54 protein-coding genes and 1 pseudogene (1 of these 55 running past the window's edge) are annotated in these 57671 nt (G+C 66.0%); 40 read left to right on the forward strand and 15 right to left on the reverse strand.

Annotation, left to right across the window (positions count from 1 at the left end; genetic code table 11):
• Positions 1-424: 424 nt before the first annotated feature.
• The 3 genes from C7416_RS16490 to flgA form a co-directional block, all read right to left on the reverse strand.
• Entirely contained in the window at positions 425-886 is a 462-nt protein-coding gene (locus C7416_RS16490; RefSeq protein ID WP_025583011.1) for a flagellar protein FlgN, read from the reverse strand.
• A 5-nt stretch (positions 887-891) separates the two neighbouring features.
• The gene (flgM, locus tag C7416_RS16495; RefSeq protein WP_111519911.1) at positions 892-1212 is read right to left on the reverse strand and encodes a flagellar biosynthesis anti-sigma factor FlgM; all 321 of its coding nucleotides are present in this window, start codon (positions 1210-1212) and stop codon (positions 892-894) included.
• A 162-nt stretch (positions 1213-1374) separates the two neighbouring features.
• Positions 1375-2145, reverse strand: a complete 771-nt coding sequence (flgA, locus tag C7416_RS16500) for a flagellar basal body P-ring formation chaperone FlgA (protein ID WP_111519912.1) — start codon at positions 2143-2145, stop codon at positions 1375-1377.
• A gap of 232 nt (positions 2146-2377) precedes the next feature.
• Between flgA and flgB the strand changes: the two genes are divergently transcribed.
• The 11 genes from flgB (at position 2378) to flgL (ending at position 13264) form a co-directional block, all read left to right on the forward strand.
• Positions 2378-2785 (forward strand): flagellar basal body rod protein FlgB, encoded by a 408-nt coding sequence (flgB, locus tag C7416_RS16505; protein WP_111520228.1) that lies wholly within the window; start codon positions 2378-2380, stop codon positions 2783-2785.
• 15 nt (positions 2786-2800) lie between these two features.
• Positions 2801-3208, forward strand: coding sequence for a flagellar basal body rod protein FlgC (flgC, locus tag C7416_RS16510; protein WP_018006607.1), 408 nt, complete (start codon positions 2801-2803; stop codon positions 3206-3208).
• 58 nt (positions 3209-3266) lie between these two features.
• Positions 3267-3932, forward strand: a complete 666-nt coding sequence (gene flgD / locus C7416_RS16515) for a flagellar hook assembly protein FlgD (RefSeq protein ID WP_062802351.1) — start codon at positions 3267-3269, stop codon at positions 3930-3932.
• A gap of 68 nt (positions 3933-4000) precedes the next feature.
• The gene (gene flgE / locus C7416_RS16520) at positions 4001-5227 is read left to right on the forward strand and encodes a flagellar hook protein FlgE (RefSeq protein WP_111519913.1); all 1227 of its coding nucleotides are present in this window, start codon (positions 4001-4003) and stop codon (positions 5225-5227) included.
• A 26-nt stretch (positions 5228-5253) separates the two neighbouring features.
• Entirely contained in the window at positions 5254-5997 is a 744-nt protein-coding gene (flgF, locus tag C7416_RS16525) for a flagellar basal-body rod protein FlgF (RefSeq protein ID WP_111519914.1), read from the forward strand.
• Between the two features lie 61 nt (positions 5998-6058).
• Positions 6059-6844, forward strand: coding sequence for a flagellar basal-body rod protein FlgG (gene flgG / locus C7416_RS16530; protein ID WP_111519915.1), 786 nt, complete (start codon positions 6059-6061; stop codon positions 6842-6844).
• A gap of 11 nt (positions 6845-6855) precedes the next feature.
• Positions 6856-7554: a flagellar basal body L-ring protein FlgH gene (gene flgH, locus C7416_RS16535; RefSeq protein WP_111519916.1), complete on the forward strand. Its 699-nt coding sequence runs from the start codon at positions 6856-6858 to the stop codon at positions 7552-7554.
• Positions 7555-7561: 7 nt separating this feature from the next.
• Positions 7562-8707: a flagellar basal body P-ring protein FlgI gene (locus tag C7416_RS16540; RefSeq protein WP_290367833.1), complete on the forward strand. Its 1146-nt coding sequence runs from the start codon at positions 7562-7564 to the stop codon at positions 8705-8707.
• Positions 8708-8709: 2 nt separating this feature from the next.
• Positions 8710-9768: a flagellar assembly peptidoglycan hydrolase FlgJ gene (flgJ, locus tag C7416_RS16545; RefSeq protein ID WP_111519918.1), complete on the forward strand. Its 1059-nt coding sequence runs from the start codon at positions 8710-8712 to the stop codon at positions 9766-9768.
• Positions 9769-10080: 312 nt separating this feature from the next.
• Positions 10081-12000, forward strand: a complete 1920-nt coding sequence (gene flgK, locus C7416_RS16550) for a flagellar hook-associated protein FlgK (RefSeq protein ID WP_111519919.1) — start codon at positions 10081-10083, stop codon at positions 11998-12000.
• A gap of 34 nt (positions 12001-12034) precedes the next feature.
• Positions 12035-13264 carry a flagellar hook-associated protein FlgL gene (gene flgL / locus C7416_RS16555; RefSeq protein ID WP_111519920.1) on the forward strand — a complete coding sequence of 410 codons (1230 nt, stop codon included), beginning with the start codon at positions 12035-12037 and terminating at the stop codon, positions 13262-13264.
• A 63-nt stretch (positions 13265-13327) separates the two neighbouring features.
• Here flgL and C7416_RS16560 read toward each other — a convergent pair whose 3' ends face one another.
• From C7416_RS16560 to ligD, 3 genes are read right to left on the reverse strand one after another with little or no spacing between them, the layout of a single operon-like run.
• Entirely contained in the window at positions 13328-14149 is an 822-nt protein-coding gene (locus C7416_RS16560) for a tetratricopeptide repeat protein (protein ID WP_111519921.1), read from the reverse strand.
• A complete protein-coding gene (gene ku, locus C7416_RS16565; RefSeq protein WP_111519922.1) occupies positions 14146-15036 on the reverse strand; it encodes a non-homologous end joining protein Ku in 891 nt (296 codons plus the stop codon). Before ku ends, C7416_RS16560 begins: the two co-directional genes overlap by 4 nt.
• A gap of 30 nt (positions 15037-15066) precedes the next feature.
• Positions 15067-17604, reverse strand: a complete 2538-nt coding sequence (gene ligD / locus C7416_RS16570; RefSeq protein WP_111519923.1) for a DNA ligase D — start codon at positions 17602-17604, stop codon at positions 15067-15069.
• Between the two features lie 363 nt (positions 17605-17967).
• Between ligD and C7416_RS16575 the strand changes: the two genes are divergently transcribed.
• The 13 genes from C7416_RS16575 (at position 17968) to C7416_RS16635 (ending at position 32693) form a co-directional block, all read left to right on the forward strand.
• On the forward strand, positions 17968-18624 hold the full coding sequence (locus C7416_RS16575) for a carboxymuconolactone decarboxylase family protein (protein WP_111519924.1): 657 nt from the start codon (positions 17968-17970) through the stop codon (positions 18622-18624).
• A gap of 62 nt (positions 18625-18686) precedes the next feature.
• Complete coding sequence (locus C7416_RS16580) at positions 18687-19964, forward strand: SLC5/6 family protein (protein ID WP_111519925.1); 1278 nt, start codon at positions 18687-18689, stop codon at positions 19962-19964.
• Positions 19965-19971: 7 nt separating this feature from the next.
• Positions 19972-21195 (forward strand): MalY/PatB family protein, encoded by a 1224-nt coding sequence (locus tag C7416_RS16585; RefSeq protein ID WP_240988242.1) that lies wholly within the window; start codon positions 19972-19974, stop codon positions 21193-21195.
• Between the two features lie 124 nt (positions 21196-21319).
• Positions 21320-22222 (forward strand): LysR family transcriptional regulator, encoded by a 903-nt coding sequence (locus tag C7416_RS16590; RefSeq protein WP_111519927.1) that lies wholly within the window; start codon positions 21320-21322, stop codon positions 22220-22222.
• Between the two features lie 136 nt (positions 22223-22358).
• Positions 22359-22826 carry a PaaI family thioesterase gene (locus C7416_RS16595; protein WP_111520229.1) on the forward strand — a complete coding sequence of 156 codons (468 nt, stop codon included), beginning with the start codon at positions 22359-22361 and terminating at the stop codon, positions 22824-22826.
• Between the two features lie 190 nt (positions 22827-23016).
• Entirely contained in the window at positions 23017-24210 is a 1194-nt protein-coding gene (locus tag C7416_RS16600; protein ID WP_111519928.1) for a CaiB/BaiF CoA transferase family protein, read from the forward strand.
• 16 nt (positions 24211-24226) lie between these two features.
• Positions 24227-25414: a 3-sulfinopropanoyl-CoA desulfinase gene (gene acdA, locus C7416_RS16605; protein WP_111519929.1), complete on the forward strand. Its 1188-nt coding sequence runs from the start codon at positions 24227-24229 to the stop codon at positions 25412-25414.
• Between the two features lie 34 nt (positions 25415-25448).
• Positions 25449-26429, forward strand: a complete 981-nt coding sequence (locus tag C7416_RS16610; RefSeq protein WP_111519930.1) for a Bug family tripartite tricarboxylate transporter substrate binding protein — start codon at positions 25449-25451, stop codon at positions 26427-26429.
• Between the two features lie 131 nt (positions 26430-26560).
• Complete coding sequence (locus C7416_RS16615; RefSeq protein ID WP_111519931.1) at positions 26561-27754, forward strand: mandelate racemase/muconate lactonizing enzyme family protein; 1194 nt, start codon at positions 26561-26563, stop codon at positions 27752-27754.
• Between the two features lie 63 nt (positions 27755-27817).
• Positions 27818-28771, forward strand: a complete 954-nt coding sequence (locus C7416_RS16620) for a tripartite tricarboxylate transporter substrate binding protein (RefSeq protein ID WP_240987726.1) — start codon at positions 27818-27820, stop codon at positions 28769-28771.
• A 67-nt stretch (positions 28772-28838) separates the two neighbouring features.
• Positions 28839-29801, forward strand: coding sequence for a hydroxyacid dehydrogenase (locus C7416_RS16625; RefSeq protein WP_111519933.1), 963 nt, complete (start codon positions 28839-28841; stop codon positions 29799-29801).
• Between the two features lie 17 nt (positions 29802-29818).
• Positions 29819-32104, forward strand: coding sequence for a molybdopterin-dependent oxidoreductase (locus tag C7416_RS16630; protein WP_111519934.1), 2286 nt, complete (start codon positions 29819-29821; stop codon positions 32102-32104).
• A gap of 28 nt (positions 32105-32132) precedes the next feature.
• A complete protein-coding gene (locus tag C7416_RS16635) occupies positions 32133-32693 on the forward strand; it encodes a cysteine dioxygenase family protein (RefSeq protein ID WP_111519935.1) in 561 nt (186 codons plus the stop codon).
• A 93-nt stretch (positions 32694-32786) separates the two neighbouring features.
• Here C7416_RS16635 and gcvA read toward each other — a convergent pair whose 3' ends face one another.
• A complete protein-coding gene (gene gcvA, locus C7416_RS16640; protein WP_111519936.1) occupies positions 32787-33707 on the reverse strand; it encodes a transcriptional regulator GcvA in 921 nt (306 codons plus the stop codon).
• A gap of 292 nt (positions 33708-33999) precedes the next feature.
• Here gcvA and C7416_RS16645 point away from each other — a divergent pair, with 292 nt between their 5' ends.
• The 8 genes and pseudogenes from C7416_RS16645 (at position 34000) to C7416_RS16680 (ending at position 41718) form a co-directional block, all read left to right on the forward strand.
• Positions 34000-34281 (forward strand): hypothetical protein, encoded by a 282-nt coding sequence (locus C7416_RS16645; RefSeq protein ID WP_111519937.1) that lies wholly within the window; start codon positions 34000-34002, stop codon positions 34279-34281.
• A gap of 70 nt (positions 34282-34351) precedes the next feature.
• Complete coding sequence (locus C7416_RS16650; RefSeq protein WP_111519938.1) at positions 34352-35032, forward strand: cupin domain-containing protein; 681 nt, start codon at positions 34352-34354, stop codon at positions 35030-35032.
• Positions 35026-36159 carry a flavin monoamine oxidase family protein gene (locus tag C7416_RS16655; protein WP_111519939.1) on the forward strand — a complete coding sequence of 378 codons (1134 nt, stop codon included), beginning with the start codon at positions 35026-35028 and terminating at the stop codon, positions 36157-36159. The genes C7416_RS16650 and C7416_RS16655 overlap by 7 nt, the downstream gene beginning before the upstream one ends.
• 48 nt (positions 36160-36207) lie before the next feature.
• Positions 36208-37236: an alcohol dehydrogenase gene (locus C7416_RS16660; protein WP_111519940.1), complete on the forward strand. Its 1029-nt coding sequence runs from the start codon at positions 36208-36210 to the stop codon at positions 37234-37236.
• Between the two features lie 40 nt (positions 37237-37276).
• Positions 37277-38521 carry an MFS transporter gene (locus tag C7416_RS16665; protein ID WP_111519941.1) on the forward strand — a complete coding sequence of 415 codons (1245 nt, stop codon included), beginning with the start codon at positions 37277-37279 and terminating at the stop codon, positions 38519-38521.
• Between the two features lie 7 nt (positions 38522-38528).
• Complete coding sequence (locus tag C7416_RS16670) at positions 38529-39005, forward strand: DUF7706 family protein (protein WP_116328139.1); 477 nt, start codon at positions 38529-38531, stop codon at positions 39003-39005.
• A gap of 189 nt (positions 39006-39194) precedes the next feature.
• Positions 39195-40465, forward strand: a pseudogene (locus C7416_RS16675) (hydantoinase/carbamoylase family amidase).
• 29 nt (positions 40466-40494) lie between these two features.
• On the forward strand, positions 40495-41718 hold the full coding sequence (locus tag C7416_RS16680) for a diaminopropionate ammonia-lyase (RefSeq protein WP_111519943.1): 1224 nt from the start codon (positions 40495-40497) through the stop codon (positions 41716-41718).
• Between the two features lie 41 nt (positions 41719-41759).
• Here the strand turns inward: C7416_RS16680 and C7416_RS16685 are convergent, their stop codons facing one another.
• On the reverse strand, positions 41760-42224 hold the full coding sequence (locus C7416_RS16685) for an Lrp/AsnC family transcriptional regulator (protein WP_111519944.1): 465 nt from the start codon (positions 42222-42224) through the stop codon (positions 41760-41762).
• A 273-nt stretch (positions 42225-42497) separates the two neighbouring features.
• Positions 42498-43034, reverse strand: coding sequence for a dihydrofolate reductase family protein (locus tag C7416_RS16690; protein WP_111519945.1), 537 nt, complete (start codon positions 43032-43034; stop codon positions 42498-42500).
• Between the two features lie 226 nt (positions 43035-43260).
• Here C7416_RS16690 and C7416_RS16695 point away from each other — a divergent pair, with 226 nt between their 5' ends.
• The 6 genes from C7416_RS16695 to C7416_RS16720 all read left to right on the forward strand — a co-directional run bounded on the left by C7416_RS16695 (position 43261) and on the right by C7416_RS16720 (position 48603).
• Positions 43261-44175: a LysR family transcriptional regulator gene (locus C7416_RS16695; protein WP_111519946.1), complete on the forward strand. Its 915-nt coding sequence runs from the start codon at positions 43261-43263 to the stop codon at positions 44173-44175.
• Between the two features lie 82 nt (positions 44176-44257).
• Positions 44258-45241 (forward strand): Bug family tripartite tricarboxylate transporter substrate binding protein, encoded by a 984-nt coding sequence (locus C7416_RS16700; protein WP_240988243.1) that lies wholly within the window; start codon positions 44258-44260, stop codon positions 45239-45241.
• A gap of 73 nt (positions 45242-45314) precedes the next feature.
• The gene (locus C7416_RS16705; protein ID WP_111519948.1) at positions 45315-46448 is read left to right on the forward strand and encodes an NAD(P)/FAD-dependent oxidoreductase; all 1134 of its coding nucleotides are present in this window, start codon (positions 45315-45317) and stop codon (positions 46446-46448) included.
• Positions 46438-46785 (forward strand): (2Fe-2S)-binding protein, encoded by a 348-nt coding sequence (locus C7416_RS16710; protein ID WP_111519949.1) that lies wholly within the window; start codon positions 46438-46440, stop codon positions 46783-46785. The genes C7416_RS16705 and C7416_RS16710 overlap by 11 nt, the downstream gene beginning before the upstream one ends.
• Positions 46782-48158 (forward strand): NAD(P)/FAD-dependent oxidoreductase, encoded by a 1377-nt coding sequence (locus tag C7416_RS16715; protein ID WP_111519950.1) that lies wholly within the window; start codon positions 46782-46784, stop codon positions 48156-48158. Before C7416_RS16710 ends, C7416_RS16715 begins: the two co-directional genes overlap by 4 nt.
• A gap of 85 nt (positions 48159-48243) precedes the next feature.
• Complete coding sequence (locus C7416_RS16720; protein WP_111519951.1) at positions 48244-48603, forward strand: RidA family protein; 360 nt, start codon at positions 48244-48246, stop codon at positions 48601-48603.
• Between the two features lie 78 nt (positions 48604-48681).
• Here the strand turns inward: C7416_RS16720 and C7416_RS16725 are convergent, their stop codons facing one another.
• The 6 genes from C7416_RS16725 to C7416_RS16750 form a co-directional block, all read right to left on the reverse strand.
• Positions 48682-49776: a porin gene (locus C7416_RS16725; protein ID WP_111519952.1), complete on the reverse strand. Its 1095-nt coding sequence runs from the start codon at positions 49774-49776 to the stop codon at positions 48682-48684.
• 53 nt (positions 49777-49829) lie between these two features.
• Complete coding sequence (locus C7416_RS16730) at positions 49830-50807, reverse strand: PDR/VanB family oxidoreductase (protein ID WP_111519953.1); 978 nt, start codon at positions 50805-50807, stop codon at positions 49830-49832.
• A gap of 30 nt (positions 50808-50837) precedes the next feature.
• Entirely contained in the window at positions 50838-52286 is a 1449-nt protein-coding gene (locus C7416_RS16735) for an NAD-dependent succinate-semialdehyde dehydrogenase (protein ID WP_111519954.1), read from the reverse strand.
• A gap of 38 nt (positions 52287-52324) precedes the next feature.
• Entirely contained in the window at positions 52325-53461 is a 1137-nt protein-coding gene (locus tag C7416_RS16740; RefSeq protein ID WP_111519955.1) for an aromatic ring-hydroxylating oxygenase subunit alpha, read from the reverse strand.
• Between the two features lie 134 nt (positions 53462-53595).
• The gene (locus C7416_RS16745; protein ID WP_198035621.1) at positions 53596-55191 is read right to left on the reverse strand and encodes a BCCT family transporter; all 1596 of its coding nucleotides are present in this window, start codon (positions 55189-55191) and stop codon (positions 53596-53598) included.
• A 272-nt stretch (positions 55192-55463) separates the two neighbouring features.
• On the reverse strand, positions 55464-56564 hold the full coding sequence (locus C7416_RS16750; RefSeq protein WP_111519957.1) for a tartrate dehydrogenase: 1101 nt from the start codon (positions 56562-56564) through the stop codon (positions 55464-55466).
• A 100-nt stretch (positions 56565-56664) separates the two neighbouring features.
• On the opposite strand from C7416_RS16750, the gene C7416_RS16755 reads away from it, so the two are divergent.
• Together C7416_RS16755 and C7416_RS16760 are read left to right on the forward strand one after the other, a co-directional pair.
• The gene (locus C7416_RS16755) at positions 56665-57576 is read left to right on the forward strand and encodes a LysR substrate-binding domain-containing protein (RefSeq protein WP_111519958.1); all 912 of its coding nucleotides are present in this window, start codon (positions 56665-56667) and stop codon (positions 57574-57576) included.
• Positions 57573-57671 carry the 5' end (the start) of a PAS domain-containing protein gene (locus C7416_RS16760; protein ID WP_111519959.1) on the forward strand. 888 nt of this gene lie beyond the right edge of the window, so the window shows 99 of its 987 coding nt (coding positions 1-99); the start codon lies at positions 57573-57575; its stop codon lies off the right edge, out of view. Before C7416_RS16755 ends, C7416_RS16760 begins: the two co-directional genes overlap by 4 nt.

Here is a 57671-nt window from a genome sequence, read left to right on the forward strand (position 1 = left end):
TGGCATCAAATTTACGGCGTTGCTTTGTCATCTGCTTTCCTCATCGATGGTGATTTTCCACCTATCGACCTGTCTGAGGAAATTGGACCACCACAACTCCCTCTCCCGCTTGCGGGAGAGGGTTGGGGTGAGGGCGGGAATATCGACGAAGTGAAGGCCGTCGCCAGTGCCATCGCAGGCCCTCACCCCCGGCCCCTCTCCCGCAAGCGGGAGAGGGGAGAAAACCCGCAGCGGCGTCATTGCCTAGGGCTTTCCAACTCCCACTTGCGTACTCCCTCTCCCGCTTGCGGGAGAGGGTTGGGGAGAGGGCGGGAATATCGACGAAGTGGAGGCCGTCGCAATTGCCGCCGCCGGCCCTCTCCCACGGCCCCTCTCCCGCAAGCGGGAGAGGGGAGAAAACATGCAGCGTGCACCGGCCCGAAGCCTAACCAGCCGCCAAACTAACCCCACCCACACCCGCCGCCGCCTTCCCATCCTTCCCATACAACCCCGCATCCCCGCCACTATGCTGGCGCAGCGCCTGGATGGCTTCACGGGTGAAGTCGAGATGGGCGTCCACCACCGCCCCGTTGAGCGCATTGGCGTCACGCGCGGTGCGGGCGGCGAAGATCAGGCGGCGCCAGGCGTCGGCCACGGCCGGATCGACCTGGCGGCCGAGCAGTTGGCCTTCGGGGCCCGCGCGCAGGCCCAGCGCGCCCATCTGGGCTTCGCGGGCCTTGAGCTGGCGGGACAGGGCCTGGCCCAGTTCTACCTTGCGCGTCAGCAGTCCGCTCAGGGACTGGAAGTCGCCCCGCTTGAGGGCGTCGCGCTCTTCGGCGAGGAGTTGGCCGAAGGCCTGGATGCCTTCGGTTTCGCGCTGCAGGGACTGGATCAGGCTCTGGCTCATGGTGGCTATTTGGCGTCGGCCTGGCCGAGCTCGCGCAGGGTGGCGAGCAGGCCGTCGGCAATCTTGCCCGGGTCGATGCGGATCCGGCCTTCGGCGATGGCCTGGCGGATTTCTTCGACCTTGGCGGTATCGATATCGTCGTCAGTCGGCTGGGCCAGCCGGGCGCTGATGTCGCGCACCTGGGCGGCCAGCGGGCTGACGCTCAGGCCGGCGGACGGCGCGGCATCAGTGGCGTCGGCGGCGGCGGCCGGGGCGGCCTGGGGCCGGGCGGCGTCGCCTGCGGCGGCGTCGGCGGGCCGGGACGAGGTGGAGTGGTTGATCTTCACGGGCGATCCTTGCTGGTTTCCTATGGCATTACGGACGCGCCGGCGAATTCTTTAGGGCGCCTGGCCCGGATTCGCTGCGCGGCGGCTGCGGCGGCATTTTCGCACGCCGCCGGCCCCGGAATTCCAGTCATTCCAGCCACGGTTACAGCACTTGCCGCGATGTCATTGCAGCACCACGGTGTCGCCGCTGCGCACCAGGCCATTGACCACCTGGCCGCTGCGCAGGCGCACCTGCACGGTGTTGCCGGTGGCGGCGTCGGCCAGCACCTTGCCTTCGCTGGTGATCTGGAAGGCCTCACCCTCGACCGCCACGGTGACGGTCTGGCCCTGGCGCACGGCGATGGCCTTGCGCAGCAGGTCGGTGCGCAGCGGCGAGCCGGCGGCGATGCGGTTGGCGGTGACGGCGCCGGCAAGCTGCGCCGGGTCGGTGATCACCGCGCGCGGCAGCGCGCCCAGGTCGCCCTGGCGGATCTCGACATCGGCCTGGCCGACCGGCTCGCCCGCGCCCAGCGCGCGCGCGGCCACGTAATAGTCGGTCAGCACCGACACGCGCGCCTGCATGTAGCGCACCCAGGGCCGCTCGCCGCCGCAGCGCACGCCTACCGAAACGCGTCCCCACGGCGAGGCGCCGGCGGGCAGGAACGGATCGGGCGCGATGCATTCGGGCGCGCGCCCGCCTGACGGCGGTGCCACCTGCACGCTGACCTTGCCCGGCAGGCCGGCGGTTTGCTGCTGCAGGAAGCGCTCGACCGCGACCCGCGCGGGGTCTTCGGTGAAGGGGCTGGCTGCACCGTGCGCGGCCGGCGCCTGCATGGCCACTGGCGTTACCTGCGCAGGCGCGGCGCCGATGGCGCCAGGCAGGCAAGCGCCCAGCAGGCAAGCGCCAAGCGTGGCTTGCGCCAGGCGGCGGGCGTTGCGGCAAAGGAGTTTCATCTGGACTTCCCGGCAAGGACGGCGCGCGGCCCCGTGACTGGCTGTGCGCGCCGTATACATCTGTCATCGGGGCCCATTGTAGGCAGCGCCCCGCGCGCGGGCGGGCCGAAATGCGCGGATTTCCCGTCCTTATTCATCCGATTGGCGTGACAGGTCCCCGCCTAAGATGCCAACCCTGAAGAACCCCGGTTCGCCCCGCTTATGGGGGCGCCTTGTCAGCAGGGAGATGCAGATGATTGACAGACTTGATGCGGCGCTACGTTTCCAGCAGGAAGCGCTGAGCCTGCGCAACCAGCGGCAGTCCGTGATTGCCTCGAACATCGCGCACGCGGACACGCCCGGCTACAAGGCGCGCGACTTTGATTTCTCCAGCACGCTGGCGCAGACCGTGGAGCGCGGCCACCGCAACGAGGGCATGTCGCTGTCGACCACCTCAGTGCGCCACCTGCCCGCGCAGGCGGCGGGGCGCGAGGAATTCGACCTGGCCTACCGCATCCCGCTGCAGTCCAGCGTCGACGGCAACACCGTGGAAATGGACACCGAACGCGTGGCCTTCGCCGACAACGCCGTGCACTTCGAGTCCGGCCTGACGGTGATGAATTCCAAGATCAAGACCATGCTGGCCGCGATCCAGCAGTAACGGGGGAGCGAACCCATGCCGGCAATGAACATCTTCGACGTCGCGGGCTCGGCCATGGCCGCGCAGTCGCAGCGCATGAACGTGACCGCGTCCAACCTGGCCAACGCCGACAGCGTGGTCAGCCCGGACGGGCAGGCCTACCGCGCCAAGCAGGTGGTGTTCGGCATGGCGCCCACGCCGGGCCAGACCGATATCGGCGGCGTGCAGGTGCAGGGCGTGAGCGAGGACCCGTCGCCCCCGCGCATGGTGCACAACCCCACCCATCCGATGGCCAATGCGCAGGGCTATGTGGTGATGCCCAACGTCAACCCGGTGGAGGAGATGGTCAACATGATCTCGGCCTCGCGCTCGTACCAGGCCAACGTGGAGGTGCTCAACACCGCCAAGAACATGATGCTCAAGACGCTGACGATCGGCCAGTGACACGCGCCGGCCCATCACGGCATCGGCTCCATCCGCACCTCGCACACAAGCAACTGACATGACCACCACCCCACCGGTAGGCAGCAACACGCAAGGCATCAACGACGCACTGAAGAGCGGCAGCGCCAGCGCTTCCGAGCTGCAGAACAACTTCCTGACCATGCTCGTCACGCAGATGAACAACCAGGATCCGCTCAACCCGATGGACAACGCGCAGCTGACCTCGCAGCTGGCGCAGATCAGCACGGTCAGCGGCATGCAGACCATGAACGCGACGCTGTCGCAGCTGCTGGGGCAGGTCAGCGCCAGCCGCGCGATGGATTCGGCCGCGCTGATCGGCCGTACCGTGATGGTGCCGGGCAAGCAGGTATCGGTGGAAGGCGGCGTGCCGGGCAAGATCGGCGTGGACCTGCCGTCGACCGCGGATGCGGTCACCGTCGACGTGCTCGACAAGGACGGCAACGTGGTGCGCACCATCGACATGAAGGGCCAGACCGCGGGCGTGCACAACATCGCGTGGGACGGCAAGAACAACGCCGGTGTGGCGGTGGCCGACGGCGACTACACCTTCAAGGTGACCGCCACCGCCAACGGGACCTCGGTGCAGCCGGTGGCTCTGGTGTACGGCAAGGTCGAGAGCATCAGCGGCGACGCCAGCGGCGTGCTGGTGGACCTGGGCGACGGCCAGACCGCCAACGTCGACGACGTGCGCCGCATTCTCTAATACGCAGATGCCGGCAGCGCGGGGGCGCCAACCGGCTTCAACCACAGCCTAGATAAAAGGAAGCAATCATGGGTTTCGGTCAAGGGGTAAGCGGCCTGAACGCCGCCGCGTCCAACCTGGACGTGATCGGCAACAACATCGCCAACGCCAACACGGTTGGCTACAAGCAATCGGCCGCGCAGTTCGCCGACGTCTACGCGGGCACCAAGATCGGCCTGGGCGTGCGCGTGAACTCGGTGGTGCAGTCGTTCAACCAGGGCAATATCGAAGCCTCGGGCCGGTCCCTGGACGTGGCCATTACCAACGGCAACGGCTTCTTCCGCATGACCAGCCCGGAAGGCGCGGTCTACTACTCGCGCAACGGCCAGTTCCAGCGCCAGGAAGACGGCCGCATCACCAACATGCAGGGCCTGCAAGTGACCGGCTATCCGGCCGGCGTGGCCGGCGGCGCGGGCGTGCAGCCGCAGCCGCTGGTGATCAGCAACGCGCAGATGGAGCCGCGCGCCACCAGCAGCATCACCGCCAAGTTCCAGCTGGATTCGCGCGCCACCGTGCCGACGCAGGCGTTTGCCAGCGCGCCCGGCGTGCCGCCGACCAGCAACATGTTCAACTACAGCACGGCGATCAACGTCTATGACTCGCTGGGCAACAAGCAGCAGCTGATGGCGTATTTCGCCAAGTCGGGCGCGGCGCCGACCGTGCCGGGCGGCACCGACTGGCAGATGTACGTGACCGACGTCAACGGCAACGCCGTCGGCGGCGCGCCGGTCACGCTGTCGTTCGACAACGCCGGCGCGCTGCAGGCACCCGGCGCGGGCGCGGTCACGCTGACCCAGCCGGCGGCCAACGGCGCGCAGGCCATGGCCATGCGCCTGGACCTGACCGGCACCACCCAGTTCGGCGCGGACAACGACGTCAAGCAGCTCAGCCAGAACGGCTACACCTCGGGCAGCCTGCTGGGCTTCTCGGTCAATGGCGACGGCACCATCACCGGCAGCTATTCCAATGAGCAGACCAAGCCGCTGGGCCAGATCGTGATGGCCGCGTTCGGCAACGTCGAAGGCCTGAAGCCGGAGGGCGACAACGTCTGGTCCGCCACCGGCGCATCCGGCCAGCCGCTGCTCGGCGTGGCCGGCGGCAGCCTGGGCACGCTGCGCTCGAACGCGGTGGAAGCGTCCAACGTGGACCTGTCCGGCCAGCTGGTGAACCTGATCGTGGCCCAGCGCAACTACCAGGCCAACGCGCAGACCATCAAGGCGCAGGACACGGTCATGCAGACCCTGGTCAACCTGTGACCGCCACGCTGAGCTGAGCCGCCGCCATGGACCGCATGATCTACACCGCCCTGTCGGGCGCCAAGCAGATACTCGACCAGCAAGCGGCGGTATCGAACAACCTCGCCAACGTCTCGACGCCGGCGTTCCGCGCGCAGGTGAACCTGTACCGCGCGGTGCCGGTGGTCGGGGCGGAGGCCGGCACGCGCGCCTTCACGCTGGCCTCCACGCCCGGTGCCGACATGCGCGCCGGCCCGCTCACCTACACCGGCCGCGCGCTCGACGTGGCGCTGCAGGGCAATGGCTGGCTGGTGGTGCAGGCGCCGGATGGCAGCGAGGCCTATACCCGCGCCGGTGCGCTGCAGGTGGCGCAGGACGGCCAGGTGCAGACCCGCTCCGGCCTGCCGGTGATGGGCGACGGCGGTCCGCTGGCGGTGCCGCCAGGCTCGCAAGTGACCATCGGCACCGACGGCACCATCACCGCGCGCGGCCCGGGCGAAGCCTCGGCCGGCCTGGCGCAGGTGGGCCGGCTGCGCGTGGTCAATCCGCCCAACGACGCCATCGCCCGCGGCGATGACGGCCTGTTCCGGCTGCGCCCCGGCGCGCAGCCACTCGAGGCCGATCCCACCGTGCGCGTGATCTCGGGCGCGCTCGAAGGCAGCAACGTCAACCCGACCGAAGCCATGGTCGAGATGATCGCCAATGCGCGCCGCTTCGAGATGCAGATGAAGATGATCCAGGGCGCCGACGGCAACGAGCAGCGCGCCAACCAGCTGCTCTCGACCAACTGAACCGAATGACCGGCCGGCACGGCACCACCGTGCCGGCCCCCAGCACCCACCAAGGACCCACATGATCCGCTCTCTCTGGATTGCCAAGACCGGCCTCGATGCGCAGCAGACGCAGATGGACGTGATCTCGAACAACCTGGCCAACGTCTCGACCAACGGCTTCAAGCGCGGCCGCGCGGTGTTCGAGGAACTGATGTACCAGACCATCCGCCAGCCCGGTGCGCTGTCGTCGGACCAGACCACGCTGCCCTCGGGCATGCAGCTGGGCACCGGCGTGCGCCCGGTGGCGACCGAGCGCATCCACACCCAGGGCAATCCGCAGCAGACCGGCAATGCCAAGGACGTGGCCATCCTCGGCCAGGGCTTCTTCCAGGTGGCGCTGCCCGACGGCACCACCGCCTATACCCGCGACGGCTCGTTCCAGGTGGACCAGAACGGCCAGCTGGTAACGTCCAGCGGCTTCGTGATCCAGCCCGCCATCACCATCCCGGCCAACACGCTGTCGATGACCATCGGCCGCGATGGCACGGTGTCGGTGACGCAGCCGGGCTCCAGCGCCAACGTGCAGGTGGGGCAGCTGCAGCTGGCCACCTTCATGAACCCGGCCGGCCTGGAAAGCATGGGCGAGAACCTGTACGTGCAGACCGACGCCTCGGGCGCGCCCAACACCACCGTGCCGGGCCTGAACGGCGCGGGCGTGGTGCAGCAGAACTATGTCGAGGCCTCCAACGTCAACGTGGTCGAGGAACTGGTCAGCATGATCCAGACGCAGCGCGCGTACGAGATCAACAGCAAGGCGGTGCAGGCATCCGACCAGATGCTGCAGCGCCTGTCGCAACTGGGTTGATTGGTGTGAACATGGCCACCTTGCTTTCCCGCCTGGGCGCGCGTGCGCTGGTTGGCCTGGCCGGCGTGGCAATGCTGGCCACCAGCGGCTGCGCGCTGATGCCGCGCGAGCCGCTGGTGCAGATGCCGACCACGGCGCGCGCGAAGCCGCGCCCGATGGGGCCGGCCTCGGGCTCGATCTACCAGTCGTCGTACGCCGGCAATCCGCTGTTCGAGGACCGCCGTCCGCGCAACGTGGGCGACATCCTGACCATCCTGATCACCGAGAACGTCAACGCCAGCAAGAACTCCGGCACCAACACCAGCCGCACCGGCAACGCCGCGCTGGCGTTCGACGCGGTGCCGCGCGCGCTGGGCGGACTGTTCGGCACCAGCCAGAACGCCAACATCAACGGCGCCAACACCATGAAGGCCAGCGGCGGCGCCAGCGCGGCCAACACCTTCAACGGCACCATCACCGTGACCGTGCTGGAGGTGCTGGCCAACGGCAACCTGGTCGTCTCCGGCGAAAAGCAGATGGCGATCAACCAGGGCGCCGAGTTCATCCGCTTCTCGGGCGTGGTCAACCCCCGCACCATCACCGGCGACAACGCCGTGCTGTCGACGCAGGTCGCCGATGCGCGCATCGAATACACCGCCAAGGGCGTGATCGACGAAGCGCAGAACATGGGCTGGCTGCAGCGCTTCTTCCTCAATGTTTCTCCGTTCTGACCGCGCCATGTCTGCCCAGATGCTCGCTCGTTTCCTGTCCCGCCTGCTGCGGCTGACCATGGTCAGCCTGGCGCTGGGCGTGGCCTTCGGCGCCTTTGCCACCGGTGCCAAGGCCGAGCGCCTGAAGAACCTGGCCACCTTCCAGGGCGTGCGCGAGAACCCGCTGGTCGGTTACGGCCTGGTGGTGGGGCTGGACAACACCGGCGACCAGACCATGCAGACGCCGTTCACCACGCAGAGCCTGACCAACATGCTGTCGCAGCTGGGGATCACGCTGCCGGCCGGCAAGAACATGCAGCTCAAGAACGTGGCGGCGGTGATGGTGACCGCCTCGCTGCCGGCGTTCGCGCAGCCCGGCAGCCAGCTCGACGTGGTGGTGTCGTCGATGGGCAATGCCAAGAGCCTGCGCGGCGGCACGCTGCTGATGACACCGCTCAAGGGCGCCGACGGCCAGGTCTACGCGATCGCCCAGGGCAATATGCTGGTGGGCGGCGCGGGCGCGTCGGCCAACGGCAGCAAGGTGCAGATCAACCAGCTGGCGGTGGGGCGCATCGCCAACGGCGCCATCGTCGAACGCGCGGTCGCGCCGTTCCAGCCCGATGGCGGCGTGCTTAACCTGGAACTGAAGGATACGGATTACGGCACCGCCGAGCGCGTGGTCGAAGCCATCAACCGCAACATGGGCGGCGGCGTCGCCGCGGCGCTGGACGGGCGCGTGGTGCAGGTGCGCGCGCCGGCATCGCCGGCGGCGCGCGTGGGCTTCCTGGCCCGCATCGAGAATATCGACGTGACCCCGGCGAAGGCCGCGGCCAAGGTGATCCTGAACGCCCGCACCGGCTCCATCGTGATGAACCAGGCCGTGACCGTGGATGACTGCGCGGTGGCGCACGGCAATCTGTCGGTGGTGATCAACACGCAACCGGTGATCAGCCAGCCGGCGCCGTTCAGCGGCGGCCAGACGGTGGTAGCGCCGGTGTCGCAGATCGACATGAAGCAGCAGGGCGGTTCGCTGCAGATCGTCAAGGCGGGCGCCTCGCTCGCCGCGGTGGTCAAGGGGCTGAACGCGCTGGGCGCGACCCCGGCCGACCTGCAGACCATCCTGGAAGCAATGCGCGCGGCCGGTGCGCTGCGCGCCGAGCTGGAAGTGATCTGAGCATGAACAGCGGCATCAACGGTGGCGCGCTGCCCGCGGCGGGCGCCGACCTGACCCAGCGCTTCGCGCTGGACACGCAGGGCTTCGAAGCGCTCAAGCACAGCGCGCGCGGCGGCGCCGACGCCAATACGCTGCAGGCCGTGGCGAAGCAGTTCGAGGCGGTGTTCACGCAGATGGTGCTCAAGAGCATGCGCGACGCCACGCCGCAGGACGGCCTGTTCGACAACGAGCAGAGCAAGCTGTACCTGTCGATGATGGACCAGCAACTGGCGCAGCAGATGTCGTCGCGCGGCATCGGCCTGGCCGACGTGATGGTGCGCCAGCTCGCGCGCGCCACCGGCACCGCGATGCCTGCCGGCATGAACGCGCTGAGCCCGGCCGAGGCCGGCAAGGCCGCCGATGCCGAGATGGCCAGGCTGCTCGACAGCCGCGGCGCCGGCGCCATGCCCGCCGACGCCGGCGAGCAGGCCGACCTGCCCGCCATCGGCACCACCGTCGCCGGCCAGCAATGGAATCCCACCGCGGGACTGCGCCAGTACCAGCCGCAGTCCTACGCGGACCGCGGCCAGGGCGAGGACCGGCTGGGCCGGTTGCCCGACGATGCGCCCGCCCACGTCAGCGCCTTCGTCGCCCGCATGGCCGGCCCCGCCGAAGCCGCGTCCCGCGCCAGCGGCGTGCCGGCACGGCTGATCGTCGGCCAGGCCGCGCTGGAATCCGGCTGGGGCCAGCGCGAGATCACGCACGCCGACGGCTCGACCACCTTCAACGTGTTCGGCATCAAGGCCGGCCCCAGCTGGAAGGGCCGCGTCGCGGAAATCACCACCACCGAATACATCGACGGCCAGCCGCAGAAGGTGCGGGCGAAGTTCCGCGCCTATGGGTCCTACGACGAGGCCTGCGCCGACTACGCGCGCCTGCTGACCAGCAATCCGCGCTATGCAGGCGTGGTCAGCGCGGCGAACGCCGAAGACGCGGCGCACGGTTTGCAGAGGGCGGGGTATGCCACGGACCCGGCGTATGGGCACAAGCTGGTGAAGATTATGAAGAAGGTGGCGGCGTAAGACGCGGGGCTTCAGTTGCAATACGGCGGCTAACCGCAGCCGACACCGCACGAACCAGGCTCCCCTCGCCCGCTTGCGGGAGAGGGGTGGGGGAGAGGGCAAGAGCATCAACGAAGTGACGCCCGTCGCTATTGCCACCGCCGGCCCTCTCCCCCAACCCCTCTCCCGCCCGCGGGAGAGGGGAGCAAACCAGCAGGATCCGGCGAAGCTCACTGCCACAGCTAAAGTCCCACCCCCACCGAGCCGATAACTCCCACATACCACCCCGCCGCCCCCACCGCGGCAGTCCCACCAATCCCGGACCAGAGCACCATGTCTCTCTTCAGTATTGGCCTCTCCGGCCTGAACACCGCGCAGAACGCGCTGACGACGACGGGCCACAACTTTGCCAATTCGGCAACCGAAGGCTATTCGCGCCAGAACACTATCGTCGCGTCCGCCGGCGGCCAGTACACCAGCCAGGGCTTCTACGGCTTCGGCTCGAACACCACCACGGTGATCCGCGTCTATGACGAGTTCCTGACCGGTCAGCTGCGCGGCGCCACCTCGGCCAGCGCGTCGCTGGCGATGTACTCGGACCAGATCAGCCAGATCGACAACCTGCTGGCCGACCAGAAGGGCGGCCTGGCCCCGCTGATGCAGAAGTTCTTCGCCGCGGTGCAGGCGGTAGCCGATACCCCGGCCGATCCGGCCGCGCGCCAGGGCATGCTGTCGGCGGGCCAGGCGCTGGTGGGCCAGGTGCGTTCGGCCAGCAACTACTTCAAGCAGCTGCAGGCCGGCGTCAACGAACAGGTCGGCACCGCGGTGACGCAGGTCAACGCCTATACCAAGCAGATCGCCAACCTGAACCAGGAAATCACGCGCCTGAAGGCGGCCTCCGGCGGCCAGCCGCCCAACGACCTGCTCGACCAGCGCGACCAGGCCGTGGCCGAGCTGACCAAGCTGGTCGGCGCCAAGGTGGTGGTGCAGGACAGCGGCACCTACAACGTCTTCGTCGGCAACGGCCAGCCGCTGGTGATGGGCAACGACGCCTATGAACTGAAGGCCGTGGCCTCGGCGGCCGACCCGAACCGCACCGTGGTGGCCTACACGCTGCCCTCCGGCGCCGTGATCGAGAGCGAACCGGGCGCGCTCACCGGCGGCTCGCTGGGCGGCCTGCTGCAGTTCCGCACCGAAACCCTGGATCCGGCGCAAAGCGCGATCGGCCGCCTGTCGCTGGCGATCGGCGCGAGCTTCAATGCGCAGCACCAGCTCGGCATCGACCTGAACGGCGCCGCCGGCACCGACATGTTCAAGCTGGGCGGCGCCACCACCATCCCCAACGCCAACAACACCGTCAAGACCACGGTAGCCACCGCCACCATCGACAATGCATCGGCGCTGACCACCAGCGACTACAAGCTCCACTTCGACGGCAGCAACTACACGCTGACGCGCCTGTCCGACAACCAGCAGGTGGTCACGCCCGTGCCCGCCGGCGGCGCCACCTACCCGCTGCAATTCAGCGCCGACGGCTTTACCGTCGAGATCAACGCGCCGATGGGCACCAACGATTCGTTCACGGTGCAGCCCACCCGCAACGCCGCCACCGGTTTCGACATGGCTATCAACGATCCCGCGAAGATTGCCGCGGCATCGCCCGCCTACATCGAGGCGACCGCCGGCAACAAGGGCAACGCCACCGCGTCGCTGAGCAAGGTCGCGCCCGGGTTCTCGCTGCCGGCCGGCAAGATCACCGCCGAGTTCGACGGCACCAGCTACATCTTCAAGGTCGGCGGCGTGGCCATGGCGCCGCAGCCGGTGGGCGTGCCCAACGGCAGCAACACCGACTTCACCCTCAACGGCCTGACCTTCAGCTTCGGCGGCACGCCCGCCGCCGGCGACAGCTTCACGCTGGGCAGCAACGCCGGCGCGGTCAAGGACAACGGCAACATGCTGGTGCTGGCCAAGCTGCAGAACGCCAAGACCATCGGCGGCGTGTCCAGCTTTAGCGAAGCCTACGCGCAGCTGGTCAACGATGTCGGCACGCGCGCCAAGTCGGTCAAGATCGCCTCGGCGTCGCAGGACAGCATCACCACGCAGATCAAGACCGCGCAGCAATCGGTGTCCGGCGTCAACATGGACGAGGAAACCGTGTCGATGCTGCGCTTCCAGCAGCTGTACCAGGCCAACGCGCGCGTGATCCAGACCGCCGGCACGCTGTTCGACACCATCATCGGCATCGGCCGCTAAGCGCCTAGCCACCCGAGTCAAGAGGTAACCCAACATGCGCGTTGCAAGCTCCACCCTGTATCAGCAAGGCCTGGCTTCGATGAACTACCAGCAGGGCGCGCTGATGCATATCCAGCAGCAGCTCGGCACCGGCCGCTCCATCCTGACCCCGTCGGACGATCCCGTCGGCGCCACCCGCGCGCTGGGCGTCAGCCAGGCGCAGGCCGTCAACGGACAGTACGCCACCTCCCGCAACCAGGCCAATATCGCGCTGGCCGCGGAAGAGAACGCGCTGCAGTCCGTCACCACCATCACGCAGAACATCCAGACCATGCTGGTGCAGGCCGGCAACGGCACCATGAGCGATGCCGACCGCGGCTCGCTCGCGACCGCGCTGGAAGGCCTGTACAACCAGCTGCTGAGCCTGGCCAACTCCGACGACGGCAACGGCCAGTTCCTGTTCGGCGGCACCCGCTCGGGCAGCGCGCCGTTCACGCAGAGCGCGGGGGCCAGCACCTACATCGGCGACAACGGCCAGCAACTGCTGCAGGTCGACGTGGCGCGCCAGATGCCCGCAGGCAACACCGGCCGCGAAGTCTTCATGAGCGTGACCGGCGGCGCCGGCTATGTGGTCAAGGGCAACCCCGCCAATACCGGCACCGCCACCTTTGGCACGGTGTCGACCACCGACCCGAGCCATCCGCTGTTCGGCCACGCGCTGCAGATGTCTTTCACCGCCAACGCCACCGGCCAGATCGAATACACCATCACCGACACCTCGACCGGCGCCACCCCCGCCCCGGTGGTGACTGGCCCGCTGCCCTACACCTCGCCGGCGCAGATCGAAGTCGCGGGCTTCACCTTCAACGTCACCGGCGCGCCCAAGGCTGGCGACACCCTGACCATGCAGCCAGCCAGCGAAGCCGGCACCGACATGTTCGCCAACCTGCAGACCGTGATCGACACGCTGCGCCAGCCCGCCGCCTCCGAGAACGACCGCGCCAATTTGGGCAACGTGCTGTCGACCGCCGTGCGCCAGTTCTCCAACTCGCTCGACAACGTGCTGACCGTGCGCGCGTCGGTGGGCTCGCGCATGAACGAGCTGGATGCGCTGGATGACGTGGGCGCCAACCGCGACCTGACGTATTCGCAGACGCTGTCGGGGCTGCAGGACCTGGATTACGCCAAGGCGATTACCGAGTATTACCAGCGGCAGGTGGCGCTGCAGGGGGCGCAGCAGTCGTTTATGCAGATCCAGGGGATGAATCTGTTCAAGTATTTGTAAGGGGAGAAGGGGCCGGCACAGAAGGCCCTTGCGACCCTCACCACAAACCAGTTCAGAACCAGCTCACCTCGAGCGGTCCAGCTTCCGATACTGGTTGAAATGCCGAAGCGCCTTCTGAATGTGCCCGAGTTCCTGATGCAGGCGCGCGGCATTGTAGTGCGCGTCGGCATCGCCAGGCGCCAGTTCGATGCTGCGCTCATAGGCGGCCAGGGCGGCCTGCGTGGCCCCGGTATCTTCCAGCGCGACGCCCAGGTTGAAGTGCAGCTGAGGCTCGTCAGGCAGCACGGTCAGCGCGGATTCATAGAGCGAAATCGCTTCGTCCAGCCGTTGCTGGTCGGCCAGCAGGCAGCCGAGATTGAGGTACGCGTCCAGCATCGCCGGATAATGACCCACCGCGCGCCGGTAGGCCGCTTCAGCGCCGCGGACATCGACCGGCTCCAGCCTGAGGCCCTCGGCCAGCGCTTCATCCGCGGCGGCGTAGGCGGAAGCTTCCCGCGTCAGCGCCATGACGCGGACACCGTCGTCGTCCTGCGTGCCGAAGTCCATCACCCGCTGGCCCGTCTCCACGATCCAGTCGCCGTGTCGGTCCCGGGCCGACACCTTGCCGCTGCACGCCGAGATACGTACCGCGGACAAGTGCCGGTCTGGCTTGAGCCGTTCCAGATGGCGCAGCGCGCGCAGGATTCGCGCCGGCCCGATATGCGCGCGGTGCAGGGAGTCGGCGGTGCGGATCAGCACCACGTCCTGGAAGGAAAAGACGTGTTCGCCGCGCGGGCCGCGCGTGGGCTGCACCAGCCCTGCCGCGACCAGGCTGCCGATCAGACGCCTGGACACGCCCAGGCGCGCCTCGAGGTCGCGCGTGCTGAGCCCGCCGTTGCGCTTCACGCTGATTTCTTGGTGGTCCGTCGGATCGGCGTGGGTTCTGCCGTCGCGCGGCGGGCGGCCTTGCGCGCGGGTGGGGCGGCTGCGGCCGCCTTGCCCTTGGCGGCGGCGGTGCCCTTCTTCGACAAGCTGGCGCGCAGCGCGTCCATCAGGTCGATCACCTGTCCGCCCTCGCCGGCCTCCACCGGCTCGGGCGCGACGATATGCTTGCCGGCGATCTTCGCGTCGATGGCGGCCAGGATCCTGGCCTTTTCCTCGTCCTTGTACTGTGTCGGATCGTAGGCGTCTTCGGAGGCCTGCTCGATCAGCTGGATCGCAAGCTTGAGCTCGGCATCGGACACCTTTACCTCTTCGATATTCAGTTCGGCGATATTGCGGACCTCGTCGGCAAACAACAGCTGCTGGAACACCAGCCCACCTTCCACCGGGCGGATCTGGACCACGTGCGACTTGCCCTTGGAGGCCCATTTGGCGATGGCGCAGCGGCCGGTCCGCGACATGGCCTCGCGCAGGAGGCTGTAGGGCTTGCCGCCACGCTTGTCGGGGGCGATGAAGTAGGCCTTGTCGTAGTAGAGCGGATCGACGCTTTGCTCGGGGATGAAGGCGACGATATCGACCATATGGCTGGCGCTTTCCTCGAGCGCCTTGAGCTCGTCGGCCGAGAACGTGACAAAGCGGCCCTTCTCGAACTCATAGCCCTTGATCATGTCGGCACGCTCGACCACCTGCTGGGTCTGTTCTGAAATGTACTGCTGTTTGACGCGCGACCCCTCCTTGCTCAGCAGGTTGAAGCGCACGGCGGAACTGCTTTCGGTGGCGGTATAGAGCTTGACCGGGATCGACACCAGGCCAAACGACAGCGACAGGGAAGCGAGCGATCGGGCAGCCATTGGATACTCCACATTGGGTTGCGCCTGGATTCAGCTTAAGCGTTCGATGGCCTCCGTCAAAGTCTGGCGTGTGTCCCAGTACGACTGCCAGGGGTCGGCCAGCTGGAAACTCAAATACTCGCGCGCGTCGCGGATGGTCCACTGCGCGCCGCTTTTCAGTTTGGAAAGTTGCTCCCACGACACTGGCATGGAGACGCCCAGGCCCGGCCGCGCCCGTGCCGAAAATGCGGCGGCGGTGGTTTGTGAAAAGCCGTTGCGCAGATAATCGACAAAGATGCGCCCCTTGCGGTTGGCGGCTCCCGAGCGGGCGGTGAAGCGCTGCGGCAACGTGGCGGCCAGGTGCTTGACGGCCGCATGTGAAAACGCCTTCACTTCATCGTAGTTGCGCCGCGGCGCCAGCGGCACCACCACATGCAGGCCCTTGCCGCCGCTGGTCTTCAGCCAGCACTGCAGGCCCAGCTCGTCCAGCAGCGTGCGCATCAGCATGGCGGCTTCCAGCATGGTTTCCCACGCCACGCCTTCGCCGGGATCGAGGTCGAAGATGACCCGGTCCGGATGGTCGATATCGCGCGCGGTGGAATTCCAGGTGTGGAACTCCACCACGTTCATCTGGGCGGCCGCGATAATGGCTTCGGGCGAGTCGGCGGTCAGCAATGCCGCATGGCCCGGCCACAGTGAAACTGGCTGCTCGGTAAGGCCCGGCATCGCGGTCTCGGCATGCTTCTGGAAGAAGGTGGGCGCGTCGATGCCCTCCGGTGCGCGCACCAGCGAGAGCGGGCGGTCCAGCAGATGCGGCAGCATCACGGTGGCGACGCTTTCGTAGTAGCGCACCAGTTCCAGCTTGGTGATGCCCCTGGACTGGTCGATGACCCGTTCCGGGTTGGTGACCTTGATGGCGGCTACGCCATGGGGCGTGACCGAGGTCTGCACCGCTTCGCGCCGGATCGACCTGACGGCATGGTCGGTGCGCAGCCCTTTGAAGGAAGCGTGGCGGACCTGTCCATCCGGCGTCCACTCGGTGAACTCCACCTCTGCGACGAGCTTCGGCCTGACCCAGCGCACCACGGCAGGCCGCCGGCCGCCCCAGCGCCCGCTGCCGCGGGCCTCCGTCGAGAAAGGACTGTCCTTGACTTCCAGTGCCGCCAGGCGCTTGCGCAAGTCCGTCGCAGTGGTGCTGTCCCAACCGGTGCCAACGCCGCCGGCATAGACCAGCGCGCCATCCGCGTAGACACCCAGATACAGCCTGCCCACCTCGGCGGCGGCGCCTTCGCGTTCCGAGAAGCCGCCGATCACGAACTCCTGGCGCAGCTTGCATTTCGCCTTCAGCCAGCTCTGCGTCCGTGCCGAAACATAGGGGGCATCGGCGCGCTTGAACATCAGCCCCTCGAGCCCGAGCCGGCAGGCCGCCTGGAACATCTGCGCCGGCGGCGCCTCGAAGGCTTCGCTGAAGCGCACCCGCTCAGAGCGGTCGGCAACCAGCGCGGCCAGCTTGGCCCGGCGCTGCGCCAGCGGCAGCTCGCGCAGGTCGCGGCCTTCCCAGTAGGGCAGGTCGAAGGCGAAGTAGACGATCGCCTCGTGGCGATGCCCGTCGATGGCGTTCTGCAAGGCGTTGAAATCCGGCATGTCGTCGCGCAGCACCACGATCTCGCCGTCCAGCCAGCCTTGCGAGATATCGAGCTTCTCGATTTCCGCCGCCAGCGAGCTCAGCCTGCGCGTCCAGTCGTGCCCGTTGCGCGTGAACAGCGTTGCCCGGGCATCGTCGATCCTTGCCAGGATCCGATACCCGTCGAACTTGGTTTCGATGATCCAGCCGGTGCCGGCAGGAAGGGTAGGGGACAGCGTGGCCAGCTGCGGCCGCAGCTTTGCCGGCAATGGCGCGCGCGGCGCGCGCTGGATGGCCTGTGTCGGATCATCATCGTCGGCGACGCCCGGTGCCTCGCGCAATGCGCCCAGCGGCTTCGCGATGACGCTGTCCGGCAACGCGGCCAGCACATCGAACTCCGCCAGCGGCCGCGCCCAGGCATCACGCTTCTTGAAGAGGATCCACTGCTCGGACTTGTCGCCCGGCTTGGCGATGCGCACCAGTTCCCAGCGGCCTGCCAGCTTCTCGCCGTGCAGATCGAAGACGAGCTTGCCGGCGGCCATGCCGTCATGCGGATCGCCAACCGGCGTCCAGCTACCGCGATCCCAGACGATCACAGCACCCGCGCCATACTGCTTTGGCGGGATCTCGCCTTCGAAGCCGGCATAGTCGAGCGGGTGGTCTTCGACATGGATCGCGATGCGCTTCTCGGCCGGGTCGTAGCACGGTCCCTTGGGCACGGCCCAGCTGAGCAGCACGCCGTCGAGTTCGAGACGGAAATCATAGTGCAGGCGGCTGGCCCAGTGCTTCTGGACGACGAAGCGCAGCGGCCCGGCATCCTGGCGCGGCCGTGGCTGCGCTGGCTTCCCGCGGGGCTCGGGCGTGATGCCGAAATTTCTCTTCTTGCTGTAACGCTCGAGACCGCCCGCGGGCGCGGTGCCGCCATGCCTGGTGGCGGACGTAGCCCGGGGTTTGCGGCTTGCCATGGCGTTGCCCGATGTCGTTGCCCAGATCAGCGGACCTCGGTGGGCGCCGCGCAGGGCACGCACGCCGCCAAGTGCCAGGACCCATCGGCGGCTACGAGGTGGAGGTTCTTCCCGGCCATGGCGGTCTCCCGGAGTGATGCGGCCAGTCTGCGCGCGGAGGCGGACGCGGGGTATCGGAGGCCGTCTGACAAGATGCGCGGGAAAGTGCATCTTGCGACAGCGCTGCTACAACGCAAGGGGGACACGTGTGGGCGCAGCCAACCCTTCCTGCACGCCCGCTTGAGTTTCATTTCAATTGAGCATGGTTTTCCCGGCGCGATAGCCTAGCGCGAATGCATAACCATGAAAGCAAGGGAGACACCGATGGCCGCTGCAAGCCTGACGAAAGTGATATCCAGGATCAAGGGTCCGGCATCGAGCTATGTGCAGGCATTCGAAGCTCACCGTACTTCCCTGCATGCGCCGAACGACGCGCAAGAGGTCCTGACGGCCCGGCAGCGCTTGCTCGTCCGGATCGCGGCTGCCGTCGCTATCCCCTGCAAGGAAATGCTGCAAAGCTGCAGTAGCGAGGCCGAGGGCATGCTGGCGCGAGACGAGATCGAACAAGCCGTCAGCGTTGCCACGGCCTTGCGTGCCGGTGCCGCGGTGGCGTACGGCAGGCTGGCCTACAAATATCTGAGCGGGGATGCGGAAGGGACCGGAGTCTCCTCGGCGGTGTCGGAAATCAAGCGGGACCGCGAACTGATGACGCAATTCCGCAAGGCATCGCCCGCCGATTTCGAACGGCTGACGAAGATGCTGGGCGAGATGCACAAGGATGGCTTGCCGCTGTCCCGGGCCGACTACGAATTGCTTGCGATCGGCTGCGCGACCATCACCCAATGCGTCTATTGCATGGAGCGTCATGTCGATGCGGCGCGGGCGCTGGGCGTCCTGCCGGCGCAGATTGCCCAGGTCGTTCACCTGGCCGTCTCGGCCCGGATCGAAGCGTCGTTCCTCGCGGCCGCCGAGATCCTGTAGCAGCAAAGCTGCCGACCTGCGCAGCGTTCTGACAATCCGTCAAAAAGAAGTACGGAGGAGACTTGAGACAACTAACCATTTCGGCCGGCGAGATGCGCGTGCCGTTCACCCGCTATGACCTCGGCTGGGTGATCCTGTGTATCGGCATGGCCATCGGTGCCGGCGTGGTGTTCCTGCCGGTCCAGATCGGCATCATGGGAGTCTGGGTATTCATTGCATCGGTGATGCTGGCCTACCCGGCGCTCTACCTGATGCAGAACCTGTACCTGAGAACCCTGTCGGAGAGCGCGGATTGCGACAGCTACGCCAGCATCACCACCCACTATCTTGGCAAGAACTGGGGGTTATTCCTGAGCATTGCCTATCTGCTGATGCTGCTGAAGGGGATGCTGACCTACTCCATGGCCGTCACCTTCGACAGCGCCAAGTATCTGCAGACCTTCGGTGTCACCGACCAGCTGCTGTCGGATAACCCGCTGTATTCCCTCGCAGTGCTGGCGGGGCTGGTGGCCATTGCCGCGCAGGGCGAAAAGCTGCTGTTCAAGGTGTCCGGGCCGCTGGTGATCCTGAAGCTCGCCATCGTGCTGCTGCTCGGCTTTGTCATGATCCCCCACTGGAACGTCATGGCGAATCTGCCGGCGTTGCCCGACCTCAAGCAGCTGGCGATCGACACGGTGCTGACCTTGCCCTTCACGGTGTTCTCTATCCTGTTCGTGCAGATCCTGAGCCCGATGAACATCGCCTTCCGCAAGCAGGAATCCGATCCGCGGATCGCCACCTACCGCGCGATCCGCGCGCACCGGGTGGCCTATGCGGTGCTGGTGGTGTCGGTGCTGTTCTTTGCGACCTCGTTCACGTTCTCGCTGTCGCACGAGCAGGCATTGTCCGCCAAGGCGCAGAACATCTCGGCCCTGGCCCTCGCCGGCAGCGTGATTCCGGGGGCCGACGTGCTGCTGATGACCACCGCGCTGAACGTGTTTGCCATCGTGACCGCATTCTTCGGGCTGTACCTGGGCATCGACGAGGCGGTTTCCGGCCTTGCCATCAATGTGCTGTCCCGTTTCATTCCGCGCGAGCGCATCAACCGGAAGGCGGTATCGATCGGGACCTCGGTGCTGATCGTCGGTGCGCTCTGGTTCTGGGTCCAGTCGAAGTTCTCGATCCTGCTGCTGCAGCAGATCGCCGCACCGATCTACGGCATTACCTCGTTCATGATCCCTTGCCTGCTGGTCTACAAGGTTCCCGCTTTGCACGCCTACAAGTCGAGATCGGTGTACCTGGTGCTTTTCGTCGGCGTGGTCGTATGCATGACGCCGGTACTGAAGGCGCTGGGATATTGAGGTCGCGATGATGGAAAGGGAAGGAAGGGATGTGATGGCAAGCGGTGCAGAGTTTGATTTTGACGAAGTGGTGGATCGCAGCGAGTCCAGCTCGATGAAATGGTGCTTTCCGGGCAGCTTCCTCACGCCGGAGCAGGTCCGGGCCAGGCCAATCCCGATGTGGCTTGCGGACATGGATTACCGCTCTCCGCCCACGGTGACGGCGGCCATCCAGCAGGTGGTGGCCAAGGGTGTATTCGGGTACAGCTCCGTGCCGGACAGCTACTTCGGCGCCGTGGCAGGCTGGCAGGAACGGCGTTTCGGCTGGCATGTCGAGAATGCATGGATCGTGCCGGTGGCAAGCGTGATTGCCGCGCTCAAGACCGTGATCCATGCGTTCACCCGTCCCGGTGATTCGGTGTTGATCCAGCCGCCGGTCTATGTGCATTTCCACCACGATGTGCTGATCAACGGGCGCCACCTCGCCACGGCGCCGCTGGCGTTCGACGGCGAGCGCTACCGCTTCGACGCGGAGGCCTTCGAGCGCGCGATCCAGCCGGATACGCGGCTGTTCATCCTGTGCAATCCCCACAATCCGACCGGCAACGTATGGACCCCGGACGAGTTGCGCACCATGGGCGATATCTGCCGCCGTCACGGGGTGCTGGTCGTCTCCGATGAAATCCATGGCGACTTCGTCTTCGGCGGCAGGCGCCACACCCCGTTCGCCTCGCTGGGCGACGAGTATGCGCAGAGCAGCGTCACCTGCATCTCGGCAAGCAAGACTTTCAACCTGGCCGGCCTGCAGTGCGCGAACATCGTCGTCTCGGACCCGCGCAAGCGCGACGAGATCCGCCGAGCGATCGAGCGGAATATGAACGCGCACGTCAACATGATCGGCGCCATGGCGACGGAGGCTGCTTATAGGACCGGCGACCGATGGGTGGATGCACTGGTGGCAAAGGTGGCAGCGAACCATGCGTACTTCCGCGCCGCGTTGAACGCCCGTGTCGGGGGCATCCGCGTGCTCGATACGGATTCCCTCTATCTGGCGTGGCTCGACTGCCGGGGACTTGAGTTGCCGCCCGCACAGCTGGAAGACTTCCTGCTGACCAGGGCGCGCGTCTGGTTCGATCGCGGACCGAAGTTCGGCAAGGAGGGTCACGGCTTCATGCGGGCCAACCTGGCGTGCCCACGCAGCACGCTGGACCGCGCCATCTCGCAGCTGGCGGAGGTGCTGCCACGCAGGTAGGCGAAGACGTGCCCTGCTGTGGGGCCCGTAGATTGACACGCCGCCGCAATGACACTATTTTCAGCGATCCATGGGGATGGATGACATCCGCCTCAACACTCGATGTATTGCCTCCGGATCGTCCATGCGCAAGTCTGAAAGAGCTCAGCACCCCACCCTGCGGCAACTGGAGCTGCTCCTCGCACTGGTTTCTTCCGATGGCATAGCGGGCGCCGGCGCCAAGCTCGGCATGACGCCGTCCGCCACCAGCCACGCGTTGCGGGCGCTGGAGGATGCACTCGGGGTCCAGCTGGTGGAGCGCAACCAGAGCGGCCTGTCGCTGACCTACGCTGGCGAACAGGTGCTGCCGCATGTGCGGGACGTGTTCGCCTCGTTGCAGCTGGTGACCGCCACTGCGCGTGCCGGCGCGGAGTTGAAGACCGGGCTGATCCGCATCGGCTCGTTCGGCGCCAGTGCGTCGCTGCACGCGCTGCCTGCGCTGCTGCAGCAGTTCCGGGCCAGGTATCCGGGCGTGAGCGTGGTCGTCACTGAACGGCCGGACGAGGAAACCAGCCAGGACCTGATCGAGCGCCGCATCGAGCTGGCCGCGGTCACGTTGCCCAAGCCCGACTTCGAGACCATTACGCTGGCGGTCGACGAGTTAGTTGCGGTGCTGCCCGCTGACCATGAGCTGGCCGGGCAGCCCGAAGTCCAGCTCGCCGACATCACCCGCTTTCCGTTCATCATGACGCGCGCGGGTTCGCAGAAATTGATCCAGAGACTATTCGCGCGCCATGGTTGTCGTCCCACGATCGCGCATGAGCTGCTGCAGATCATGTCGATTCTGGAGTACGTGTCCCGTGGCGAAGGCGTCTCGATCCTGGCCCGGCTTGCGGTCCCGGATGCGTATCCGGGCGTGCGCTATGTTCCGCTGCTGCCCCAGACCCGCCGCAGCATCGGTCTGGCATGCCTGGGCGAGAACAAGCTGTCGCCCGCGGCCAAGGCGCTGTGGCAGGAGGCGAAGCGGTTCAGCGTGGCCAGGTACTGAGGCCGTGGTCCGGCGCGCATTGAAATCCGATTCAATTGCACATGAGCGAGGCCGCTCTTAGGCTCGGGGCATTTGCCGGAACCCGCCCGCTGCACGCTGCGGCGTTACGGGGACTAGCCACTATTGCCTCTTGACCATGAGTGATATCGAGCACGCCGACGTCTGGATCCAGAAAGAATATTCCCCCGAGAACAGCCACTGCTATGGGTGCGGTGTCGCCAACCCTCATGGCAACGGACTCAGGACCTACCTGAACGGCACAGAAACAGTTTCCCGTTTCACGCCGGACCCGATGTACAGCGGTGGCGTGCCTGGCAACGTCTACGGCGGCATGATCGCATCGCTGTTCGATTGCCACGGCACCGCTTCCGCTGCCGCCTTTCACAGGCAGCAGTCGGACGACCCCTCCGGACCCTTGGGCCGGTTCGTTACCGCTTCACTCCACGTCAACTTCCTTGCACCCACGCCGCAGGCGCAGGTACTGACGGTGTCGGGAAAACTGAAAGCCATCGACGGCCGCAAGGTGTGGGTCGAGATGACGCTCACGGCGGGCGAGACTCTCTGTGCCACCGCCGAGATGCTTGCCATCGCCCTGCGCAAATGACAACACCGGCGGCTGCGTAGGGGTTCTCCTCTGCTTGCGCCGCAATTCAATTGAGCTTGTCGGACACCGATTCTTAGAATCGATCGCATGACCTGCAAGGAGAACTTGTCATGCGATGCAGTAGAACGCCGAACCGCAGCGTGGCCGTAGCAGGCCAGTGCCCAGCGGCCCAATGCTTGCGAGGTGCGCAATGAACGTGCCTCCTGACCGCCTGGCGCTGGCCGGCATCAAGGTTCTCGACCTCTCGCGAATCCTTGCCGGGCCTAGCGCGACGCAGCTGCTTGGTGACCTTGGCGCCGATGTCGTCAAGGTCGAGCGCCCCGGGGAGGGTGACGATACCCGCAAATGGGGTCCCCCATACATCGAGGACGCCGCCGGTAACCCGACGCAGGAAAGCGCGTACTACCTCAGCGCCAATCGCAACAAGCGCTCGATTGCGATCGATCTGGCGTTGGAGGCAGGGCGCGCGCTGATCCATGACCTGCTGCAGCATGCCGACGTGCTGGTGGAGAACTACAAGGTCGGTGGGCTGGCGCGCTATGGACTGTCGTACGAGCAGCTCAAGACACAGTACCCCAGGCTGATCTACTGCTCGATCACGGGGTTCGGCCAGACCGGCCCTTACGCCCAGCGACCGGGCTACGACTTCCTGATCCAGGGCATGGGCGGCATCATGAGCCTCACCGGCGAGCCCGACGGCCAGCCGATGAAGGTCGGCGTCGGCATCGCCGATGTCATGACTGGCATGTATGCCGCGGTGGGCATCCTCGCCGCGCTGCAGTACCGCGCCGCGCATGGCCGCGGCCAGCATATCGATGTGTCGCTGCTCGATTCGCAGATTGCGTGGCTGGTGAACGGCGCCACCAACTACCTTGCCGACGGTGTGCTGCCGCAACGGCTCGGCAACGGGCATCCCAATATCGTGCCCTATCAGGTGTTCGATACCGCTGACGCACCGATGATCCTCGCGGTCGGCAACGATGGCCAGTTCGAGCGGTTCTGCGAGGTCGCCGACCTGATGCACGTCGCCGCGGATGCGCGGTTCCGCACCAACCCGGCGCGGGTTGCCAATCGCAAAGCGGTGTGCGAGCTGGTTGCCGCGGCACTACGCCAGCGTGGCCGGTCCGAATGGCTCGCCGCGCTGGAAGACGCGGGGGTGCCATGCGGCCCGGTGAACAACCTCGAAGACGTTTTCAACGACCCGCATGTCAAGGCACGGGGCGCTGAGATCCGCATGCCCTGTGAATGGGCAAAGGACGGCCAGCTGCGGCTGCTCGCCAATCCGCTCAAGCTGTCAGAGACGCCCGCGACCTATCGAAAACCCCCGCCCCGGCTGGACGAGCATCGCGACGCGATCCTGAAAGACTGGCTCGGCAACTCATAAACCAATGGAGAGACGCATGTTCGAACTGACCGCTGAACAAAGAGAACTGCAACTGGCCGCGCGCGACCTGGCGCAGAACGCATTCGCACCGACCGCTGCCGACACCGACCTGACCGAGGCCTATCCCTGGCAGAACGTGGACCGGCTGCTTGCCGCAGGCTTCATGGGGATGACGATCCCGAAGGAGCTGGGCGGACAAGGTCGCAGCTACCACGATACCGTGATCGTGATCGAGGAGATGGCGAAGGCGTGCGCCACCATGGGCCGCATTACCGTCGAAGCCAACATGGGTGCGATCGGCGCCATCCTGCGCTATGGCACCGACGAGCAGCGCAAGCTCGCCGCGGCGGCCGTGCTCAGCGGCGACAAGCCTGCCATCTGCATCTCCGAGCCCAACGCCGGCAGCGCCGCCAGCGAGATGACCACCCGCGCGGACCGGGTCGGCGACGACTACATCCTGAACGGCGAAAAGTACTGGATCACCGGCGGCGGTGTCTCGCGCCTGCACTTGATCTTCGCCCGCGTGTTCGACGACGGTGTCGACCAGGGCATCGGCGCGTTCATCTGCGTGCGCGATGGCAATGCTCCCGACGGCCTGGTAATCGGTCGCCGTCTCTACGCGATGGGCGTGCGCGGCATTCCCGAGACGCATATCGAGTTCCGCGACCTGAAGATCCACAAATCCATGCTGGTGGTACCGCCGGGCGGGCTGCAGCGCGGCTTCGCGGCGCTGATGAACGCGTACAACGCGCAGCGAGTCGGTGCCGGCACGGTGGCGCTCGGCATCGCGCAGGGCGCGTTCGAGGAAGGCGTGCGCTATGCGAAGTCGCGCCAGCAGTTCGGCCGCCCCATCGCCGAATTCCAGGGCCTGCAGTGGATGATCAGCGATATGTCGGTGCAACTGGAGGCCGCGCGCTTGCTGTTGCACTCGGCCGCGTGCAGCGGCAAGGAGTTTCCCGACATGGCCCGCGCCGCCCGCGCCAAGATCTTCGCAGCCGAGACGGCCAACAAGGTCACCAACGATGCGCTGCAGCTCTATGGGTCGTCTGGCTATGGCCGGCATAACCCGATGGAGCGGCACGTCCGCGATGCCCGGATGTTCACCATTGCCGGCGGCACCGCGCAGATCCTGAGAACGCAGGTCGCGGCGAGCGTGCTCGAGATGAAGCTGCCGCAGACTCGCCACGGCTACGTCGCGAAATAAGGCCGGTCGCAAAAATAACGGAGGAGACAAAGATATGAAGCGCAGAGACTTCATAAAAGCCCTGTCGTATATCGGCGCGGGGTCCATGGCGCCGCTTGTGGGTGTGCGCGCTGCGAGCGGGGCCTATCCCGCTGCGCCGGTGCGGCTAGTCGCGCCGTTCCCGCCAGGCGGCACCGTCGATATCCTGGCACGGCTGGTTTCGTCGCAACTTGCGCGCGAGCTATCCCAATCGGTGATCGTCGAGAATCGCGCCGGTGCGGGCGGTACCATCGGTGCGGATGCGGTGGCGCGCGCCAGGCCGGATGGCTACACCGTGCTGTTTGGCGCTGCGCATCACGCCATCGCCCAGACCGTCTATCCGGCGCTGCCCTATGACATCCGCAACATGGTGCCGGTCAGCTTCCTCGGGCGGGTGGACCATGTGCTGCTGGTGACCAACAAGCTGCCGGTAAAGAACGTCGCCGAACTGATCGCCTACCTGAAGGCGAATCCCGACAAGCTGGCCTACGGCTCGCCCGGCACCGGCACGCTGCACCACCTGATGGCGGAGCAGTTCAAGGCCGTCACCGGAACCCGGATGATGCACGTCCCCTACAAGGGCTCCAGCCCCGCGCTGGTCGACCTGATCTCCGGGACCATCCAGGTCTACTTCGAAACCATGCCGTCGGCGCTGCAGTATGTCCGCAGCGGAAGCGTGCGGGCGCTCGCGGTGACTTCCAAGCAGCGCTCGCGCACGCTGCCGGACCTTCCCACCATCGCCGAGTCCGGCGTGCCCAACTATGACGCGGCGAGCTGGTACGGCTTGTTCGCGCCACGCGGCACGCCGGTGCAGGTCGTTACCGCGCTCAACGGCGCCACGGCCCGGGCGTTTGCCCACGATGCCTTTGTCGAGCAATGGCGGCGCCAGGGTGCCGAGCCCGGCGGGGGCAATCCAGAGGTGCTGCGCAAGCTGCTGCTGAGCGAAGTCGACCGCTGGAGCGCCGTGGCGCGGGACGCCAACATCCGGGTCGAATAGCACGAGCTGCCCTCGTCGGGGCTGTCATCACGGCATGGGAGTGCTGTGCATCCTCTCATGCCACATCTCGCAATGGTCGGCTGCCACCTGGCGCGCCGGCCATCCAACCCAAACTGCCTGGGGAGACCATCATGAAAATTACCAAGATCGAAGTGCTCGAGGCCGAACTGTCCGGCCAGGGCGGCATTGCCTCGTGGCATCACGTTTTCGCGAGGGTTCACACCGACGAAGGCGTGACCGGACTCGGCGAGGTCGGCATGGCCTACGGGACCGGCGCGCAGGCCGCGGGGCCGATGGTGCTGGCGCTGGGCCAGCGCTTCGTGCTGGGCCACAACGCGTTTTCGACCGAATCTATTTGGGAGCGGATGCTGCGCAAGTCCTTCTGGGCCGAAGGGGGCGGGCCCGTGGTGTTCGGCGCCATGAGCGCGCTCGACGCGGCGCTCTGGGACATCAAAGGCAAGGCGCTTGGCTTGCCCGTGCATCGGCTGCTGGGCGCCGACACGCCGGCGCCGCTGCGCTGCTATGCCAGCCAGCTTCAGTTCGACTGGGCCGGGGAAACGGTGAACCTTGTCGACCCGGCGCGGTATCGCGAAGCCGCGGTCCGTGCGCGCGAGGAAGGCTACGACTGCGTCAAGGTCGATCCGCTGATGATCGCGCCGGACGGCAGCCGCGCTGCCAGGCTGCGCGGCATCCTGACACCCGAGCAGCGCAAGATGCTGCGCGCGCGCATGGAGGCGGTGCGGGACGGCATTGGCCCCGACGCCGACATCATCCTGGAGTTGCACTCCTTCACTTCCACGGCAGGCGCACTGCAGGCGGCGGAAACCTTGAAGGACCTGGGGATTCTTTTTATGGAGGAGCCGACTCATTACAACGGCGCGCATGCGCACAACCGTGCCGCGCGCAAGTCGCCGGTGCCGGTAGCCGCCGGCGAGCGGCTCTATACCCGTTGGGGCTTCCTGCCGTACCTGGAGGCCGGGTCGATCGACATGATCCAGCCGGACGTGGGCCTGGTCGGTGGCATCAGCGAGGCCTGCAAGATTGCCCACCTCGCGCACACCTTCGATGTGGGGGTGCAGGCCCATGTGTGCGGATCGCCGCTGGCCACAGCGATTGCACTGCAGTTTGAAGCGGCCATCCCCAATTTCGAAATTCATGAGCACCACACGTATGCGCTGAAGGCGTGTAACAGGGATCTGTTTATCGAGGATCTGCAGCCGCAGGGCGGCCGCTTCCACGTGCCGACGGCACCGGGCCTGGGCATGACGCTCGCGCCCGAAGCAGAGCGGCGCATGGTTACCACCTTCGTCGAGCTCGGCGATTAAGCAGCAGGCAGGGCGCTGACCCGCATATCCCCAGCAAAACATAAGATCGATTGGAGACAAAGCATGCGAGCACTACTTTCCCTGTTTCTCTTAAGCGCCGTCGTATCCCCCGCGATGGCGCAGGACGGCTACCCGAGCCGACCGGTCACCGCCTTGGTCGGGTATCTTCCGGGCGGTGCCGCGGACCTTGTCACGCGCAAGCTGGCAGCGGTCATGGCGCCCAGGTTCCCCTCGGGCATCGTGGTCGAAAACAAGCCGGGTGTCGGTGGCAGCCTGGCGGTGTCGACGCTCGCGATGGCCAAGCCAGACGGGTATCAGTTCGCATTCGTACCCAACTCGAACCTGGCGCTGTCGCCGCAGGTCAATTCGTTGTCCTATAAATCGCCGGACGATGTCACGCCAGTCATCAACATCGTCAACTTCGCCCCGGTGATGCTGGTGCCGAGCAGTTCGCCTTACCAGACGCTGCAGGACTTGCTCAATGCGGCCAAGAAGGCCCCGGAAAGCCTTAGCGTGGGTTTTCCGGGCGTGACGACTCTGAGCCATCTCAACCTGCTCCAGTTCGAGCGCCTGGCCGGTGTGCAGCTGATCGACGTGGCCCAGAAGGGTTGGGGAGAAGGGGGCCCCCAATTGCTGGGCGGGCACATCACCGCCGCGATCGCGCAGCCCATCGAGGCGGTGCCGTACCTGAAGTCAGGAAAGATGCGTGCGCTCGGCTCCTTCAGCGAAACGCGGCAGTCACGATTGCCGGACGTGCCAACGATGAAGGAGCAGGGCGTCGCGGCGGATTTCGGCGTGCGCTACCTCATCGTCGTTCCCAAAGGAACGCCGGCACCCGTGGTGAAGTACATCCATGATGCCGCCAAGGCGGCCATGGAAACGCCGGAATTCAGGAAATTTGCCGCGGACAACGCACTGGATATCGCCTACCAGGATGGTGCCACCGCGCGCGAGGCGGCCTGGGCGGACTACCGCAAGTACACGCCGGTGCTCAAGCAAAGCGGGCTGCTGAAGTAGACCTGGCATCGATGATCGAGACCGAAGTCGACGGCGTAACCGAGCGCCCGGAACCACGAGAGCCAACATGAAGATCCTGATCCCCGAGTTGATTCACCCCCGGTCCCTGGAGCGCCTGCGCAAGGAGCACGAGGTCGTGTTCGACCCTACCCTCTTCGCGCGCCAGGGGGCGCTGCTGGATGCCGCGCGCGATGCCCAGGCCCTGATCGTCCGAAACCGTACGCAGGTGCGTGGCGAGCTGCTCGATGCGCTCGGCCAGTGCCGGGCCGTTGGTCGCCTTGGGGTCGGCCTTGACAATATCGACGTTCCCGCCTGCCAGGAGCGCGGTATCGAAGTGATCCCGGCCCTCGGAGCCAACGCCCGCTCCGTGGCGGAGTATGTCGTGACCTGCGCCATGCTGCTGCTCAGGTTTTCCCACTACAGCGTCAGCGACACGCTGGCCGATGGCTGCTGGACCCGTCCGGCAACGCCGGAAGGCCATGAGGTCTGTGGTCGGACGCTGGGCCTGGTGGGATTCGGCTCGATCGGCCAGTTGACCGGCCGCCTGGCCAGCCGGCTGGACATGCGCGTGGTGGCGCATGACGCCGCGCTTCGGCCGGGGACGTCGCCCGACTTCCCATGCGAAATGCTTCCCCTGAACGAATTGCTGGCCGTCAGTGACGTTGTCAGTCTGCACGTTCCGCTGATGCCGGAGACACGTAGCCTCATCAATGCGGACCGGCTCGCCATGATGCGGCCTGAAGCGGTGCTGATCAATGCCGCGCGAGGGGGCATCGTCGACGAGGCAGCTCTGGCGCGCGCCCTGACGGAAAAAAAGCTCCGGGCGGCCGCACTGGATGTATTCGACGACGAACCGCTGCCTGGCGGGTCGGTGCTGGCGGGGGTGCCGAACCTGCTGCTGACACCGCACGTAGCCGGCGTGACCGCCGATTCGGAGCTGCGAGTTTGTGAACTGGTGGCGCAGCGGGTCCTGGGTGTGCTGGCGAGGACGTCCGGGGACGCGACAGTGCTGCGACAAGCGCCGAAGTGAGCGGCAGGAGGAAATCCATGGCAGTCCAGAAATTTAGCCATTGCAGCCATTGGGGCGCCTATACCCTGCTGGTGGAGAACAACCGGATCGTCGGGGTCGAGCCGTTCGCAGGAGATCCGTCGCCGTCACCGGTCATCCACTCGGTGAAGTACTGGGCCGAGTCCGCCAACCGGATTGCTCAGCCCATGGTCCGGAAGAGCTGGCTCGCCAAGCGCGGGCCGGGCGAGCGAAAGGCCAACGAAGCGTTCGTGCCGGTGTCCTGGGAGCAGGCCAACCAGATCGTCGCCAGCGAGATCGATCGCGTGCGCCATGAGTACGGCAATGCGTCGATCTTCGCGGGCTCCTATGGCTGGACCAGCTGCGGGCGGTTCCATCATGCCCCCTCGCAGATCAAGCGGATGCTGAACCTGGTCGGCGGCTATACCGGCCATGTCGATACCTACAGCATTGCCGCCGGCCCGGTCATCCTGCGCCACGTCCTCGGCGACAGCGAGGCCTGCAATGGTGGCGCCACCACGCTCGATGCCGTGGCCAGGCATGCGCAAACCGTTGTTGTCTTCGGCGGGCTGTCGCCCCGCACGGCCCAGAGCGAGGCCGGCGGTGTTGCACGCCACCAGCTCGAATCCCATTTGCGGGCCATGGTCGATAACGGCGTCAGGTTCTTCCTGGTCTCGCCGATGCGTGACGATTTGCCGGAGTGGGTGCCGGCCGAATGGCTGCCCGTGCGCCCGAACACCGATGCCGCGGTCATGTTGGGGCTGGCCGGAGAAATCGTCTCGGCGAACCGGCACGACCAGGCGTTCCTGAACCGTTATTGCAGCGGCTCCGACCGCTTCCTGGCCTATCTGGCCGGACAGCATGACGGCGTGCGGAAAGACGCGGAGTGGGCCTCGCGGATATCGAGCCTTGACGTTGGTTGTCTCAAGGCGCTCGCCCGCCGCCTGGTCGATACGCGTTCGATGATCACCGTGAGCTGGAGCCTGCAGCGGGCAGACCATGGCGAGCAGCCATACTGGGCGGCCCTGGCGCTGGCGTCGGTGATCGGCCAGATCGGACTGCCCGGCACTGGCGTCGGCTTTGGCTATGGTTCCCTTGGCGGTGTCGGATCGCCGCTTTCCCAGGCGCAATCTCCGGCGTTCCCGCAGGGCGCAAAACCCAATGCAGACTTTATCCCGTGCGCACGCATCGCCGACCTGCTGCTGAAGCCGGGGCGAGAGTTCACGTACGAGGGCATGACGCACACCTACCCTGACATACGGCTGGTGTACTGGGCGGGCGGAAATCCGTTTCACCACCATCAGGATCTGAATCGGCTGCGCAAGGCGTGGTCTCGTCCCGAGACCATTATCGTGCAGGAGCCGATGTGGACGGCAACGGCCCGCCGCGCCGACATTGTGCTTCCCGCGACCACCTCCATCGAGCGGAACGATATTGCGGGCAATCGTCGTTCCGACCACCTGATCGCCATGCATCAAGCCATCCGTCCCCTGGGAATGGCGCGCAATGACTATGACATTGTCCGTGGTATCGCCGCGTGCCTGGGTGTGGAAAGCGCCTTCAGCGAAGGCCGGGATGAGATGCAGTGGATCCGCATGATGTACGAACGCTCGGCGCGGCACAGCCGGGAAAGGCTGGGCGTCGAGCTGCCGGAGTTCGAGACATTCTGGGAACGTGGATCGGCGCCCGTGCCGACCAGGCCCATGTTCACCTATCTCGAAGCTTTCCGGCGTGATCCCGACGGGCATCGCCTCAACACGGAAAGCGGGCGCATCGTGTTGGGTAGCGACAAGCTAGCCACGCTTTGCCTTGACGACTGTCCGCCGTGCCCGTCCTGGATCCCGCCCGCCGAGTGGCTGGGCTGCGCCGGCCCTGAAGCATTTCACCTGGTGTCCCGCCAGCCGGCCGGCAAGCTGCATAGCCAGCTGGACGAGGCGCCGGTCAGCATGGCGACCAAGCATAACGGCCGTGAGCGGGTGTGGATCCATCCGGGCGATGCGGCAAGGCTGTCGATATCCGATGGCGACGCGGTGCGGCTATGGAATGACCGGGGACAGTGCCTGGCATCGGCATCCGTTACCGATGCGGTTCGGCCAGGCGTGCTGATGCTGCCGACGGGCGCGTGGTATGCGCCGGAAGACGAGGGGCCGAACGCCTTAGATGTCGCCGGCAATCCGAACGTGCTGACCCTGGACAAAGGCAGCTCCGGCTTCTCGCAAGGCTGTGCGGCTCACACTTGCCTTGTCAGGATGGAAAAGCATCAACCAGGGGGGCCTGGCAGTGACCTGGGCCGCGCGACGACGTAAGGCTTTGACCCCAGAAAGGAGACATGCAATGAATCTGCCCAAGGTTTTTACCGACTTTATCGCCGGAATGACCCGGATCGTCGATACCGCTGAAGGCAACGAGCGCCGCATCCTCGATGCGGGCGAGAAGCTGCTTGGCGAACTGATTGCCGTGGATGACTGGTTGCCGGAGGCGTACGCGCAGCCGCATCCCCAGTACTACGGCCAATACCTTCTCTATGCCGACCCGGGCGATAGATTCTCGGTGGTCAGCTTTGTCTGGGGCCCGGGCCAGAAGACCCCGGTGCATGACCACACGGTGTGGGCGCTCATCGGCATGCTGCGTGGTGCCGAGACTTCGGAGCGATTCGAAGTCGTTGCGCCAGGGAAGCCGATGCGTTCGCTTGGCAAGGATATGCTCAGGCCCGGCCATATCGATCGGGTGTCGCCGTCGATCGGGGATATCCACCGCGTGGCGAATGCTTACGACGACAGCGTGTCGATCAGCATCCATGTGTATGGCGGCAACATCGGCAAGATTTCCCGTCATGTCTATGACGAGCAAAGCGGGGAACAGAAGACCTTCATTTCCGGCTACACCAACGTCTAGCCGGCCGTGGACGCCGCCGCGAAAGTGGCGGTATCCGTCTATGCGTCGAAGGTGGCCAGCTTCGCGCTGGCATTGGCCCTGTTGGGCCTGGTTCTATTCGTTAGGCAGGGCCGCTTCACTCAGCAACCAGTTACGGAATGCCTGCAACCTCGGCAAGCCGGCGCTCTCCGGTCGATAAACGACGTAGTAGGCCAACTCGGAAGGGAATTTCAACTTTGGGAAAAGCCGCACCACACGCCCGGCCGCCAAATCGTCGCGGGCCATGACGCTGCGCGCCAGCGCCACGCCGCGTCCTTCGCTTGCTGCCTGCAACACGGCTGCGGAGTTGTTGATCTTCATGCCGCGCGAAGTCGCTATACCGGAGACGCGCATTTTCTGAAACCACTGATTCCATGTGGGAAAGCCCGCATGGCCGTCGATGGAGAGATCGTGAATGAGGGTGATGCCATCCAGATCCCCGGGGCGGCGCAGAGTTCGATGCTGCCGCAGCAGCTCAGGCGAACAAACCGGGTACACCTCCTCCTCCATGAGCTTTTCCGCAGTCAGTCCGGGCCATGTGCCGGTACCGTAGCGCACGCCAATGTCCACCCGCTGCGCCACGAAGTCCACAGGTTTGAGGTTGGTCTCCAGGCGGATATCAGTGTCAGGGCAGATTGCCTGGAATCGCTCAAAGCGTGGCAGCAGCCATTTGGCAGCGAAAGCGGGGCTGACCGTAACGGTCAGTACTCCACGGACGGAACCCTCCTGCAGCCGTTCCAGGCCCAGGGATAGCCTGTCAAATCCGGCTCGGATGTCCGGCAATGCGCGCAGTGCAGCATCCGTGGCAGAAAGCCGAGCCCGACCACTGCTGCCCCGGACGAACAACGGGGTGCCAAGCCAATCCTCCAGGCCCCGAACCAACTGACCAACGGCAGCAGGCGTGACGTTGAGCTCCTCCGCTGCTGCAGAGAAGCTCTCGTGTCGGGCACTGACTTCAAAGGCGCGCAGCGCATTCAGATGGACCGGAAGCTTCATAACAGTAAATTTTTTCTTTCAATCGCTGAAATTTTATCTCGTTTGCCGGGCGTCTAAGTTTGGCGAAGAATGACGGTCATGCAAGACAGATATTCAGCATCTATTACGTATATCGAGATCCATTAGCGCATCTCTAGACGGATAGTTTCCCTTTCAGATTGCGTTGACCTCGTTGATGGCGGCTCGCTTCTTCGACGCATGTCTGTCGCTCTGGCTGGCCGCAGCTGATGCGTGGGGCAAGCGCTTGCCATTTGCCTCCCTTGTTTTTTAACCACCGGACTCGGAGAGCCCTATGGTCTATCTGCAAATTACCCTCAAGATCGCCAACCCAGACCGCGCCGCCGCGGCTGGCGTCTACCAAAGGTACAAAGAGCCGTTCCTCAGCACCGTTGCCGGCGCGAAGTCGAAGGAACTACTGGTGCGTGAGGCGGACGTGCAAGTGCTGCATGGCTTCGACAGCGAGGAGAACGCCGATGCCTATCTGCAAAGCGAGCTGTTCACGGCAGATGTGGTGGCCAGTCTCGAGCCCTTGCTGGGTGGCGCGCCCGACGTGCGGATCTACGAGGTCGCGTGATCTGGTAAATGGTATGGGGTACATCGGGCCGCCGCGGCCCTGTATCCCGCTTGTCATTAAAGAAGTCCCCATGCTAATGAATGCTGATCTTTCGCTGCACGCAGCCGTCACGCCACATCAGTACCAATGGATAGCCTCGCCCCAGCCGGGCGTCGAGCGCGTGATGCTGGATCGAGTAGGGGGCGAAAATGGGCGCGCCACCAGCGTTGTGCGTTACGCGCCCCATTCCTGGTTTCCCCGCCATCAACATCCGGCAGGCGAGGAAATTCTCGTGCTGTCAGGCACTTTCTCTGAAGGGGACACCCACTATCCGGCCGGCTGGTATTTGCGCAACCCGCCGGGCTCCAGCCACCAGCCCTCCAGCGCCGAGGGGGCGGTCATCTTTGTGAAGCTCAGGCAGATGCAGCGGGGCGAATCCCGCCCGGTTCGCATCGACACGCGTGATGTGTCGCGCTGGACGGTCAGGAATGGCCGTGAATGCTGCCCGCTGTTCTCGGACGACATCGAACATGTCTACCTCGAGCGCATACCGGCGGGCGCCACCGTGTTCGGCGGTCCGGTAGAGGGTGCCGAGATGCTGGTAGTGGAGGGCAGCTTGCGGGAGCGTGCACAGGAATACGAGCTGGGCAGTTGGGTTCGACTGCCGACGGGGGCGTATCCGGATCTCGTCGCAGGCAGATTCGGGGCCTGCGTGTACCTCAAGACCGGGCATCTCGCGAACCCTGTCAGTCTGGAATGCGCGTCATGCTGACCGCGCGCATTGCCATCATCGGCGGCGGCCTGAGTGGCCTGTACGCGGCCTACTTGCTGGAACAGCGTGGCATCCGGGACTACGTGTTGCTGGAAGCGCGCGACGCCTTGGGGGGGCGGATCGTTTCTGTCCCGCCGACGACCCCTACCGAGGAACAGCGGCCCGGAGAACGGTACGACCTTGGCGCAACCTGGTTCTGGCCCGACTTGCAACGGGATCTTCAGGCGCTGGTGGAAGAGCTTGGCCTGCAGACCTTCGCGCAGCCAGAAGAGGGAGACATGCTGCTGGAGCGTTCCCCGACGCACACCCCAGTACGCGTCGATGGCTATCGCTCCACGCCTGCCGCGCGGCGGCTGGTGGGCGGCATGGGCGCGCTCGTCGATGCCCTGCATCAGCGCCTGACAGCAAAGCAGCTGATGACCCGTTGCCAGTTGACGCGCGTGCGCTATCTGGATGACTGTATTGAGGTGCAGGCTGACGGCCCGCGGGGGCGAGGACTCATGCATCGCGTGGCCCACGTGCTGTTGGCGGTGCCGCCGCGTCTTGCAGCCGGCACCATTGTGTTCGAGCCAGCGTTGCCCGACGCATTGGCCGGGCCGTGGAAGCACTGCGCGACATGGATGGCGCCACATGCCAAGTATCTGGCGGTTTTCGATCGACCCTTTTGGCGCGATCAGGGGTTATCCGGCGAGGCGCGCAGCGCTGTCGGGCCGATGACGGAGGTTCACGACGCCTCGGCCCTGGCTTGCCATGGTGCCCTGTTCGGGTTCCTGGGCGTTCCCGCCGCTGTGCGCCGCCAGGTTCCGAACGAGGAATTGCGGGCTCTCTGCCGTGCGCAGCTGGTTCGCTTGTTCGGCCGCTGCGCTGCACAACCCCGCATCGAATATCTGAAAGACTGGGCGCGCGACCCTTACACAGCGCTGGAAGCCGACAACAAGGTGGGCGCCCACCAAGTGTTGCCATTACCTTCCCGCGCGGCGGACGGCGTCTGGTGCAACCGGCTTACCGGTATTGCCAGCGAATGGTCGCCGGAGTTTGGCGGGTATGTCGCGGGCGCATTGGACGCTGCCCGGCGGGCTGTGGCCGCTTTGATGGCCGGCAATACCGCAGATTCCCTTTTGCATTGATTGCCCTTGCGCGCAACGCGGGACCAGAAGAGACATTGGAGTGTCGAGATGAAGCCTACCTATCGAGCCATGCAGATCAGCGGGCCGGGCGTGTTGGAGCTTGTGGAGCGGGCCGTGCCACAGCCTGGCGTCGCAGAGGTGCTGATCCGGGTGGAAGCCTGCGGCATCTGCGGAGCGGATGCGGCCGACATCGAAAGAACAGGCCCTGCTACGCACCCGCCGCGTGTGCCCGGTCACGAGGTGGTTGGCCGCATCCTGGCGATGGGCCCAGGCACGCCATCGATCTGGACGACAGGCCAGCGTGTGGGCGTGGGCCGGCTGGGTGGTCACTGTGGCGAATGCGTGCAATGCCGGCAGGGGCGGTTCCAGCTTTGCCTGAACCAGCCTGTGGTGGGTGCCACCGTCGACGGTGGCTACGCCGAGATGATGCTGGCGCGCAGCACCGGCCTCGTCGCCATTCCAGATACGCTTGGCGCAGAAGAGGCGGCGCCTATCCTGTGCGCAGGTATCGCTACCTTCAACGCCTTGAAGAAGTGCGGCGCGCAAGCTGGCGACACGGTGGCTATCCTTGGCATCGGCGGCTTGGGGCACATGGCGCTGCAATATGCACGAAACATGGGTTTCCGGGTCGTGGCGATCGGGCGAGGCAACGAAAAGGCCGGCGACGCGCTGGCGCTGGGCGCACATGTCTATATCGATAACCCCCGGGAAGATGCCGCTGCGCGGCTCAAGGCCATGGGCGGCGCGCAGGCCATGGTGACCATGATCGATCATGCCGAGGCAATTTCGGCGCTGCTCCCCGGCCTGGCACCCGAGGGGCGGCTGGTTGTCCTCAACCCCGCCAGAAGCCCACTACACATCCCCCCAGGTCTGCTCGTCGGCGGACAACGCAGCATCCTCGGGTCGCTCACGGGTACGCCTTACGACAACGAAAAAACGTTGAACTTCAGTATGCTAGCGAATGTGCGGCCTCGGATAGAGACCATGCCGCTTGAGCAAGCAGCTCAGGCCTACGCGAAGATGAAATCCGGTAGCGCGAAATACCGCATGGTGCTGACGATGGATAATCCGCGTTGAACGCGCTACCGCTCTGTGCAAGGGGCGACCAAATACTAATATGACCAAGTACAACACCCAACCAGCCCTCGACGCATCCGATCTTCTCCCCGACCGCGTCCAGAGCGGCAACATCTGGCGCTTGTCCATCGCCCAGGCACTGGCTGGCGCCAACTCGGTGGTGGTCTATGCCACCGGCGCCATCGTCGGCGACATGCTGGCGCCGATCCCCATGCTGGCTACGTTGCCAATTTCCATCTTTGTGGTGGGCATGGCGGCGTGCATTTTGCCCATCGGTGCGGTCTCCCGCAGATATGGCCGGCGCGCTGCCTTTCTGGTGGGCACCGGGGCCGGTGTATTGACCGGCCTGCTGGCCATGCTTGCTGTCATCCTGGGCTGGTTCTGGCTGTTCTGCCTGGCGACCTTCTTTGGCGGCAGCTACGCCGCCGTGGTGCTGTCGTTTCGTTTTGCGGCCGCCGATGGGGTTGCACCGGCCCGGCGCGCACGGGCACTATCGCTCGTCATGGCAGGTGGCGTGGCCGCGGGCGTCGTGGGGCCGCAATTGGTGACCTGGACCATGGATCTGTGGCCGCGGCATACGTTTGCCATCACCTTCCTGGTGCAGGCCCTCGTGGCAGCGCTCTCGGCGCTCGTCCTGCTCGGGGTAAAGCTACCTCGACCCAGCGTTGCGGAAATGGCCAGCGGCCGGCCGCTCACCGAAATCGCACGGCAGCCGCGTTTCATTGCCGCGGCGATCTGTGGTGCGGTGTCCTATATGTTGATGAACTTCCTGATGACTGCCGCACCGCTGGCAATGCATATCTGCGGGCATCCGCAGGCCTCCGCTAACCTGGGGATGCAATGGCATGTCATCGCGATGTACGCGCCGAGTTTCTTTACGGGTTCTCTGATTGCGCGATTCGGAGCAAGCCGCGTGGCGATCGTGGGCCTGGCGCTCACCGGGCTGTCTGCCGCCGTCGGACTTGGAGGCGTTGACGTGGCACACTTCTGGGCCACGCTGATCCTGCTCGGCCTTGGGTGGAATTTTGGGTTCCTCGGCGCATCGGCGCTGGTGCTGGAGTGCCACCGCCCCGAGGAGAAGACGCGCGTGCAGTCCCTCAACGACTTCATCGTCTTTGGCCTGATGGCGATCGGCTCTTTTTCCTCCGGCGGTCTGTTGTCCGCCTACGGCTGGAACACAGTGCTGTGGGTCTCGTTCGTTCCACTGGTGCTGGCCTTGATGGCGCTCGCCGTGGCAATGAGAAGGAACAAGGCCCTGGCCGCCGAACACCAAAGCATGGCGTGAGACAGTAGTGGCTGGGCAGCTTGCTGCTTATTGTGGCAACCGTATTGCCCCGGCTTTCGTGGCTGGCGTATGGCGCGCAGAAGCGGCCGCGAGTCGGTGCATCGCGCCACGTCACGCATCCAGGTGCTGCTGGACGGCGCTCGCCCATCGCAACAGCCACCCACAACTGTTCGAACTGTTCTCGTCGATCACGGTGTTCGCGCTGGTGTGTGCCTGGACCTCGATCGTGGTCAGCCACCTGCGCTTCCGCAAGCTCAAGATCCAGACCGGCCAAGCGGACAGCCTGTCCTACGCGCTCGACGAGCGGCGCGCAGCCGCTCTGTCGAGGTTGCTCTGCCATGTGACCTGGTCGGATTTAAGCGCATATGCCAGCGATGTCGAGGAAGCCTTGCTGATGCGCGACGCGCTCGACACCATCGGCCGGGCGCTGGTGCTGGGAGAAGCTGGCCGCACCGTGCGGCGCGGTAGTTCGCGCAGACGGTAATGTGCTGCGCATTGCACTACGCAACGCCGCACCCACGCCGCCGCGGAGATTGCACCGTTGTTGCGTTTGCGTGCCGGGGATAGGGCGCGTGTTTCATCCCGCCGCCTCTACCATTGACGTTATCACCCCCGTTGCGACGTCCAGGTCTTCCGCACCAGCGTCCCGGGGGCCGACCGACATGGAGAGTGAATGGAACACACCCCCTCCCGGCGAAACCCGCTATCGCTGGACGGCGCACGGCTGCTGGCCCAGATCCGGGCGCTTGGCGAAATCGGTGCCGACCGCGAAGGCGGCGGCCGGACCCGCATCGCGCTGACCGACGCCGAGAAAGCCGGCCGCGACCAGGTTGTCCAATGGATGCGCGAGCTGGATCTCGAAGTTCGCATCGACCGCATCGGCAACGTCTTCGGCATCCTGCGTTCGGCGGCCGATGATGGCAGCCAGGCGCCGCTGATGACCGGCTCCCATATCGATACCGTCACCAATGCCGGTGCGCTCGATGGCTGCTACGGGTGCTGGCCGGGCTCGCGGTGGCGCGCGCTTTCCGCCAGGCCGGCGTCACGCCGAACCGTTCCATCATGATCGGTGCCTTCACCAACGAGGAGGGCATCCGCTACCAGCCCGACATGATGGGCTCGCTGGTGTATGCAGGCGGACTGCCGGTGCGGCAGGCGCTCGACACGGTCGGCACCGACGGCACGCGGCTTGGCGACGAACTGGCGCGCATCGGCTATGCCGGCGACATGGAACCCGGCGCCGTGGTGCCGCACGAGTACATCGAACTCCATATCGAACAAGGCCCGGTGCTGGAGGCCGAGGGGACGCAGATCGGCGTGGTCGAGAGCCTGCAGGGGATTTCGTGGCAACAGGTGACGGTACAGGGCAACGCCAACCACGCCGGCACCACGCCCACCCGGCTGCGGCACGATGCCGGCTGGGCAGCGGCCGCGGTGGTGGCGTTTCTGCGTGACCTGTCCAACGCGTCGGACGGCACCACGCTGACAACGGTGGGGTGCCTGCGCGTCGAGCCCGGCGTGATCAACGTGATTCCGCGCAAGGCGGTGTTCACGGTCGATCTGCGCGATCCCGATGAAAGCCGGCTGCAGCGTGCCGAAGCGAGGCTGGCGGATTTCCTGGCAGAAGTCGCCGAAGCGGAGGGCGTCACGATGCGCACCGAGCCGCTCGCGCGCTTCGAGCCGGTGAGCTTCGATGCCGGCATCATCGCCGCCATCGAAGCCTCGGCGGCGCGCTTTGGCTACACCCATCGACGCATGACTTCCGGCGCCGGGCACGACGCCCAGATGATCGCGCGCATCGCCCCCGCGGCGATGATCTTCGTGCCGAGCCGCGGTGGCATCAGCCACAACCCGCGCGAGCACAGCGACGACGGCCAGCTGCTGATGGGCGCGCAAGTGCTGCTCGATGTCATCCTCGCCCGCCTTGGGCATACCACTGAGTGATCCCTTCCCCAATGACCGCAGATACCCCCATGCTGACCATCAATTCCCGCGCCCACCTGTGCGACTATCCGGCCGAGCTGAGGCAACTGATGAGCATCGCCGAAGCCGGGCGCAGCCACGCGTGGCTGTCGCACTGGGACCAGCTCAACGCCGGGCCCACGCCGCTGCGCGAACTGCCCGGCCTGGCCGCGAGCCTGGGCATCGCGCAGCTGAGCCTCAAGGACGAGTCGGTCCGCTCGCCGCTCGGCAGTTTCAAGGCGCTAGGCGCGCCGATCGCGCTGGTGCGGCTGGTGCTGCGCATGTTTCCGGAGCGCGACCTCGATCCGTTCGAACTGATCGCCGGCCACCATGCCGCGCTGCTGCGCGACTTCACCGTGATCAGCGCCACCGACGGCAATCACGGCCGCGCACTGGCTGCCGCGGCGCGCAGCTTCGGCTGCCGCTGCGTGATCGTGCTGCATGCGAACGTCAGCCAGGAACGCGAAGACGCGATTGCCGCCTGCGGCGCGCGCATTGTGCGCATCGTCGGCAACTATGACGAGTCGGTCGAGGAAGCCGCCCGGCTGGCCGCGGCCAACGGCTGGACCGTGGTCTCCGACACCTCTTACGAGGGCTATCAGGACATCCCGCGCGACGTGATGCAGGGCTACGGCGCCATTGCCGCGGAAGTGCTGGCGCAGCGCGGCGTCGCGCCCGGCCAGCCATGCCCGTACACCCATGTGTTCCTGCAAGGGGGCGTCGGCGGCCTGGCCGCCGGCGTGGCCAGCTATCTGTGGGAGCGCTTCGGTGCCGGCCGGCCGACATTCGTCGTGGTGGAACCGGCGCAGGCAGATTGCCTGTACCAAAGTGCGCTGCAGGGGCGCCCCGCGCGCGCAACCGGCTCGGTCGACTCGGTGATGGCGGGACTCGCCTGTGGCGAGACCTCGCCGCTGGCCTGGCGCTTCCTGGAACCCAGCGTGGACGTCTTCATGACGATTGCCGACGACGATGCCGTGACCGCCATGCACCGTCTCGCCAGCGGCGACGACGGGGACGTGCCCGTCGTCGCTGGCGAATCCGGAGCGGCCGGCGTCGCGGGACTGGCGGTATTGCGCGCGCAGCCGGCGCTGTCCGCAGCGGCCGGACTGGATGCTGGTTCGCGCGTGCTGGTGATCAATACCGAAGGAGCCACCGCTCCCGTGGTCTACCAGCAACTGGTGGGCGAATCGGCGGATTCCGTCCTGGCGCGCCAGGCCGCGTGGACGGCACGCTGAGCCACGCGTACTGACAAGACGCGATGCATGATCGAGCCCATTCAGGGCTCGACCGCCACACCGAGCGACACCTTGGCCCGCTGCATGGCGACGTGGGTCTTGAAGTTCTTGACGTTGCCGGAGACAAAGAACAACTCGCGCGTCAGGCGCTCGTACTCGGTCATGTCGGCCACGGCCAGCACCAGCAGGAAATCGAAGTCGCCGGTCACGTAGTACACCTGCTGGACCTGCGGGCAGTCGACGAAGCGCTTGCGGACCTCGTCCAGCAGGTCCAGCCGCTCGTTCTCCAGCGTTACCTCGACCAGTACCGTGATCATCTTGCCGACCTGTGCGGGATCGACCACGGCGGTATTGGCGACGATCACGCCTTCAGCTTCCAGTGCGGCGATGCGCCGGTTGACGGCAGACGGTGACAGGTTGACAGCATCGGCCAGCTGTCGCTGCGAGAGCTTGTTGTTGTCCTGCAGCAGCCGCAGCAGCTTGCGGTCGTACGCGTCGAGTTGCATTGCCGTGGTCCTTTCTGCGCGCGGGGCCGTTGCCCTGCGCATGGCATGGAAGGGCCATTTTCGCATCCCGGGCCGGGGATGGCGGCATCCCCGGCGTCGTCGCCCTCAAATCGCGACGCTTTACCGGGGCAACGGCCGCGCGTGCAACGATGTCCCGGATCGTACGGGCGGAACCGGACATCCTTGCGCCGGGCCGCCCGTATGATCTGCCATGCCATGTGCTTCTCTTGCGGTGCTGAACCATGACTTCTGACGACGACCTGCCTGCACTGTTCAACGCAGCACCCGATAGCACGACTGCACCAGGCCAGACGGAAAGGAGCGGCTCGACTCGAGCTTCAGGCTCACGTCGCACGGCAGCGCGCCGAACAATGGCCTGCCTGCCCCGATCAGCACCGGCACCGTGGTGACCACCATGTCGGCGATTAATCCGTCGCGAAGGAAGGACTGCACCACCTGGCCGCCATCGACATAGACGCGCCGCACGCCTTCCGCCTCAAGTTGCGCCATCGCGTCCGCGGGCGTGGCATCCGAGAATCGCACCTTGCCTTGCAAGGCCTCGGGCACCGGCTTGCCGGCCAGTTGCCGGGACAGCACCAGCACCGGACGGTCGTACGCCCATTCGCCCATCGTGACGACCTTTTCATAGCTGCCACGGCCCATCACGATCGCATCCTTGTCGGCGATGAAGGCTGTGTAGCCATGGTCTTCAGCGGGGTCATCCCGCTCCAGGAGCCAGCCGATGTCGCCATCGGGGCGGGCGATAAAGCCATCAAGGCTGGTGGCAATGAAGACGTGTCCGGTGATCATCTCTCTTCCATTGAAATACGCCGGGGCGTAGCGTTGGGATGTGGCTGCCGGGGCGGCCCGAGAGCCGCCATCTTGAGCAAGTCATTACCTCGCGCGGACCATCTGAAATCGTGTCGCCAGCAGGGGAGCGGCTTGCAGAAAGGCGCGTCATCGGTATTCCGTCGGGCCCTTATACTGCATATCCGTACCGCGACCAGGCGGCACCCGAGCAAGCCTTAGGCGACCTATGTCCGAGAAAGTCATAACCCACAGGATGATCGAGGCGTTTCGCGCCGCCATCGCGCATGGCGGGATGAGTGCAGGCGCCGATGCGCTCGGCATGTCCCAGCCTTCGATGAGCCGCGTGATAGCCGAACTGCAGAAGGCAGTCGGCTTCCCGCTCTTCCTGAAACACGGCCGCACGGTGAAGCCGACCGAGGAAGCCCTTGCGCTCATGACAAAGGTCCAGCAATCCTTCCTGGGGCTGGACGAGATCATGAGATTTTCTGACCAGTTGCGCAAGCAGAAGATGGGACGGCTCTCCATCGCGACCATCCCGTCGATCGGACACTCGATCATGCCCGAGGCGATCGAGCACCTGCGAGGCAAATATCCGGATGTATTCATTACGCTCTCGGTGACGTCGTATGTCGAAGTCGCGCGTGCCGTACGCAATCGCCAGGCAGACATCGGCTTCACGGCGGATATTCTCTCCCTCGGCGATCTCGAGACCGTTGCGGAGTTCAGTGCTGATTGCGTTTGCATCGGGACCCGCAAATGGCTGTCGCCAAGGGCGGCCGCCGTCGAGTTGAAGGACCTTGAGGGCAAGCCCTTCGTCGGCCAGACCGGCACGTTCCAGAAGCGCCTGGACGCCTTGCTGGCGACCACGGGGGTGCAACTGGACATCACCGTCGAGGCCTCGCTGTTCCACTCCATGAGCGAACTGGTGCTGCGTGGCATGGGCGTTTCGATCGTCGATCCCCTGACCGGGGTGCTCCATCGGCAGCGTGGCGGGGTGGTGCTACCGCTGAGGCCGACGCTGAGCTATACCTTCTATGCCACCGCCATGAGCGATGCCCGACTTGGCAAGCCGGCCCGGGATCTGCTCCGATACCTGTCGACGGCGACGGAAAAGGCGCGGACCCATATCGAATCTGAATAGGTTGCTGACGCCGGCGCCATAGATTCAAGGGCCGCACCTTCATAACATCTCCATCATGATTTTTAAAAGAGGGGAGACTGTTGTGAAGTTATCTATCCTGGACATAGGCCGCGCCGCCGTCGGGCTGATGGCGACCTTTGCGGCGTGTACGGCCGTCGCGCAGGGCGACTACCCCAACCGGCCGGTGCGTTTTATTGTCAATGCGGCCGCCGGCGGCGCGGCGGATGTGACGGCGCGCATTCTCACCGCCGCCCTCAGCCAGCGCCTGGGCCAGCCCTTTGTGGTGGAGAACCGGCCCGGCGGCGCGGGCGTGATCGGACTCGAGGTTATCGCCAAGGCAGAGCCGGACGGCTACACGATCGGGGGCGCAAACCTCTCTACCTTCGTCGTCGCCGCGCTTGCCGCCAAACGGCTGCCTTATCGCGCAATCCAGGACTTCACCCCGATTGCAAAGCAATGGACGCAGCCGAATCTTCTGGGCGTGACGCCTTCGCTTGCGGTCAATTCCGTCAGCGACCTGGTGACATATGCCAAAGGCCATCCCGGCGAACTGTTCTACGGCTCTACCGGTACCGGAACCTCGCTGCACGTGGTGACCGAACTGTTCCGGACCAAGGCCGGCATACAGATCACGCACGTGCCCTACAAGAGCGCGCCCGCGGCGGAATCTGACCTGGCAGCCGGGCAGATCCAGTTGATGATCAGCAACTTCACCTCCATGGAACCGCAGGTACGCGCCGGCCGCATTCGCGCGTTGGCCATCACGGGCCCCAACCGCTCGCCGTTGCTGCCGAATGTGCCAACCATCGCGGAAGCCGGATTTCCCGCCGTCGAAATGGTGACCTGGGGCGGGGTGGTCGGGCCGGCACGCATGCCCGCCGCCATCGTCCAGAAGCTGAACGCCGAGATCAACGCGATCCTGGCCGATCCGCGCATCGTAAAGCAGCACGAGAGCCTGGGCGCCACCGTTGCCCCCGGTACCCCCGCGCAGTTTGCCGACCTGATCAGGGCCGATGCCGCCAAATGGGGCGCGGTCATCAAGGCCGGTCATATCAGCATCGATTGAAGCAACCACGCCGCCCGTCTCGCAAGAGAACGCATTGTGCCGGACTGATGGATCGGGCGGCCGAAGGACAGACATGCGCAAGGAAGAAGTCATCGTTGTGGGGGGCGGCGTGGTGGGTGCGGCCATAGCCTTCGGTGCCGCGAAAGCCGGGGCGCCGGTCACGTTGCTCGACCAGGGCGACATCGCGAACCGCGCTTCGCGGGGAAATTTCGGGCTGGTATGGCTCCAGAGCAAAGGCGACGGGTTTCCCCGCTATGCGCGCTGGTCCCGGGATGCGATCGATCATTGGCAACCGCTCGCGGCCGAGTTGCTGTCCCTCACCGGGATCGACGTCGATCTGCAACAGGCGGGCGGCTTCTGGATAGGGTTCAGCGAGACGGAAATGCGCGCTCGCGAGAAGCTGCTGGAGCGTCTCAGGCACACGGGTGCGGGCGTGCCGTACCGGATGATGGAGCATGCCGAGCTGAAGACCCATCTCCCCGCCATCGGACCGAAGGTGGCTGGCGGCAGCTGGTGTCCGCTGGACGGGCATGTCAATCCGCTCAAGCTGCTGCATGCCTTGCACGCGGGTCTGAAAGCGCTGGGCGCACAGGTGTTTTCGGGAGTGGATGTGACTGCCGTGCGCCATCGGACCAACGGCGGCTTTGTCGTGGCAGGTTCGGACAACCGGAGCTGGAGCGGCGACCGGCTCGTGCTGGCGGCCGGACTCGGCAACAAGCAGCTTGCACCGCAGGTGGGGCTGCACGCGCCGGTCGAGCCAAACCGGGGCCAGGTCCTGATCACCGAGCGGCTCAGCCCGTTCTTGCCCTATCCGACCAACAAGGCGCGGCAGACGGCGGAAGGGACGGTGCAGCTTGGCTATTCCGTCGAGGATGTTGGCTTCGATGATGGCACCACCGTATCCGCCATCGAGTGGATCGCACGGCGTGCCGTGGACACCTTCCCGCTGCTTGCCAACGTGCGCCTGGTCCGCGCCTGGGGCGCGCTGCGCGTGATGACGCCGGACGGACACCCGATCTACCAGGAATCCCGGTCATGTCCGGGCGCATTCGTCGCGGCCAGCCACAGTGGCGTGACGCTTGCGGGCACGCATGCCTATGTCGTCGGGCCATGGATTTCGGGACTTGGACCCGCACCGGACGATATCGAAGAATTCGCCGGGGATCGTTACCTCGACCCCACCAGGAGCTTTGCCAATGCCCACTAAAGACCACGCCGCCGGTGCACCGCTGTTCATGGCGGTCGAGACCGATCGATCGTCCACCGTCACCCTGACGTTCGAAGGCCAGCCGCTGAGGGCGCCAGCCGGTGCCACCGTTGCCGCGGCGCTGCTGCTGAACGGCGTGACGCCGTTCCGCGCCACACCGGTGACATCCGCCCCGCGTGCGCCGTATTGCATGATGGGCGTCTGCTTCGAGTGTCTGGTCGAGATCGACGGAAAGCCCAGCCGCCAGGCCTGCCTGACAGCGGTCCGGGACGGCATGGTCATCAAGCGCCAGCAAGGTGCCTCGGCAATTGCTATCGAGGAAGAGGTTGAAGCATGAACGGTGCAGTGTTCGATGTGGTCGTGGTTGGCGCGGGCCCGGCCGGACTGTCCGCAGCGATCGAAGCGCGGCAGTGGGGCCTGAGCGTCGCCGTGCTGGATGAACAGCCGGCGGCTGGCGGGCAGATCTATCGGAATGTCGACGCGGCAAGCCCGACGCTGCGCGCGGTCCTTGGCGATGACTATGTTGCCGGCGCGGCGCTGACAAGGGCCTTCGCCGCATCGGGGGCGCGGCATATCGCTGGGGCCTCCGTGTGGAACGTCGGCCGGGACCGGAAGGTCAGCTACCTGCAAGACGGTGCCAGCCAGGCCGTCGAGGGCAGGTCCGTCGTGCTGGCCAGCGGGGCCATGGAACGTCCCTTCCCCGTGCCAGGCTGGACGCTGCCCGGCGTGATGGGCGCCGGGGCGGCGCAGATCCTGATCAAGAGCGCGGCAGCGCTGCCGCGGCAGCCGGCGGTCCTGGCAGGCTGCGGGCCGCTGCTGTATCTGCTGGCCGTGCAATATCTGCGCGCGGGCATCGAGCTCAAGGCGGTCGTGCACACCACGCAGCGCGCTGACTATCTGCGCGCCGTTCCCCATCTGCCGGCGGCATTGCGCGGTTGGCGGGACCTGCGCAAGGGCATGGACATGTTCAGGCAACTGCGGCGCCATCGCGTCCCGGTGTATGCGGGGGCGCAAGCCCTCGCCATCCAGGGCGAAGCTTGTGCCGAAGCCCTGTGCTTCACGCACCGGGGCGTCGAGCGTCGTATCGACACCTCGCTGGTACTGCTTCACCAGGGTGTCGTGCCCAATACCCAGATCAGCTGGGCGCTGCGGGCCAGGCACAACTGGAGCGATGCCCAGCTGTGCTGGATTCCGGAGACGGACCAGTATGGCGAAATCGAAGACACGCGCATCTATATCGCGGGCGACAGCAGAGGCATTGTCGGTGCCAGGGCATCCGCGGTGCAGGGAAGGCTGGCCGCGTTGTCGATTGCTTCCAGGTTGCAGCGACCCGGCGTGGGCGAGCGGCGGGTGAGAGAGTCATCGTTGCGTGCCGAGCTGCAAGGACACTTGCGCATCCGCCCCTTCCTGGATGCGCTGTACCGCCCCAGCGACTCGCATCGCATGCCCGCGGATGACGCGGTCATTGTCTGCCGCTGCGAGGAAGTGACGGCGGGGACCGTCAGGAAGTATGTCGAGGTGGGTTGCCATGGCCCCAACCAGGCCAAGGCGTTTGGACGCTGCGGAATGGGTCCGTGCCAGGGGCGCCTCTGCGGCCTGACCGTGACCGAACTGATCGCGCAGGGACGCGGCGTGGCGCCACAGGAAGTGGGCTATTACCGCATCCGCCCACCCATCAAGCCCGTCACGCTGGGCGAGCTGGCGGGATAGCACCGCGGCCTGGGCGGGGCCATGGCATCGCCCCGCCGGCACACCGCTTCTGCATGACTATCAACAGCCTGAACCAGGAGGACCTATGGCTGAAATCCGGCGAATCGCTACGGACCAACGACGTAGCCGCGCGGTGGTGTACAACGGCATGGTATTCGTGGGCGGCCAGACGGCCGATGACCGCGGCCAGGACATTCGGGGCCAGACCCGGCAGACCCTTGCCAAGATCGAGAAGTTCCTCGCTGACGCTGGCACCGACAAGCGACGCCTGCTGACCGCACAGATCTGGCTGAAGAACCTCGAGCGGGATTTCGAAGGCATGAACGAGATCTGGGACGCATGGACGGCGCCGAACGCCGCGTCTACGCGAGCGACCGCGCAGTGCGAAATGGGGCATCCGGACATCCTGGTGGAAATCATTGTCACCGCCGCTACGGCGGACTGACGTGTTGGCGGGAGCGCCGTGCCGGGCGCGCGGCGTGGCGGCGGCCGCGCCGCGCTGGCCCGCACCGACGAAGCCCCCTCAGAACACGTGCCGGATCCCGGCCATCACGCCCACGCGCGTGGTGCTGCGGACATCGGTCACCGGCGTGCCGGCCCAGTACTCGGTCTCGCGGCCGACCGTGCCGCCGCGCGCGAAGGTGGCGTCGGCCTCGAGGAACAGGCTGGTGCGCTTCGACAAGGCATAGTCGGCAACCGCCGCGATCGCATCGGCATTGCCGCTGCCGAGCACAAGCGGCGTGGCCTGGAACTGGGTGGTCACCGTGCCGCTCTGCTGGTAGCGGTAATAGGCGCCCGACAGGTGCAGCGCCGGCGTGAGCTGATAGCCGAGGCCGACGAAGGCAATCCAGAAACGCGCGTCCGGATTGGTCTCGCGGCGGCCCATGTAGCCAGCATAGCCGGTGGCCTTGCCGACCACGTAGGAAGCGCCGACCGAGTAGTTGTGCAGCGTGTTGTCGCCGCTGCCGGGACGCTGCTGGTCGTAGGCGACACCCAGCGCCAGCGGCCCGTCCTGGACCATCACGCCACCGCCAAATGTGGCGCCGCGCGCCATGCTGCCCGCGCGCTCGCCGAAGCCGTAGTCGAGCTGCACGCTGACTGGCCCGAACTTCTGCTTGTACACCACGCTGTTGTTGACGCGGTAGCCCTGGAAGAAGATGTCGCCGCCGGTGTAGAGCGGATCGGACCAGAAGTTGCCCCAGCTCTGGTCGAGCGGATCGAAGGACCAGGCGATGTTGTTCAGCGCGTTGTACTGGCGGCCGAAGGTCAGGGTGCCCCAGTCGCCGGACAGTCCCACGTACGCCTGCCGGCCGAACAGCGCGCTATAGGCGGTCTTGCCATCGTCGGTGCCAAAGCCGTTCTCGAGCAGGAACACCGCCTTGTTGCCGCCGCCCAGGTCTTCGTCGCCCTTCAGGCCCCAGCGGCTGCCGCCGATGCCGCTGGAGACCAGTTCGCCCTGGTCGTGATGGCGGCCATCGATGTTGGAGGTGTAGCGCACGGCGGTGCTGATCACACCGTAGAGCGTCAGGCTGGACTGCGCATACGAAACGGACGAAACGGACGAAAGGGCGGGCAGCAGTGCGCCCGCCAGCAGCCACAGGCTGGCTGATTTCCTCATGGGGTCTCCTCGGTGGTGCTGGCCGGCGTCCGATGCGCCGGCCTGTTGTTGTCTTACAGGTCGAGCACGAGCTTGCCGCCCCGGGCCCGCGAGACGCAGATCATCAGGGTCTGCTGCGCCGACTTCTCCTTGTCGCTCAGGTACTGGTCGAAATGGATCGCCTCGCCTTCCAGGATGCGCGTCTCGCAGGTGCCGCACACGCCTTCGCGGCACAGGCATTCGACCGGCACGGTGCCGTCGCGCTCGATCGCCTTCAGGATCGACTCGCCCGCGCCGACCTCCACCGTCTTGCCGGATTTCGCCAGCACCACGGTGAAGGCGTCGCCCGCCTGTGCCGGCGCTGCGAATTGCTCCCAGTGCACCCGCGACGGATCGACGCCAACGTCCTCCGCCGCCTGGCGCACGGCATCGATCAGCGGGGCCGGACCGCACACATAGACATGCGCGCCGGCATCCATGCCGCCCAGCAGGCCGGACAGGTCCAGCTTCTGCCCCTTGCTGTCGACATAGAAGCTGACGCGGCCCCCGGAAGACTGCTGCGTGAGCGCCGCCAGTTCGTCGCGGAACGCGCCATGCTCGTCGGCGCGGAACGCGTAGTGCAGTTCGTGCGACGCGCCGCGCTTGCGCAGTTCGTGCATCTGCGACATGAACGGCGTGATGCCGATGCCGCCGGCGATCAGCACGTGGTGATGCGCGCCATCGTCCAGTGCGAACAGGTTGTTCGGCGTGGTGATGGTGAGCGCGTCGCCCTCGGCCACCTTGTCGTGCAGGAACGCCGAGCCGCCTTTGGACTTCTCCTCGCGGCGCACGCCGATCTGGTAGCTGCCGAGCGCGTCGGGCGAGCTCATCAGCGAGTAGGCGTTGCTGTACTGGCGCTCGCCGTCGCGCATCTGCACGATGACGTGGCTGCCGCCGGTAAAGGGCGGCAGCTCGCTGCCGTCGAGCGCTTCCATGGTGAAGCGCTTGATCAGCGGGGTCACGCGCTCGATGCGCGAGACCCGCACCTGGAGGGTCTGGTAGTAATTGCCCATGCTGCTGTCTTCCGGGTGTGCTGCTGCGCGTTACAGCGCCATGCAGAGGTATTTCATTTCGAGGTAGTCCTCGATGCCGTACTTCGAGCCCTCGCGACCCAGGCCCGACTGCTTGACGCCGCCGAACGGCGCCACCTCGTTCGAGAACAGGCCGGTGTTGATGCCGACGATGCCGTACTCGAGCTGCTCGGCCACGCGCCAGACCCGGCCGATGTCGCGGCTGAAGAAGTAGGCGGCCAGGCCGTAGATGGTGTCGTTGGCCATGCGCACGACGTCAGCTTCCGAGGTGAAGCGGACGATGGGCGAGACCGGACCGAAGATCTCTTCGTCCAGCACGCGCATGCCGGGTTTGACGTCGGCCAGCACCGTCGGCGCGAAGAACTGCGCACCGGCCTCATGCACGCCGCCGCCGATGGCGATGCGCGCGCCCTTGCCGACGGCATCCGCCACCAGCTCGCCGACCTTGGCGACCGCCTTGTCGGTGATCAGCGGACCGATCTCGCTGCCCGCCGTGAAACCGTTGCCGACGCGCAGCCCGGCCACCTTCTTCACGTAGCGCTCGACGAACTGGTCATAGACGGCGTCGTGGATATAGAGGCGGTTGACGCAGACGCAGGTCTGGCCGGCGTTGCGGTACTTGGCCTGGATCGCGCCTTCGACGGCCGCGTCGATGTCGGCGTCCTCGAACACGATGAAGGGCGCATTGCCGCCCAGCTCCAGCGACACCTTCTTGACCGTGCCGGCGCACTGCTGCATCAGCAGGCGGCCGACCGGCGTGGAGCCGGTGAACGACAGCTTGCGCACCAGCGGGTGGCCGGTGAACTGGCTGCCGATCGCCGCCGCGTCGCCGGTGACGACGTTCAGCACGCCCGCGGGGATGCCGGCGCGCAGCGCCAGCTCGGCCAGCGCCAGCGCGCTGAACGGGGTCTCGTTGGCGGGCTTGACCACCATGGTGCAGCCGGCTGCGAGCGCGGGCGCGGCCTTGCGCGCGATCATCGCCGCCGGGAAGTTCCACGGCGTGATCGCGGCGCAGACGCCGATCGGCTCGCGCACCACCACCAGGCGCTTGTCGGCGGCGGGGGAGGGGATCACGTCGCCATAGAGGCGCTTGGCTTCCTCGCCGAACCACTCGATGAACGAGGCGGCGTAGCGCACCTCGCCGCGCGCTTCGGCCAGCGGCTTGCCCTGCTCGCGGGTCATGATGGCGGCAAGGTCGTCCTCGTTCTCGATGATCAGGTCGAACCACTTGCGCAGCAGCGCGGCGCGCTCCTTGGCAGTACGGGCCTTCCACGCGGGCAGGGCGGCGTTGGCGGCCTCGATCGCGGCCACGGCGCCGGCCTCGCGCATCAGCGGCACGGTGCCGACCAGGTCGCCGGTGGCGGGGTCGGTCACGGCCACGGTGGCGGCGTCGGGGGCGTCGGTCCATTCGGCGCCGATCAGGGCCTGCTGGCGGAACAGGGCGTTGTCCTTCAGTTGCATGGGTCTGGTCTCCGTTTCGGGTTTGGCTGTACCGGCGCTCACGCGCCTTCGTATTCCCTGGCCACCTTGCGGTGGAAATGCACGATGCCGTGCTCGCTGATGCCGCTGCGCTGGCGGTCGACCATGATCCGGCCCTGGCCGCGATAGCCGCGCGACTTCAGGCCTTTCTGCACGCTTTCGACCAGGCGCAGGTCTTCCGGGCGGAACACGTCGCGATACCACTCGACCAGCTTCTGCTGTTCCTCGGTCAGTTCCTTGTTCAGGAAGTAGATCTCGTAGTGCTGGAGCGTGACTTCGGCGCTGGCCGGGAACTCGTAGATCACCGTCATGAAGTTGGCGCCCGGCGGCACGTTGAACATCGTGCAGGGCCAGGCCCAGAAGCCGCTGAAGCTCGGGTCCTTGATCGACTCATCCAGCTTGAAGGACTTCTCCGACGACTTGGCGTGGCCGAACTGCAGGGTCCAGTTGCCATGCAGCGTATGGGTATAGCGATCGACCTGCACCGAGTCCGAGAAGCCGGGGTGGGCCGGGCCGCAGTGGTAGCACTCCATGTAGTTGTCGACGATGGACTTCCAGTTGGCCGGCGTCTCGGTGACGAAGCGCGCGCCGAGGTGGAGATCGTCGATGACGGGGCAGGCGGCGCGCATGCGCGCTTCCAGGCCGGGCAGCTGTTCCTCGACGCTGCCGGCGTCCGGGTTCATGTTGATAAAGACGAAGCCGGCGTATTCCTCGACCCGCACCGGCACTAGGCTCGACTTGCTCTTGTCGAAGTTGGGCACGTTGTCGCAGTTGCGTGCCAGCGCCAGTTCGCCATCGAGCTTGAAGGTCCAGGCGTGGTACGGGCAGGTGATGACGTTCTTCGCACGGCCGCTGCCTTGCAGCAGCTGGTGGCCCCGGTGCGGGCAGACGTTGTAGAAGGCGCGCAGCACGCCTTCGCGGTCGCGCAGCACGACGATGCTTTCGCCGATGATCTCGCGCGTCACGTAGTCGTTCGATTCGGCCAGTTCGCTGCGGTGGGCCACGCAGATCCAGCTGTTGGCGAAGATCTTTTCCTTCTCGTACTCGAATACCGCGTCCCGGGTGTAGAAGGAGGCGGGCAGGGTCCAGGCGTTTTCGTCGTCGGCGCAGAAGCCGTCGGGCAGCTTGACGGCGGCGGTGTCCAGGGTCTTCTCCATGATTCCGTTTCCTTGGTTAATTTATGGTTACCGGTTAAATATCGTTTAACAGCAGGGCGTAAAAAAAGAGCCGTAGGGCGGGCAAATTTCCAGGGTGGGAGGGGGACGGCCGAGGCCGGTCCCCTGTGGCGCGATCAGGCCTTGGCGACGGCGGTTTCGCGCTCGGTGGTCACGGTCACTCGGTCGGTTTCAGGCCGGGCGGTCTCGATCAGATGTGCCGGGGTGTCGGCGTAGTCCTGCATCAGCCAGCGGAACAGGCCGAACAGCTTGATCCCGAGGATCACCAGGAACGGGATCGCGGTCAGCACCACGGCGGTCTTCATGGTCTCCAGCGAAGCCTTGATGAACAGCATCGCCAGCGGCACCAGCGTCAGCATCACGCACCAGAACACACGGCTGGTCGGCGACGGGTCCTGTCCTTCCTTCAGGTTGCGGGTGGTGGTGGCGGCCACGGCGTAGGCCACGGCGTCGACGTGGGCAGCCAGGAACACGATCATGATCGCCAGGTACACCGCCAGGAACACCTTGCCGGCCGGCAGCGCGCTCAGCAGCATTTCCACCGCGGCCTCGCCGCCATGCTCCTTCAGGATGCGCGGCACGTCGATGGCGCCGGTGATGAACTGGTGCATGCTGTAGCTTTCCAGCGCGCCGAAGAAGAACCAGCAGCCGACGCTGCCGCCCAGCAGCAGGGCGTAGATGACTTCCTTGATCTTGCGGCCCTTGGACACGCGCGCCACGAACATCGCCACGCCCGGCGAGTACGACACCCACCACAGCCAGTAGAACACGGTCCAGCCGCGGCTGAAGGCGCCGTCGCCGGTGGGATCGGTGAACAGGCTCATGTGCACGTAGTTCTGCAGCATCAGGCCGAGACCGTTGACGATGTTATTGCCGGCGAACAGGGTCGGGCCGATCGCGAACACCACCGCGGCCAGCAGCAGCGCGCCCCAGCACACCATATGGCTCAGGCGCTGCATCCCGCCGTCGATGCCGACATAGGCGCTCGCCGAGAACAGCACCGACACGCCGACGATCACGACCAACTGCGTGACGAAGGTGTCCGGCACGCCGAACAGGCCGGACAGCCCGCGCGTGAAGGTCGACGCGGTCAGCGCGATCGAAACCGTCAGCGCCCCGAACATCGTCAGCAGGAAGATCAGGTCCACCAGCCGGCCCACCGGTCCGGTGGCGCGGAAGCCCGTGATGGCCTCGACGATGGACGCCAGGTTCAGGCCCTTGTTCTTGCGCACATGGAAGTGGTACGCCATCGCCAGCGACGGCAGCGCATACACCGCCCACGCGCTCAGGCCCCAGTGGAAGAACGAGTAGCTGATGGAGTGCTCCAGCGCTTCGCGCGTGCCGGTGGGCACGTTCAGGCCGGGCGACTGGTAATAGTAGACCCACTCCATCACGCCCCAGTACATGGTCGACGAGCCCATGCCGGCACAGATGAACATGAACACCCACGACAGCGTGGAATACTCGGGCTTGCCTTCCCCCAGCCGCACGTTGCCGTACTTGCTGAAGGCCAGCGCCAGGCAGGCGATGACGCAGCCGAAGACAAAAATCTGGACCAGCGAGCCGAACGAGCGCGTGGACCATTCGAACAGCAGGGTCGCGGTGGCGGCCGCTTCGGCGGGCCAGCGGACCATGGCGATGACGGTGACCAGCACGGCGGTGAGCGTGCAGGCGGTGAGGAAGCCGTCGAGGCGGGGCGTGGGAGTTTTCAAGTGCGTCTCCTCCGATGCGTCTTGGCGCATGGCTTGGTTTTGTGGTGGAACTTGTCTGCCCGGTGCGGGCGGTGCCCGCGTTCAGATTGCTTGTATTTTGTTAACTAATGGTTTACAGTAACTATTAGTTAACGGAAACTCTATGCAAAATTCCGGACATGCACAAGCTCCGCGTGGAAAAAAATTGCGGGTGTGACGGACGGTGCGCGCTGCGTTGCGTGAACACCATGCCGGGCGCGAACCCGGCATCACGTCCCGCCCGACGCGCAGGCTCAGAGCGCGGCCGCGATGGCCTTGCCCACGTCGCTGGTGCCGGCGTTGCCGCCGGCGTCCGGCGTCAGCGGGCCTTCGCGCAGCACGGTTTCGATGGCTGCGAGGATGGCGTCATGGGCCCGGCGTCCGGCTTCGCCGCCAAGGAAATCCAGCATCATCGCGCCCGACCAGATCATGCCGATGGGGTTGGCAATCTGCTTGCCGTAGATGTCCGGCGCCGAGCCGTGCACCGGTTCGAACAGCGATGGGAACTTGCGCTCGGGGTTCAGGTTGGCCGAGCCCGCCAGCCCGATGGTGCCGGTACAGGCCGGGCCGAGGTCCGACAGCAGGTCGCCGAACAGGTTGGACGCGACCACCACGTCGAAGCGCTCGGGCTGGAGCACGAAGCGCGCGCACAGGATGTCGATGTGCTGGCTGTCCCATTTGACTTCGGGGTACTGCGCGCCCATGGCCGCGGTACGCTCGTCCCACCACGGCATGCTGACGGCGATGCCGTTGGACTTGGTGGCCGAGGTCAGCGTCTTGCGCGGACGCGATTGCGCCAGCTCGAAGGCATATTTCAGGATGCGGTCGGTGCCGTGCCGGCTGAAGACCGACTGCTGCATCACGATCTCGCGCGCGGTGCCTTCGTACATGCGGCCGCCGACGGGGCTGTATTCGCCCTCGGTGTTTTCGCGGACCACGTAGAAGTCGATGTCGCCGGGCTTCTTGCCGGCCAGCGGGCACGGCACGCCGGGCAGCAGGCGCACCGGGCGCAGGTTGACGTACTGGTCGAACTCGCGGCGGAACCTGAGCAGCGAGCCCCACAGCGAGATGTGGTCGAGCACCTTGTCGGGCCAGCCGACGGCGCCGAAGTAGATCGCGTCGAAGCCGTCGAGCTGCTGCTTCCAGTCGTCCGGCATCATCTTGCCGTGGCGCAGGTAGTAGTCGCCGTTGGCCCATTCGAAGTGGCGCACTTCGATCGGCAGGTTGAACTTGCGCGCGGCGGCTTCGACGACGCGCAGCCCCTCGGGCAGGACTTCGTTGCCGATGCCGTCGCCGGCAATGGCGGCGATGCGGAACGGAGCAGGGAATGGTGTGGTCAAGGCGGGTGTGGTCATGGCGGTGTCTCGCTCGGGTCTGGTGGTCAGGTGCGATCGAGAATGCCGGGAAAGCCGGCGCGGATCATCCGCGCAAGCGTGGATACAGGAAACACGAATCGTGAATAATCTGCCCCCACTGGAAGACCTGCGGGTGTTCTGCCTGGTCGCGCAGCGCGCCAGCTTCGTCGCCGCCGCGGAAGAACTGGGCAGTTCGCCCGCCTATGTCAGCAAGCGCGTCAAGGCGCTGGAACAGGTGCTGGGCGCGCAGTTGCTGCACCGGAGCACGCGCCAGGTTTCATTGACGGAAAACGGCGAGCGCGTATGCCGCTGGGCCCGCGACATGCTCGACGAGATCGGGCAGCTCAGGGATGAAATCGCCGCCGGCGGCGCGCCGCGCGGGCTGGTGCGCATCGGCAGCAGCGTGGGCTTCGGCAGGCGCCATGTCGCGCCGCTGGTCTCGACGCTGTGCCAGCAGTTTCCCGGCCTGGAAATCCGCTTCGACGTGTTCGACAAGCTGGTCGACCTGGTGGCCGAAGGCATCGATCTCGATATCCGCATCGGCAACGACATCGCCCCGCACCTGATCGCCCGCCGGCTGGCGCGCAACTGGCGCGTGCTGTGCGCGGCGCCGGCGTACCTGGCGGCGCGCGGCGTGCCACGGACGCTCGAGGCGCTGGCGGAGCACGACTGCCTCGTGACCAAGGAGCGCGACCACCCATTTGGCATCTGGCGCATGACCGGGCCCGACGGCGAGCGCAGCGTCAAGGTGGGGGGGCGCCTGTCGTCCAACCACGGCGAGATCGTCACCGGCTGGGCGCTGGCCGGGCATGGCGTCATGCTGCGCTCGATGTGGGATGTCGCGGCAGATCTCGAGGCCGGCCGCCTGGTGCAGGTGCTGCCCGATTACCGGCAGGACGCGGATATCTGGGCGGTGTATCCTTCGCGCCTGTCCGGCTCCGCGCGCGTGCGCGCCTGCGTCGAGTTTTTCATGCGCCATCTCGGCGGTGCCACCGGGGAATCCACAACATGACAGAAAACAGCTTTGCCTTCCGCCTCAAGGAACTGCTCGAACACAAGAAGCTCACGCTGCAGGCGGTGGCGAACGCGCTCGACGTGTCGCGCCCG

Source organism: Cupriavidus phytorum, assembly GCF_003254285.1.
Lineage (GTDB): Bacteria > Pseudomonadota > Gammaproteobacteria > Burkholderiales > Burkholderiaceae > Cupriavidus > Cupriavidus phytorum.

Coding starts and splice junctions, on each gene's coding strand:
- C7416_RS16630 (WP_111519934.1), top strand. CDS start 29,819: ATGGCAGTCCAGAAATTTAGCCATTGCAGCCATTGGGGCGCCTATACC.
- C7416_RS16635 (WP_111519935.1), top strand. CDS start 32,133: ATGAATCTGCCCAAGGTTTTTACCGACTTTATCGCCGGAATGACCCGG.
- acdA (WP_111519929.1), top strand. CDS start 24,227: ATGTTCGAACTGACCGCTGAACAAAGAGAACTGCAACTGGCCGCGCGC.
- C7416_RS16625 (WP_111519933.1), top strand. CDS start 28,839: ATGAAGATCCTGATCCCCGAGTTGATTCACCCCCGGTCCCTGGAGCGC.
- C7416_RS16680 (WP_111519943.1), top strand. CDS start 40,495: ATGCTGACCATCAATTCCCGCGCCCACCTGTGCGACTATCCGGCCGAG.
- C7416_RS16540 (WP_290367833.1), top strand. CDS start 7,562: ATGTCTGCCCAGATGCTCGCTCGTTTCCTGTCCCGCCTGCTGCGGCTG.
- C7416_RS16690 (WP_111519945.1), bottom strand. CDS start 43,034: ATGATCACCGGACACGTCTTCATTGCCACCAGCCTTGATGGCTTTATC.
- C7416_RS16575 (WP_111519924.1), top strand. CDS start 17,968: ATGGCCGCTGCAAGCCTGACGAAAGTGATATCCAGGATCAAGGGTCCG.
- C7416_RS16705 (WP_111519948.1), top strand. CDS start 45,315: ATGCGCAAGGAAGAAGTCATCGTTGTGGGGGGCGGCGTGGTGGGTGCG.
- gcvA (WP_111519936.1), bottom strand. CDS start 33,707: ATGAAGCTTCCGGTCCATCTGAATGCGCTGCGCGCCTTTGAAGTCAGT.
- C7416_RS16585 (WP_240988242.1), top strand. CDS start 19,972: ATGATGGAAAGGGAAGGAAGGGATGTGATGGCAAGCGGTGCAGAGTTT.
- C7416_RS16615 (WP_111519931.1), top strand. CDS start 26,561: ATGAAAATTACCAAGATCGAAGTGCTCGAGGCCGAACTGTCCGGCCAG.
- flgF (WP_111519914.1), top strand. CDS start 5,254: ATGGACCGCATGATCTACACCGCCCTGTCGGGCGCCAAGCAGATACTC.
- C7416_RS16725 (WP_111519952.1), bottom strand. CDS start 49,776: ATGAGGAAATCAGCCAGCCTGTGGCTGCTGGCGGGCGCACTGCTGCCC.
- C7416_RS16610 (WP_111519930.1), top strand. CDS start 25,449: ATGAAGCGCAGAGACTTCATAAAAGCCCTGTCGTATATCGGCGCGGGG.
- flgE (WP_111519913.1), top strand. CDS start 4,001: ATGGGTTTCGGTCAAGGGGTAAGCGGCCTGAACGCCGCCGCGTCCAAC.
- flgB (WP_111520228.1), top strand. CDS start 2,378: ATGATTGACAGACTTGATGCGGCGCTACGTTTCCAGCAGGAAGCGCTG.
- C7416_RS16720 (WP_111519951.1), top strand. CDS start 48,244: ATGGCTGAAATCCGGCGAATCGCTACGGACCAACGACGTAGCCGCGCG.
- ku (WP_111519922.1), bottom strand. CDS start 15,036: ATGGCTGCCCGATCGCTCGCTTCCCTGTCGCTGTCGTTTGGCCTGGTG.
- C7416_RS16595 (WP_111520229.1), top strand. CDS start 22,359: ATGAGTGATATCGAGCACGCCGACGTCTGGATCCAGAAAGAATATTCC.
- C7416_RS16740 (WP_111519955.1), bottom strand. CDS start 53,461: ATGGAGAAGACCCTGGACACCGCCGCCGTCAAGCTGCCCGACGGCTTC.
- C7416_RS16665 (WP_111519941.1), top strand. CDS start 37,277: ATGACCAAGTACAACACCCAACCAGCCCTCGACGCATCCGATCTTCTC.
- C7416_RS16620 (WP_240987726.1), top strand. CDS start 27,818: ATGCGAGCACTACTTTCCCTGTTTCTCTTAAGCGCCGTCGTATCCCCC.
- flgK (WP_111519919.1), top strand. CDS start 10,081: ATGTCTCTCTTCAGTATTGGCCTCTCCGGCCTGAACACCGCGCAGAAC.
- flgA (WP_111519912.1), bottom strand. CDS start 2,145: ATGAAACTCCTTTGCCGCAACGCCCGCCGCCTGGCGCAAGCCACGCTT.
- C7416_RS16660 (WP_111519940.1), top strand. CDS start 36,208: ATGAAGCCTACCTATCGAGCCATGCAGATCAGCGGGCCGGGCGTGTTG.
- ligD (WP_111519923.1), bottom strand. CDS start 17,604: ATGGCAAGCCGCAAACCCCGGGCTACGTCCGCCACCAGGCATGGCGGC.
- flgH (WP_111519916.1), top strand. CDS start 6,856: ATGGCCACCTTGCTTTCCCGCCTGGGCGCGCGTGCGCTGGTTGGCCTG.
- C7416_RS16490 (WP_025583011.1), bottom strand. CDS start 886: ATGAGCCAGAGCCTGATCCAGTCCCTGCAGCGCGAAACCGAAGGCATC.
- C7416_RS16685 (WP_111519944.1), bottom strand. CDS start 42,224: ATGCAACTCGACGCGTACGACCGCAAGCTGCTGCGGCTGCTGCAGGAC.
- flgL (WP_111519920.1), top strand. CDS start 12,035: ATGCGCGTTGCAAGCTCCACCCTGTATCAGCAAGGCCTGGCTTCGATG.
- C7416_RS16750 (WP_111519957.1), bottom strand. CDS start 56,564: ATGACCACACCCGCCTTGACCACACCATTCCCTGCTCCGTTCCGCATC.
- flgG (WP_111519915.1), top strand. CDS start 6,059: ATGATCCGCTCTCTCTGGATTGCCAAGACCGGCCTCGATGCGCAGCAG.
- C7416_RS16735 (WP_111519954.1), bottom strand. CDS start 52,286: ATGCAACTGAAGGACAACGCCCTGTTCCGCCAGCAGGCCCTGATCGGC.
- C7416_RS16600 (WP_111519928.1), top strand. CDS start 23,017: ATGAACGTGCCTCCTGACCGCCTGGCGCTGGCCGGCATCAAGGTTCTC.
- C7416_RS16695 (WP_111519946.1), top strand. CDS start 43,261: ATGTCCGAGAAAGTCATAACCCACAGGATGATCGAGGCGTTTCGCGCC.
- C7416_RS16650 (WP_111519938.1), top strand. CDS start 34,352: ATGCTAATGAATGCTGATCTTTCGCTGCACGCAGCCGTCACGCCACAT.
- C7416_RS16710 (WP_111519949.1), top strand. CDS start 46,438: ATGCCCACTAAAGACCACGCCGCCGGTGCACCGCTGTTCATGGCGGTC.
- C7416_RS16645 (WP_111519937.1), top strand. CDS start 34,000: ATGGTCTATCTGCAAATTACCCTCAAGATCGCCAACCCAGACCGCGCC.
- C7416_RS16590 (WP_111519927.1), top strand. CDS start 21,320: ATGCGCAAGTCTGAAAGAGCTCAGCACCCCACCCTGCGGCAACTGGAG.
- flgC (WP_018006607.1), top strand. CDS start 2,801: ATGCCGGCAATGAACATCTTCGACGTCGCGGGCTCGGCCATGGCCGCG.
- C7416_RS16730 (WP_111519953.1), bottom strand. CDS start 50,807: ATGGGCAATTACTACCAGACCCTCCAGGTGCGGGTCTCGCGCATCGAG.
- C7416_RS16655 (WP_111519939.1), top strand. CDS start 35,026: ATGCTGACCGCGCGCATTGCCATCATCGGCGGCGGCCTGAGTGGCCTG.
- C7416_RS16715 (WP_111519950.1), top strand. CDS start 46,782: ATGAACGGTGCAGTGTTCGATGTGGTCGTGGTTGGCGCGGGCCCGGCC.
- flgD (WP_062802351.1), top strand. CDS start 3,267: ATGACCACCACCCCACCGGTAGGCAGCAACACGCAAGGCATCAACGAC.
- flgJ (WP_111519918.1), top strand. CDS start 8,710: ATGAACAGCGGCATCAACGGTGGCGCGCTGCCCGCGGCGGGCGCCGAC.